We start from the raw sequence: 57,671 nt of genomic DNA on the forward strand, positions 1-57,671 counted from the left end.
CACAGGATCAAGTCCGGGATGACGGTCACAGGATCAAGTCCGGGATGACGGTCGCAGGATCAAGTCCGGGATGACGGTCACAGGATCAAGTCCGGGATGACGGTCGCAGGATCAAGTCCGGGATGACGGTCACAGGATCAAGTCCGGGATGATGGTAATGGGATCAAGTCCGGGAGGATGGCGGGTGCTTGAATGTGCAGAGTCGGGTTGTGGTTGTGGGCGAAATCCATCGATGGACAGTGCTCAGCTTCAGGAGCGGGCGCATCACCGGAGATGGACTGGCTTCCGGTCAACTGACCGGTACCCAGACCAGTTTCGCCTCGGCAACGCGAATGTCGGATTTTTCCAGCCCGATGTCCTGGGATTCACGGGCTTCGGCCATCGCGGCGTGTTTTTCCTGCAGGGCGATCAGCGCGTCTTCGAACTCCTGTTCCAGTTCCTCGAGGTCCTGCTGCCGGGCGTCATGGCGCTCCCGGGCGGCTTTCAGCCGTGCCTTGGCCTTACGCGAGGCGGTGCGCCGCGAGGCCGCCTTGTTCAGGGTACTGGAGCCGAATTTGCCGCTGAGCACCGCGCCGAGTAGATCGCCGACCCCGGACAACAGCTCGGACTGGGTGCGGGCCGACGCGTCGTCCTCGAGTTCCCGCACCCGGGTATCGGCAGCGGAAATCCGGTCTTCGAGGCGACCGATCCGGCGGGCGTAGGTGGTGCGCAGCTTCGCAATCGCCTGGTCGGACAGTTCGTCCGCGGCGGCCACGCAGCGGGCCGCGAATGCCTCCTCGCTCTCTCCCACTCGCGAATAGAGTTTCAGCGGTGGGCATTTGAACACCGTGACGTTGCGGTGCGCGACCAGATGGTTCTTGAGGTCCGAGGACAGTGACGACCAGAACGTCTTGTTCTGCAGCTTGGTATTGCCGAGCTCGTAGGTGGCGCCGGCGGGCGGGTCGGTCCGGAAATCCCGGTCGTCGTGATCGACGTCGAGTACGTCCGCGGCGTCGATGATGCCGTCCAGTGGAAAGACCACGGCCTCGTAGGTTTCCGCGTGGTTCACTCCGGCGCGCGTGTCGTCGTACAGCAGTTGCACGGTCACCGCGGCGGCTGGAGCCAGCCGCGTGGAAGTCAGGTCCGCGCCGAGTGCCTTGGCCCATGGCGCGGCAGGGTCCAGGTAAACCGTTTCGACGCCCTCGGCGACTGGCGGTGCAATCGCGGACGGGGCGTTCACGTCCTCCACCGCGGGGGTGGCCGGCGTCGCTGCGCCCGGCTGGTCCGGTTCGGCCGGGCTCGCTGGCGGTTCGGCCGCCGCCAGCGCGGCCTTGTGGTCGGCCATCAGCGCGGCCACCTGGGCCCGGGTGAAGGGGCCAAAGCGGTAGCACATGGGATGGCGCCGGTGCAGGATGACCTGCTCGGACTTCTTGGCCTGGTACAGCAGAAACTGGCGTTTCTCCAAGTTGGACAGGCGTGCGTCGAGATCCGGCAGTCCGCCGCGAATCCCGTCGAGCACGCGGCGTTTGTCATTTTCGGTCTGCAGACGGCCGACGATCCAGGTGCCGGCGTTGGACATGGCCTTGTAGTCGATGTCCACCGGGTTCTGGGTCACCAGCACCATGCCAACGCCGAATGCGCGGGCCTGCTTCAGGATGGTCAGGATCGGTTTCTTGGAAGGCGGCTCCGCGGTCGGTGGAACGTAGCCGAAACACTCGTCCATGTAAATGAGCGCACCGAGTTCCCCGGTGCCGGGGCGCGAGCGCATCCAGGTCACCACCTTGGACAGCAGCAGGGTCACCACGAACTGGCGCTCGGTCTCGCCCAGGTGCGCCATGTAGATCACCGCGCAGGGTGTTTTGCCGTCACCGCCGAGCATCCGCTCGATGTCCACCGGCTCGCCCTCAAGCCAGGAAGCCATGGCCGGTGAGGCCAGCAGCGTGTTGAGCTGCAGCGCCAGCTTCATCCGGTTTTTCTCCGGGAAAAACATCTCGAGGTCGAAGACGCCGAGCTTGCGAAACGGCGGCTTGGGTATCTGGCCGACCAGGGTCGCCAGGTCCAGGTTCTTGCCCTGTCGCCACCAGGTCTCGACGATCATGGACAAGAGAATGTGTTCCGGGCCGGACACCGGGTCGGACTTTACCCCCGCGAGAACCAGGATCGACGACACCAGCCCTTCGATTTCGTCGCGGATCGTCTCCGCATGGACATCCCAGTCCAGCGCGGGAGCTTCCAGCGAGCCGAGCACGTTCATGCCGATGCCGATGGACGAGCCGGGGGTGTAGATGCGGAAGTCAGTCCCGTCGCGGAAGCGGGCGATGCGCTCCGGGGTGATGCCGTCGCCCGCCAGGTCCTCACGGCGTTCCGCGGACTCCTTCGCCGCCAGTTCGGTGACGGTCTTGCCCTTGCGCTTCGCCTTCGCCGCGTCCATCCAGGGCTCGAGATCCTCGGGGGAACTGTCGGGGAAGTTGAGCATGATGTTGCCCATGTCCCCTTTGGGATCGAGAATCAGGGTGGGTGTGCCGCTGAGCAGCGCCTCTTCCAGCAGGTTGACCCCGAGACCGGTCTTGCCGGAGCCGGTCATGCCGAAAATCACGCCGTGAGTGGTCAGGGAGCTCGCTTTCAGCAGTACCGCATCGCCGCTGTCGCTCTCCGTGCCGATGTAGTACTGGCCTTTTTTCGTATCCATACCGAAAAAGTACCACTCTTTGATGTTATGTGTCTTTCGTGTTCGTGGGTGCGCGGAACCGGAGACCTGCGCCGTGACACTAAGATGCTTTGAGACTGACTATTCCGGACTAACGAATGCGCGCGTCACTTGTGACATGCCGAGGGCAAGTCGTGAAACCGTCTCAAAGGCGATCGAACCGATAGGTGCCCGGGTCCACGATGGGCGTGGTGTCTGATACGAGGTCTGCCGCCAGATGACCTGCCGCGGGTCCGGTACCAAAACCATGCCCTGAAAATCCGGTTGCCACCGTCAGGCCCGGCAGGGCTTCGATCCGGTCGATAACGGGATTCGAGTCAGGAGTGACGTCAATGACGCCCGCCCATTCTTCTTCAATTTCCGCATCCGTGAACGCCGGCCAGGCTTTGATAAGGTTGGTGAGGGCCTCCTGGTTGAGGCCGGGGTTGACTCTCGGGTCGCGGGTGCGGACCTTTTCAAACGGCGAGCGTTTGTTCGCGCTCCAACGGCGCGCAAGCGCCAGGTCTTCGAAAAACTCCCGGCCCACCGACACGCGCAGGGAGCCGCCCTCAGCACGGAGCTGACTGATGTATCGCCAGCCGACCAGCAGGTGATCAAGAGTGAGCGGCGCATTCAGGGCGGATCGCTGCGTAATGATGAATCCGCCGTCTTTGTGTTTTCTGAATGAAAAATCGGGTCCGCCGACCGAAATATCCGTTGGGCCTTCCATCGGCCGTGTGCGCAGAACCGAAGCCACAAGCGGGAGCGTCGGCAAAGCAATTCCCAGGTTGCCCAGGAATCGTCTGGACCATGCGCCCCCGGCGAGCAGCACCTGATCACAACGCACTTCGCCTTTTTCCGTTACAACGCCAGTGACCTTTCCGCCTGAAGTTGACAGCGTTCGAGCGGCGCAGTTCTGAACGAGGATCGCGCCTTTTTCAATAGCCGACTTGGCCATGGCGCTGGCGGCCATCGAAGGTTCGGCCCGGCCATCGGAAGGAGTATAGATGGCGCCCGCCCATTGTCCTTTTCCTCCCGGTGCGCGCTGGTCGATTTCTGACGCACTCAGGAGTCGTGAACCCAGATCGAGAGCCTGAACCGAATCCGTCCAGGTTTCGAACATCGCCATCTGTTCCTCTGTTTTGGCCAGAAACATGATGCCGCACTGCGTGTAACCTACCGGCTGCTGGATGCGCTCAGGCATGTGCGTCCACAGCTGATCCGCGGCCAGAGCGAGGGGGACGTCCGCCGCGTGTCGGTTGGTTTTTCGTACCCACCCCAGATTGCGCGAAGATTGTTCGCCGGCGATATGGCCTTTCTCCAGCAATACGACTGGAATGTTACGCTCTGCCAGCGTCAATGCTGCCGAGACGCCAATTACCCCACCACCGATGATGACAACCGTCGTGGAGTTGGGTAACTCATCAATTGTGTTTACGGGTTCAAGGGTTTTCGTCACGTGCTGATGTCCGGCTGTTTCTCACCTGAATGTCCGACAAATCGGGGTGAATTATCCGCTTCAGTTTCTGAGGCGGATGTATTCAGCTTCACTCTCCGATGCGCCACGGTAAGCCGTGGCCTCCAACTCCATTTTGAAAATATCCGAGGCCAGCGGAGAGCAGGTCAATGTGCAGGCCGGGTCGATTCCCCGAAATTTGTCACCTAACACCTTGCCGACGGCGTCGGCGTCCGCCGGGTTCGGTACGAAAACACGGATAGCGACAATATCGGACAGACTAGAACCCGCGGCGATCAGGGCCCTCTCGATGTTGGCGATGGCCTGTAGCGACTGCGCTGTCACATCCTCAGGCATTTCCCCGGTTTCAGGGTTTCGCCCTGCCGTGTTGGAGACATAAATGTGATTGCCAACCGAGACAAGGCGTGAATAGCTCGCGATGTCTTCGAATTTCGATCCGCTTTTTACTCTAACGACTTTTGTCATGAGTCCTTCCGGTCTGATCTTTATTTGATTTGCTGGCCAGCTACGATAGAGGTCGCCGTCTCAGCTCATGATTGGCTTGTCCCAGAGATTGAGAGAAACGCCAATGCCCTTATCAATGGCATTGCGGTACACGACCGTGGCCCAGGCGATGTCTTCCACCGGCATCCCGCCGACTGACATCATGATGATCTCTTCGTCACTGGTTCGTCCGGGCGCTTCCCCGGCGACGATTTTTCCTAGATCTTCGAGCTCGCTCTTGTCCAGTTTTCCCTCCGCGACCAGGTCCATGAATTTCAGGCCGACAAGCGGGTTGGATGCATGGGCCGGTGGTGAAATTTCGGTCATCCAGGCCTCGTACAGGCCGGTGTTGTCCAGCACTTTGCGGACATCGGGGCCCGCGACGCCGTCATCGAAGTTGCCGAGGGCAGGCATTGCGAAAAACGTCCCCGGGCTGATCCATTCACGTTTGACGATGGGGTATGTCGATGGGTCACCTGTTGCGCCGGAACTGCAGTATGCGACGACGTCGGAATCGCGTACGACTTCCTCTTCGGTCGTGACGGCATGGATTTCCTTGAGTTGGGGATAGGTTCTTCTGGCCCATTCGATGTAAAGGTCGATGTTCTTCTGTCCGCGCCCTTTGACTTTGACCGTGTCAAGTTCGGGGCATGCGGTGACAAAGGCGCTGAGAGATGTTTTTCCCATGACCCCCGGGCCGAGTATGCCGGCAACCCGTGAATCCTTTCGAGCCAGATAACGTGCGCCGACGCCGGGAATCGCACCCGTTCGGTAGGCCGACAGCAGGTTGGCCGACATGAGCGCGAGAGGTGCGCCCGTCTCTGTGTCCGTGAGGATGAACATCAGGATCGAACGCGGAAGCCCCCGTTCCCGATTCGCGATGTTGGATCCGTACCATTTGACACCCGCGGTGCCGAACGTGCCGCCCAGGTAACCGGGCATCGCCATGAACCTGCGGTCAGGCGTTGGCTTCGGCATGGTGGGGTGTGGAGAGTCTTCCGGGAACATGACCAGGGATCCGTGGGAATTGTTGTTCTCTCCGGCCATTCTGAAGTCGCCGTGGTAGAGCAGCTTGAACATTTCCTCCATGGTGTCCACGCAGGCGGGCATGTCCGTGACCCCGGCCCTCACCATGTCGGGTTCCGAAAGATAGATGAAGTCGATTCGGGTAGATCTGGTCATGGATTTGTCTCTTTCAAATAAGGCATCAGGTTTGTGTCACTCGAACCACGATCATGTAGATGACCAGGGATACGAAGGAGCAGATGGCCGAGCAGGCCAGAACGGTTTCGAAGCCCGGCCCCTCCATTAATCGTCCGCCCAATGCCGGCCCAATGACACCGCCCAGCGACAGGGTTGTGGCGGAAAGGACGACGAATCGGCCGGTCAAATCAACCTCGGCGCTCAACCCGAAGAAATAGGCCAGTCCGTAGTTGACGCAAAAAGTGAACAGGACGGTGCCCACGGTAAATGACATCAGAGAGGTCGATTGCCAGATGATGTACAGGCTGACAACGTTGACGATGATGATGGCGACCAGGGGCAGGATACGTCCGATACGGTTTCCCAACCACGCCGCGACAAAAGCGCCCACAGCGGAAGAGAGCAGACCCAATGCCAGGGCGACGCCGACTTTGTCCGCGGGCAGTCCCTTGTCGGTGCCCATGATTTCGAGAAAGGCCCAGGTCGCAATGATGCCGCTGAAGAAAATGATGCCCGCTGTCAGCGCTGATAGTGACAGGGTGAGCAGCACGGTCGGTGATCGAGACGCCATGTGCGCGGCTTCACCGGTCTCGGCCGGTGGGTGCGCAAATGCGGTTTCGTTCTTGACGCCCCGCGAGGGAAGCAACCCGCTGAGAAGGCCAATGACAAGGCAGGTCGCGGCCATGGCGTAGGCCATTCCCGTAAACCCGTGATAGGGAATCACCAGGACGGGCAATGCGAATAGCAGGATGATCGAGGGCAAGGCTTCGAGCCCCAGCTTGATGCCAAACGCCCGGTCCGGATTCTCACTGTCGCCCATGACGGCCATGCCCAGGGCATAGAGGCCGCCAATGCCGATACCCATGAGAGCGAACAACATCATGATGGATGGATACTGGTCCGTGAGCGTGACGGCAAACAACGTCACCACGGAAATGCCGGATCCCAGAACCGCAGCGAGTTTCCAGTTGATCCGCCGCACGAAGAACAGAGACGCAATGGCGATCAATGTGAAGGTGACATTGAAAACAGCCATGATGTCGCCGAGTTGCGACTCGCTGAAGGGAAACGCTTCCGCCATCGTACCGACGACCATCGGCATTGTGCTGGAGACCAGGGCCCCGATGCCGGATAGCAGACCGGCCGCCAGGTACACGGACGCGCGGTCGATGGGATGTTTGGCCGATGTTACCGAAGTCTGCTCAGAGGTCATGTAGGTGGGCTCTTATAAGGTGCTCCTAGAGTAAGTCATTCGGTTCTGAATGACCCTTCCAGCCGATTACGGATGATGAGCATTTCCGCATTGAAGAGGTGTGAATCCAGGGTCCAGGCCTCGTCGCTGTCGGTCTGGCCGCGCCAGCTCATCAACGTGATGACACATTCGTTTTCGGAACGTCCGAGATTCGGCCCAGGGATGATGCGCGCGGAGATCAGGTGAACCAGCGAATCGGGTGAGGGGCCGACGTCATAGTCCACCAGCAACGAATCGACATGTCCCCGCGGCCTGACGTACAGAGTGCTGCCGTCAACGAGCGACTCTCCCGCGAATACATCGCCCGCTGGCGTATTCAAAATGTGCCTCCGGTTCCAGCTTCCCAGGGTCCATTCGCCCTGCCGCTGTCCGTCCGACATGTACTCGAAGGCCTGGATCGCCGGTACGCGAACCGCAATGCTCGCGGTCTGGCAGTGCGGGTCGCTGTGCACCGAGTCCAATTCCTCAGGTTTCAAGACGTACGGGGTTTGTGAGGTATTCCTCGACGATTTCGTCCGGCGCCTTGACGAAAGTGCCGCGGCGGCTGGTGCGAAGGCCACTGCGCCGCGCCAGTCTCGCCGCCATTTCGGCCATGCCCACGACGATTTCGATTCCGTTTACGACGGGTGCGCCTCCAACCTCATAGCCGTGTTTCCCGGCGAACAGCAGCATTGGGATACCGCCGCCCGGGAGCAGCAGCTCCGCCCCGGCTTCGATCAGAGGCTGGGCCTGTTCCTCGAACAGCTTGCAAACCGCTTCGGTCTTTTCGGAGTCCCCGAAGGCGCCCAGAATCTGGCCGGGCTCGAAGTGCATGGCCGCGACGTCCACGACCCGCTCGCGCAATCCGTAGCGGCTGAGCTGCAGGTGAAAGCCTGGAATGAAGCGCGGGTTGATCGTGACGATCACGCTGCGCTGCGCAAGTTGGCAACAATACAACATCGTTGCCTCACCCAGCGCCAGCACCGGTATATCCACCGCGGAGCGTGCCTCGTACAGTCCCGAATCCTGGAAATGACCGACGATGAAGGCGTCGTATCCTTCCCGTTCCGCGCGCACCGCATTACAGATCATTTCCCGGGCGCAGCGCATTTCCACGAGTGGGTGCGCATAGGCGTCGTGAGGTGTGATGCCCCAAATATCGATTTCGGTATTGGGCTGGCTGACCTCACCAAGGTGTTGGCGCAGGTGGTCCCAGTAGGGACCCGCGTGCGCTTCGTCGACGTAGCTTTGATAACAGATTCGCATCGCGGGCTCCTGCAGCTTCGAGAATGTGGATGCTACCAATTGGCGCGGAACGTCACGCCCCACCAGCGGGGTTGCCCGATCATGTTCTGCGTGAAGCCCAGGCTGGTGACCGGGATCGCGTAAGTCCGGTATTCCTCGTCGGTCAGGTTCTTGACCCAGGCAACGATGGAATAGCGGCCGTCGGCCATCTCGTAACCAACGCTCGCGCCCGCCACGAAGTAGCTGTCCTCGTGAGTTGTGGGATTGTTATTGATGTCGAAGAACTGATCGCCCACCAGCCGGAAATCGGTCTGTACGGACAGCCGGCCGGAGGCGACGGGCCAGCTGTACCGGATAAGACCCGTCACTTCAACATCGGGCGCGGCGACCATTTCCCGGTTCCGAATCACTTCTTCCCCTGTGAAGAAACTCGCCGCGACGATGTCCTTGACCTCCGTGTCGAGCCAGGTGGCACCCAGTCGGATATCGAGGCCGTCAACCGGCCGCGCGAGTAGCTCGGCTTCAACACCTTTGACCTCCGCGTCCTTGTTGGTCACGACATTGGTGAGCTGGTCGAAACTGAACGCCTGAAAGTCCTCATAGTCGTAGTAAAAAACCGCGCCATTGAAGGTTGCCTTTCCGTCGAACAATTCCGTCTTCATGCCAAGTTCGTAGGCCGTCAGCGTCTCCTCGTCGAACGGGATCTGCTCGATCTGGCTCGCGCCCAGGATGCCCGTGCCGTCGATCGCGAAATTGAATCCCGGGGCCTTGGTTCCCTGAGAAATCGAGCCGTAGAACAGGCTCGTGTCCGTCGGGCGCCAGTCGAGTTCGGCCCGGAAGCTGAAGTCGTTCAGGCTAGCTTCGGTCAGTTCGCCGGCTGTTTCAGGCGTGAAATCGAAGATTACGTAGCCGGGGATCGGTTCGTCGCTGAGACCCAGGAAAAACGGCGTATTGCCGAGCAGGTCGCGTGCGACCATGCGGAAATCCTGTTCCTCGTCGGTGTAACGGCCGCCGAGAATGGCGGTCCACTGGTCGGCCAGTTGGAACTCAATCTGTCCGAAAATCGCCAGGGAGCGGGTGTCGTAGTTCGTCACGGTTTCGTCGTCGACCAGATCGATGCCGGAGGTGTCGGTGCGGGAGCCGGTATCGATGCTGCGGTCGAAGTAGTAGATGCCGGTGGTCCAGTTGACGGCCCCGGCGCCGCCTGCCGCGCGGAACTCCTGGGACCATTGCTTGCTGTCCACTGGATTGGTCACCGCGATGGAGGGAACGGGACCCATGTCCGTGTCTTCGCCGAACAGTTTTTCAACTTTCTCATAGGCCGTAATGGACGTGAGCGCGATATCGCCCCAGGACCAGTCGGCCGTCATGGAGGCGCCCCAGGTTTCCAGGTCCAGGAAGGGTTCCCGGTCGTTGTCGGTGTCGTAGACGTCACCGTCCCGGTCCCGGTAGCCGAAACAATCCTCGCCGGGGCCCGTCAGTCCGCCGACTCCCTCGCAGATGGGATTGACCTGGTCTGAAGGCAGCAGGATCTCCGTGATGCCGTCTTCGGCGAAGGCCGTCGAAGTGTGCTCGTAGGTTGCCGCGATCTGGTCCACGTTCGAGTAGTGCGCACTGAACAGAATGCTCGCATCGTCGGAAGGTTCGAACAGCAGTTGTCCGCGCAGCGACAGAGCATCCCGCGAATTCGCGTCATCCACGCCGGGTACGCGCGCATCCCGGTATCCGTCGTGATTATGATAAATGCCTGAAATCCGGGTCGATACACCGTCGCCGAGTGCGCCACCGACGCCGCCTTCCAAACGAATCTCGGAGTACGAGCCCAACGTCAGGTCGGTATAGGCGTTGAACTCTTCGCTGGGCTTCCGGGTGATGAAATGCACCAGGCCGCCGGTGGTGTTTCGGCCATACAGAGTTCCCTGCGGCCCGCGCAGCACCTCGACCCGCTCGATGTCGAACAGGTTGAAATTCAGTCCGGCCAGCGAGGCCTGATACACCTGGTCCACGTAGACGGCTGTGGGCGATTCATTGTGCTCCGAAAAGTCATTCAGGCCCACGCCGCGAAGGGTGAATGCCGCATTATTTCCGTCGCCGAACGGAGTGACGTAAGTCAGTCCGGGTGTTTGGGTGACCAGGTCGGTCGATGACACGATGCCGAGTTCCTTGAGTTGATCCCCGGTAAACGCGGTGACGGAAATTCCGATGTCCTGAACGTTTTGTTCGCGTTTCTGCGCGGTAACGACTACTTCCTCCAGCCCCTGGGCGCCTACCTGGGTCACGGGCAATGTCACCAGCAATGCAGTGAAAAGACGTGCGCGGTTCGGTCGGATTGTGCGGTTGGACATGTGATGATTCCGGAGCGATCAGGCTCATGGGGATACTGTATAGTGTATACAGAATAATTTGATAAAATCCCGGGTGTCAAGAATCCTCTCGAACCGGGTTAATCCTTAAGAGATCGGTAGGGCGGCTTCAGCCGTAAAGTCCGGACTCGATCGCATCGCCCAAAACCTGCATCAAGGCCTTTCGAGCTTCCTCGAGCTGCGTGTGGGCTGCGGCCTCGGCGGCTTCGGGATCGCGCTTCGAAATCGCTTCGACGAGGGGCCGGTCAACATTCATGGCGATTCGGCGAATCGCGGGATCCTTGAGGGTCAGGGCGGCGACGAACTGCAAGTGTTCTTCGTAGCGACCGATGCAGTCGACCAGTTGCTGGTTGCCCGACAGGCTGAACAGCAAGCCCCTGAGGGCGCGGTCGGCCTCGAGGTAGCGTGTCGCGCTGACCGCATTGACGTGCGCTTCCTGTTCCGCCAGGTATTTCTGGAGTTGTCGAATGTCCCCGCTGGTGACTTTCTCCGCGGCCAGGCGGGCGGCATAAGGCTCCAGACGGTGTCGCACCTGGAAAATCTGCTCGATATCCTCCATCGTCGGCGCGATCACCTCGAATCCACCGTTCTCCCGGCGTTTGATGCTCCCCGCCTGGTGGAGGATCGCGAGCGCTTCGCGTGCCGGTGTTCTCGACACGCCGAGGAATTCCGCGACACCCTCCTCGGTCAGCCGCTGTCCCGGCGTCAGGTCGCCATTGATCAGTGCGTTCTTGAGACTCGCCAGTACCTGTTGGCGCAGGGGTTCCCGTTTTACGACTTTGTTCAGTTTCATAAGTGGATGTCAGCGTTGTGGCTGTGAGGCCGGGTTCAATTGGTCGGTCGCCACGCGTGACACTTTGGGACTCGGACGCGGTCGGCCCATTTTAGCGGTTTTGAACCAGTGCGTGGATAGCTGTGCGTCGTGTCAGGCATTTGCAACTTGAGTTTTATAGACAATACTGTATACAGTATACTTCAAGATTCCAAGAGCCATTGAATATCCATTCGAGGAGACCAGATGAACGAGCCGGCACACTCCGAATTGCGAAACGATCTGGCGAAATTGTCTTCGCCTGCCCGGAAGTTTCTCGCGGGCGACCACCGGATGCTGATCGGTGGTCGTCGTGTCGATGCCGAGTCGGGTGCCGCCCTCGAGGTGGTCGACCCGACCAGCGGAGATGTGCTCGGAGCGGTGCCTGCAGGGGATGCGAAGGATGTGGACCTGGCCGTGAAGTCAGCCCGGGCCGCTCTTGAGTCCGGGCCGTGGTCGCGGATGAAACCGGTCGAACGGGAACGGCTGATGCTGCGGCTCGCGCAGTTACTCGAGGAAAGTGCCGAAGAACTGGCTGAAATCGAGAGCGTCAACAGCGGTCGAACCATTCCCAATACCCGGGCTTTTGATGTGAACCTGTCGGTCGACTACCTTCGATACATGGCCGGGTGGTCGACGAAGATCCACGGTGAGACGTTCTCGCCGAGCGTTCCGTACGTGCCCGATACCAATTTCTTCTCCTACACGTTACGGGAGCCAATCGGTGTCGTGGGCGCTATCACGCCCTGGAATGTGCCGCTGGGTCAGGCCATCTGGAAAATCGCTCCGGTACTGGCCACCGGGTGCACAATGGTGCTCAAGCCGGCGGAGCAGACACCTCTGACCGCCCTGAGGTTCGCGGAGCTCATAATTGAGGCCGGGATTCCCGAAGGTGTTGTCAACATCGTCACGGGCCTCGGGGAAACCGCGGGTGCCGCCCTGGTGGATCACCCGGACGTGGACAAGATCGCTTTCACGGGGTCGACCGAAATCGGCCACCTGATCGCGTCCCGTTGTGCCGGTACGCTAAAGCGATACACGCTGGAACTCGGCGGCAAGTCCGCCATGCTGGTGTTTCCCGATGCCGACCCCGAGGTGACCATTCCCGGCACGGCAATGGCGATCTTCGGCAATCATGGCCAGAACTGCTGCGCCGGTTCCCGTCTCTACATACACAAAGATATCTTTGAAGAGCACATGGCCGGTGTGGCGGAGTTCGCCCGGAACATTCGGCTGGGTTCGGCGCTCGATCCGCAAACGGAGATGGGACCCCTGGTCTCCATGAAACAAAGGGAACGCGTACTCGGTTATGTCGAGTCGGGTGTGTCAGACGGCGCGGAGATTGTCACCGGCGGGTGTGGGGTTACCGAGAGCGGCGCCTACGTCGAACCGACTGTCATTCAGAACGTGCGGCCGGACATGAAGATCGTGCAGGAAGAAATTTTCGGGCCCGTGTTGGTCGCTTCGCCATTCGATGACCTCGACGACGTCGTCCGGCAAGCCAACGCCACCCAGTTCGGTCTCGGGGCCAGTATCTGGACCAATGACCTCCGTCGAACGCATTCCCTTATCCCCCGCCTGAAGGCAGGCACCGTGTGGGTAAACACCCACAACGTCCTCGATCTGGCGGTACCGTTCGGCGGCGTGAAGCGCTCGGGCGTTGGCCGGGAACTGGGCGAGGAGGCGATTCGGCACCACACGGAACTGAAGACGGTCACGATGCCTGTCTAGCAAAACTGTTTCCGAAACAAAGCTAAGAACGATCCCGGGTAGCACGGGGCGGGGCGGGGTTCCGCGATTCCGACACGGACTGCGAGTGCAAGCTGATCGCTGCCCCGAATGTCTAATCAGCATGCCCCCGGCAGAACGGATTTTCTCAGCCAATTCGGCTGACGGGCGTTTATGCTCGAGTGTTTCGGCCTAAATATAACTTTATAAATATCAGTGATTTGACTCTGGTTTCGCTTCTGTTGACTCTTCCGGTGTTGTTCGCTTTCTCGATCGGCTGAATCGAACAGGGACGAGTTGGGAGACCCATTGAATGAAACGGGCCATCCGAGCAGGGAGCACAAACAATCCAAAAAGAAACGGAGGTAGTCGAAATGCCGGAATGCGAGGATCAAGTGCATGGTGCCGCACCAGCACGTGATGCAGCCAGTCGCGTCGAAAATGTGGTGAAGCCGCGAGTCGGCGATGTTCTTCCGGATCGTCGAACCACCTGCCTTGGGAAAGTCGCCATTGGCTCTGTCGCCGTATTGTCCCTTCTCGCCGCTCCGTTGCTCGCTCAGGATGGTCCTGGAGAGGCCTCGAAGCTGACCTCGGCTTTGGAGGAAGTCGTGGTGACCGCGCAGAAACGCGGTAGTCAGAACTTGCAGGATGTCCCCGTATCCATTTCGGTCATCGGCGGCAACCGGCTGGACGAAAGTGCGTTCCAAGGTGTCAATGACGCCATTGCCTCGATGCCCGGAATCACCCAGTACGACACGGCGCAGAGCGGTGGATCGCGAATTACCCTGCGCGGCGTGGCTCCTGCGGCCGCGATCTTCTCCAGCAGTTCGACGTCCGCCTATTACCTGGATCAGATGCCATTCAGCTTCTCGCGGCTTTCGATCACGCCTGACGCCAGCCCGTACGATCTCGATCGGGTCGAGTTGCTGAAAGGCCCTCAGGGCACTCTGTATGGTGCTGCCGCGCTGGGTGGTGTCGTCCGGATACTGACTCGGAATCCCAATCTCAACGAGTTTGAGATCAAGGGTCGCGCCGAAATCTCGGAAACGGAAGAAGGCGGCACGAACTATCGCGGTGACGTTGCACTGAACGCGCCTATCGTTCCGGGAAAGCTTGCCGTTCGGATCGTAGCCGGTGTCCAGGAGAACGGGGGGTGGATCGACACGCCGGTCGAGGATGATCTGAATGATGCCGATATCAAGACTGCCCGCGTGAAAGTGGGGGCCGAGCCGACCGATCGCCTGCGGATTGATTTTTCTGCGTGGTACTCCCGGGACGACCGCGACATGATGGATTCGTCTCTTGAGGACCGAACCACGCCGAATGACGTGGAACAGCCCATCCAGACGGACTACGACCTCTACGGCCTCGGCATCGAGTATGACTTCGGCAACGACATCAGCCTGATCAGTTCGTCGACCTACATGGACTACTTCAACATCGGAACCATGCAGATCGTTCCTGGCTTGCCGCTGGATTTCGAACTCGGACCCGGCGTACCCAATTACCTCCGAACCGAGCTACATAACGAACTCTTCGCTCAGGAAGTGCGCCTTCATTCCACGAATGCCGGCCCCTGGAACTGGTCGATCGGCGGCTTCTATCGCGATACCGACGAGTTCCGCGAGAGCACCGGTGTGCTGGGGGACTCCTCTGACCGGCTGACATCACAACAGGTCGCGGTGTTTGGCGAAGTCACACGCGCGTTTCTCGACGGCGCCCTCGAGCTGACGGCCGGGCTTCGCTATTTCAACGATGACGTCACGCTCCAGGAGTTGACACGGAATGAGCCACTTGAACCTGGCGAACAGCTTCAGACGGTCGACGACAGTTTCGACGAAGTGACGTCCCGGCTGGTGTTGAGCTGGTACGCAAACCCTGACATGACGTTGTACGCATCGTTCGGCGAAGGCTTTCGCAGCGGCGTACTGCAGGGAACGAATGCCCTCGAAGTCCGACCGGACCTGCCGAATGCCGAGCCCGATGTTCTGACCAACTACGAAATCGGTGCGAAGGGAACGACAGCCGGCGGGCGTTTGCGCTATGACTTCGCTCTGTATTACCTGGACTGGGAGGACGTGCAGCAGTCCCTGCGATTCCTGCCGACCAGTGGCGGTCAGAATGTGCCCTTCACGGCCACCGCGAACGCGGGTGACGCGAGCGGTCCCGGTGTGGATCTCGGACTCGACTTCGCAGTGACCGATAGTCTGACACTCCACGGCTCGTTGGGTTGGAACGATCTGACTTTCGACCAGGACATCGTGTCACCCACGGGCGAGGTGCTGTTCGCCGGAGGAAGCCGGCTGGACCAGTCCGCGGAATGGACCGGTAACGCCCGCATGAACTATGCCTTTCCTTTTGGTGACAGCGGATATCGGGGACGACTCTCCGCTTCGTGGAGTTACTCCGACTCACTGGATATCAGAAACCCGGCGGGGCAGTTCGCCTACGCGGATTCAATCATCAAGTCTGATGCCAGCTTCACCCTGACGCCACCCAGCCAGAACCTTTCATTCACCTTTTTCGTGAACAACCTGACAGACGAGGATGGCATTGTGGCGATTCTGGATGAAGTGTTTCCGAACTTCGACACACGTTTGCGGCCCCGCACCTGGGGCGTTCGCATGAGCGTCGTTTACTGACAGTTGAGCTTGGCTCCAAGCCGGCCTGAACTACAGGACATGACACCCGATCACATTATGGGGAAGCAATATATGAAATCCACAACTGCCCTGCTGATGCTGCTTGTCTCAATGAGCGCGCTGGCCGAACCAGCCGATACGGTATACCGGAATGGTGACATTTACACCGTGAATGACGCCCAGCCCTGGGTGCAGGCCCTCGCGGTCAGCAACAAGCGCATCGTCTTTACCGGATCGGACAAAGCAGTTAAACGATACATCGGCCCGAACACCCGGGTCGTCGACCTGAAAGGCCGGATGGTAATGCCCGGCATCAACGACGCCCATCTTCATCTGCTGTTCGGCGGACTGCGTGAGCTGGGTTGCAAGATCCCTTCGGGTCCATTCCACCCCGTCATCGCCGAGGCGCTGCAGTCATGTGCCGCCGACCTGGAGGAGGGAGATTGGCTGGTCGCTGGCAACTTCTTCGTGGAGCAGTTTCCGGACAACGCGCCCAACAGGCGTTATCTCGACGAGCTGTTCCCCAATCGTCCGGTCTATCTGATCGAGATGTCGGGCCACAACGGCTTGGCGAACTCAAAAGCGCTGGCCCTGGCAGGCATCGACGAGTCGTCCACTCCGCCCGAGGGTGGGGCATTCAATCGTGATTCAAACGGCAAACTGACGGGTGAACTGGTCGAGTCAGCACAGTCTCTGGTGACAGACCTTGTGCCACCTCCTACCCTGGAAAAGAATGTCGCGGCGCTCCGCAAGGCGGTCGAGATCAACAACCGATATGGCGTGACGTCGGTTCAGGAGGCTGCGGGCACAGAAGAGTTGCTCGAGGCATTGAAGCGGATCGAGGACGATGGCGACCTGAGCCTGAACGTCAAGACGCATATCGTCTGGTCGAGCGAGCGGCACAAGAAGGGCGATCTTGCCGAGCTGCGGGAATTTATCGATTCGCGTGCCCGCTACGCTTCCCCGCACATCGACCCGAACGGCATAAAAATGTGGCTCGACGGAACCCCGACCGCCCCGTACTTCACCGCGGCCGATCTGGACCCGGAGACCGGTGAACCGGAGTGGGGCCTGATCCTGATTCCGCCCGAGAAGCTCAACCGCTACGTGACCGAGTTCGACGCCATGGGGTTGAAGATCAAGATCCATGCCTCCGGTGCCGGAGGAGCGCACGCCGTGCTCGATGCCTACGAGGCCGCACGCAAGGCCAACCCGGATTCAGCGATCCGGCACGATCTGGGCCATACCAACCTGGTCGCCGAAGCAGACATGGGCCGGATGCGCGCACTCAATGTCGTGGCCGACCTGTCCCCCTCCGTGTGGCATATCTTCGGTGAAACCCTGGGAGATCCACCTCAGAGAGCGTGGCAGTTCCGCACCCTGTCTGACCATGGCCTGCTGCTTACCGCAGGCTCGGATTGGAACATAGCCAAGACACCCAACCCCTTCCCCGCGCTGCAGGGCATGCTCGATTACGGCGAGGAAACCATCGATCTAATTTCCGCGCTGAGGGTGTGGACCCGAAATGGCGCGATCTCCGTGGGTCGCGAAGATGATTTCGGCACGCTGGAACCCGGGAAGCTGGCCACCTTCATAGTGCTGGACCGGAATCTCTTCGCCATCGATCCCTCTGAAATCGGCGGCACGATCGTGTTGCAGACGATATTCGAAGACGCGCTCGTGTACGAGGCGGATGACGCATAACGCATGCAAGTACTGAACCGGACATATCAAGGAATGGAATCGTGAACAAAATTCTGACCATAAGTGCCGTAGGCGCGCTGGGATTGATCTCGGCCGGCGGTGATGCAATTGCGCAAGCCGGGTCCAGTGTCGGCGGTGAGACGCGGTCCGCGCTGGAAGAGGTGGTGGTGACCGCGCAGAAACGGGGCGCGCAGATCCTGCAGGATGTGCCGGTATCCATTCTCGTGATGAGTGGAGAGAAGCTGGATTCGAGCTCGTTCGAAGGTGTGAACGATGCGATTGCAGGGATGGCGGGCGTCACCGCTTACGACACCAGTCAACGGGGTGGTACACGTGTAACGATTCGCGGCGTGGCTTCTTCTTCCCTGATCAATACCGGCGGCTCTACCACCGCCTACTATGTTGATGACCTGCCGTTCAACTTCGTTCGGCAATCTACGACTGCGGACGTCAATGCATTCGACCTGGAGCGGGTCGAGGTGTTGAAGGGACCGCAAGGCACTTTGTATGGCGCCGCTTCGCTGGGCGGTGTGGTACGGGTGTTGACCCGCGACGCCAACCTGGACGAGTTCGAGTTCAAGGGTCGCGCGGATCTGTCCACCACGGAGGACGGTGGGCAGAACTATCGGGGAGACGTGGCTTTCAACATGCCCCTGGTGCCGGGAAAACTGGCGGTGCGAGCGGTAGCGGGCTACCAGGACAACAGCGGCTGGATCGATTCGCCAGTGGATGACGATGTCAACAACTCCGAGATCAAGTCGGCTCGCGTGAAAGTCGGTTATATCGCGACTGACCGCTTGCGCTTCGATTTCACGGCACAGTTTTCGCGCAATGACCGCGACAGTGTGGATGCCGGTCTGGATGATCGGACGACCCCCAACGATGTGGACCAGACCGTCGACACTGAGTACGACCTGTATGGCCTGAGGCTTCAGTTCGATGCAGACAGATACAGCATCTTCAGCTCAAGTTCGTGGCTGGATTACTCCAATACCGGCACGGTACAGATTGTCCCCGGGCTGCCGCTGGACTTCGACTTGTCAGGCGGGGGTGGTGTGTTCAATTTCCTGACGCAGCAGAACGACAGCGAGCAATTCACCCAGGAAGTGCGCGTGAATTCGAATAACGATGGGCCGTGGAACTGGTCGTTCGGCGGCTTCTATCGTGACAGCGAGGGTGTGGGCGGTGTCACTGGCGTGCTGGGGCACAACTTCAGCCAGATCGAGTCGGAGCAATTTGCGTTCTTCGGCGAATTGACGCACGCGTTCATGGATGGCGCATTCGAACTGACGGCCGGATTGCGCTACTTCGAAGACGATCAGGAACTCACTGCGGTTGTCACCAACGGCGGACCGCCAGACCACTCGACCGACCAGTCCGAGACGTTCGACAAAGTGACGTCACGAGTGGTCCTGACCTGGTTCCCGAATGACGACATGACCGGTTACTTGTCCTATGGAACGGGTTTCCGTAGCGGCTTCATTCAGGGCGCCACAGCACGGGAGCTTTCTCCCGACCTCGCCAATGTGAAGCCGGATGTGTTGACCAATTATGAAATCGGGCTCAAGGGTACTACCGCCGAGGGTCGTGTGGGCTACGAAGTCGCGCTGTACTACCTGGACTGGGCGGACGTTATACAGCCTCTGACCCTGCTGGCACAGGGTGACCAAAACGTGCCGTTCACGGCCGCGACGAACGCGGGCGACGCGAGCGGTCCGGGTGTGGATTTGAGCATCGACTTCGCGGCGACGGACAGCCTAACCCTGCGCGGTGGAATCGGCTGGAACGATCTGACCTTCGATGACGATATTCAGGATGGCGCGGGAATCACGTTCTTCGAGGAAGACAGCCGGCTGGACGAATCCGCTGAGTGGACCTGGAGCGTAGGTCTCGACTATCAGTTTGCTTATGGCGCCAGCGGATACGGTGGCTGGTTCTCCGCTGACGCGAATTATTCCGATGCACTGAACAAGCGAAGTGCGAGCGGTGAAATATTTCACTCCGACTCGATAATGACATCGGGTATCGAGCTCGGGCTGACTCCGCCCTCGGACAGCTTCTCCTTAACGTTGTATGTGGACAATCTGTTCGACGAAGACGGAATCGTGGCCATTCTCGATACCGGCTTTCCACAATTCGATTCTCGTGTCAGACCACGCACCTACGGGATGCGGCTGAGCTATCCGTTCTGATGCCAGAGGTACCGGTAGTGAGTCCCGGGTTTGTCATGAAGTGGCGTTAAGGGACGGATCGAGGAGCTCAAAGATGAGATTGCAAATTGGTTTTTTTACCATTCTGGTGGCATCCGGCGTACTCGCCGAGCCAGCGGATACGGTCCTGATGCACGGCGAAGTCTACACCGTCAATGATGTCCAACCCTGGGCCGAAGCGTTGGCGATCGAGGACGGGAGAATCGTCTTTGTCGGTGCGGACGCGGATGTTCAGTCGTACATCGGTCCGGACACGCGGGTCATCAATCTGCAGGGCCGGATGGCCATGCCCGGGATTCACGACGCCCACCAGCACCTGATGTACGGCGGCATGGCGGGCATCGGGTGCCCGGTGCCACTCGGTCCCAGGGGCGATGCGTTCGTCACGGCTCTTCAGGAAAAACTCCGGGAATGCCGTGCTTCACTGGAGGATGGCGAGTGGCTGGTGGCTCGGGGTTTCTTCGCCGAGCAGTTCCCGGATGGCGTACCCCACCGGAAATACCTCGATGAGGTCTTTCCCGACTATCCCGTTTATCTCATCGAGCGAACGCATCACAATGGCCTGGCCAACTCGAAGGCCTTGGAATTGGCCGGTGTGGACGAATCTACAGCGGCGCCGGAAGGTGGCGTGATCACACGGAACGCCAACGGACAGGTGACCGGCGAACTGGTCGAGAAGGCGACCGCCTTGGTGCAGAACGCCATTCCGCCGCCGACGCCGAGCAAATATATTCGTGCACTGCGCAAGGGCATCGAGATCTGTCACCGTCACGGGATCACGTCTATCCAGGAAGCGATGACCACCGAAGATGTCCTTGTCGCGCTCAAGTATCTCGAGGACCGTGGTGAATTGCACCTGAACGTCACCGCGCACTTGGTCTGGGGACGCAAGAACGAGCCCGAGGAAGTGCAGGAAGCTTTGATCGAGCAGCGTTCGAAATACCAGTCGGAGCATGTCGACCCGAACAACATCAAGATCACCCTGGACGGCACCCCGACGGGGCCGTACTTCACCCAGGCAGACCTGGACCCGGAGACCGGAGAGCCGGAGTGGAAGTACGTTCTCGTACCCCCGGAGAAGCTGAACGAGTTCGTTCCGCGCGTCGATGCCTTGGGTATGAAAGTGAAGATGCATGTCGCTGGCAAGGGGGCGGCCCATGTGGCTCTCGACGCCATCGAGCGGGCACGGACACTGAATCCCGAATCAACAGTGCGGCACGAACTCGCGCACACTGCGCTCGTGACGGCGTCTGACATGGATCGCATGCGCACACTGAACGTGATCGGTGAGGTATCGCCCACCCAGTGGCAACTCCGCGAGCCCTTCGGCAACCCACCGGAGGATCCGTGGGAGTTCCGAAGCCTCGCCAACGAGGGGGTTCTCTTGACCATGGGTACGGACTGGCCGGTTACTCGAACGCCGGACTTCTTCGAGGCACTCGAAGGCATGCTGTTATTCGACGACCAGTCGCTGGACCTCCTGTCCGCGATTCGGAGCATGACCTGGAACGGCGCGGTCGCGATCGGTCGGGAGGATGACATGGGATCCCTGGAGGCCGGGAAGCTGGCCAACGTGATCATTCTCGATCAGAACCTGTTCGCCATCGACCTCACGGAGATCAGCGAAACCCGCGTGCTGATGACCTTGTTCGAGGGGACGGTCGTTTACGAATCGCAGTAGTTCACCCCGCCCACACAAGAGACCCATCGACAGGCAGGCGAGGTCGATGGGCGAATACAGGAGAACACCCATGAGACTGAGATTCGGATTGCTGCTTCTGGCGTTTTCGGTCGGCGTTCGTGCCGAGTTGGCGGACGTCATGTTCGTGAACGGAGCCATCTACACCGTGAATGACACCCAGCTTTGGGCCGAAGCGCTTGCGGTCAAAGACCAACGCATCGTGTTTGTCGGGGCAGAGCGTGAGGCACAGGCCTACCTGGATGAATCGACCCGGATCATCGATCTCGACGGACGGATGGTCATGCCGGGCATACACGATGCGCATCAGCATCTGATGCAGGGCGGTCACATCAGTCTCGGCTGCCTGCTGCCCATTGGAATCGAAGGGGAACGATTCATCGACGTTCTCAAGGATGTGCTCCGTGACTGCGAGTCCCGCCTCGAAGAGGGGGAGTGGCTGGTGGGGCGCGGCTTCTTTTCGGAGCAGTTCCCGGATGGTGCACCTCACCGAAAGTACCTGGATGAGCTGTTTCCCGATCGCCCCGTTTGGCTCACGGAGCGAACGGGGCACAATGGGCTGGCCAACTCCCGGGCGCTCGAAATCGCAGGTGTAACAGTCGACACCGTGGCGCCCGCCGGCGGTACCATCACTCGGGATGAGGACGGGCTACCAACGGGTGAACTGGTCGAAAAAGCCACGGCCCTGGTCCGTAACATCATTCCGCCTCCCACTCCCGAGAGGAACCTGAAAGCAGTTCGCGAGGCTATCAGGGTGTGTCATCAGTATGGCATTACATCAATACAGGAAGCCGGAACGACCAAAGACCTGCTCGTTGCCTTGCAGAAGCTCGAAATGGCGAGTGAGCTCACTCTGGATGTGACTTCGCATTTGGTCTGGGGCAGGGGCGATGATCTGGCCGGGCAACTTGCACTGATCGAGAACCGAGGAATGTATGAGTCGACGCATGTCAATCCGAATAACGTCAAGGTTTGGATGGATGGTACGCCCACCGGCCCGTATTTCACCCAGGCCGACCTGGATCCGGAGACCGGGGAGCCGGAATGGGAGTACATCCTGGTATCTCCTGATCTGATGAACGAGTATGTTCCGAAGTTCGACGCCTTGGGCATGAAAGTGAAGGTTCATGTCGCGGGCAAGGGTGCCGCGCACGTCGCCCTGGATGCGTTTGAGCTGGCAAAGCAAAAGAATCCCGGATCACGGGTCAGGCACGAACTGGGACACACGGCCCTGGTTTCTGGGCAGGACATGGACCGGATGCGTGAACTCAATGTCATCGGCGACATGTCTCCCACACAATGGCAGCTCCACGAGCCGTTCGGAGACCCGCCCGAGGACCCGTGGGAGTTTCGCACCCTGTCAAACAAGGGCGTCATGCTCACCATCGGTACCGACTGGCCTGTGACGCGGACGCCCGAGCTTTTCGAAGCACTGGAAGGCTTGCTTATGTTCGGCGATGAGTCCCTGGATCTGCAGTCCGCCATCCGCTTGATGACGCTTAACGGCGCCATTGCGGTCGATCGTCATGAAGACCTTGGGTCGCTCGTGCCCGGAAAGCTGGCCAACCTCATCGTGCTGGACCGGAACCTGTTCGCCATCGAGCCGGAGGAGATCAGCGAGACGACCGTCCTCATGACGATGTTCGAAGGCAAGGTTGTCTTTGACCGGCATTGACGTACGGAGATACCGTCAACCGCCTTCCCTCACCCTTTTGGGAAGATCGCTGATCACCCTGTCCAGCGCTTGAGTTTTGCACTCCTCGATCAGGCGTCACGGACGCAGCGTTTGAAGATGATATTCCACTATCAAATCTGGTGATTTGACTGGGCAGTCGCTAGGTTCTTAGCTATACCGAGTTCTTTAATAGTGCCTGTGAGGTGTGAGACCGCAACCGGGATCACAAGGGCAGAGTCGTGCGTGTTCAAACGTGTATGAACCGGGAGAGACCAGAGTGAAGTCGTGCAATTGTAAGGGCAACATCAGGGGTGGAGTGGGATTGGCCATGTTCGTCGGGGTGCTGGTAGCAGCACCCGTATCGGCCGCCGTTCTGGAAGAGGTGGTCGTGACCGCGCGAAAGCGTGTCGAGTCCACGCAGGAGATAGCCACCAGCATCACAACGTTCACCGGTGATCAGGCCGCGGCGCTGGGCATCAAGCGCTCCACCGACCTGGCGAAGTTGACTCCCGGACTGAATGCAAAGTACTCCGTTGGCCTGGAAAGCCCCATTTTCACAATGCGCGGGGTCGGGCTCAACGACTACAGCAGCATCAACAACCCCTCGGTTGGCGTGTACGTGGATGATGTCTTCATTCCATTCATCCCCATGATGAATTCGCAGGTCTACGATATCGAACGCATCGAGATCCTCAAGGGACCACAGGGTACGCTGTACGGTCGCAACACGACAGGCGGTGCGATCAAGTTCGTGAGCCGCAAGCCCACCGCGGAAAAGGACTTTCGCGCGCGTCTGGACTACGGTTCCTGGGAGACCATTGAGCTTGAGGCCGCCGGGGGTGGTGCGATCACCGACACGCTCAATGTGCGCGTGGCCGGGTTGACCCGCCAACGCGATTCCGGATACCAGTACAACCGGCTGACGGACGAGAAAGTAGGCAACCAAAGCCGCCTCGCCGCCCGAGTCATCCTGGATTGGAATCCGACGGAGTCATTCAATGCACAGCTGAACCTGCATGCCGGCCGGGACGAGTCCGACGCCGCCCTCCGTGAGCATGTGGGCTTTACCGATCCGGTTACCGGGGAAACACCGTGTCCCGCGGTTCTTGCCGGTTTGCGTGGTGATGAAAATGGCAATTGTGTGGACACTACGGGATACGCCGACAATGACGATGACCCGTATGCGTCCGACATCAATAACCGCTTTGGTGACGAGGTATCGAATCAAAGCCATGGGGGAAGCCTGGTGCTCAACTGGGATCTCCCCAGGGCGACGCTGGTTTCTGTAACCGGTTATGACGAGTTCACTCAGGATCTCGTGGACGACACGGACGCTGCCCCCACGACGCAGTTCGAGACGATCCGTCGTGAGGAGATCGACGTGTTACAGCAGGAACTGCGCCTGGTGTCTGATGATAGTTGGGGCTTCGACTGGTTGGTTGGATTCTTCTTCTCTGATGATCAGATTCGGGCCGTCAACACTCAAGCTGTGGACGACCTCTACGGTTCGGTCGTGCGGGTCAGCAACGATCAGGAAACGACCTCGTATGCCCTGTTCGCGAATGTCGAGTGGCCATTTGCCGAGCGGTGGTCGCTGACCGGCGGTATCCGGCTGACCACCGAAGAGAAGCGGAGGCAGACCGTTTCTGAGGATCTGAATCCGTACGGAACCAGCGTACTGAACCCGACTGACGGACCCTTTGTTTACGTGGTAGATGACACGACGATTGACGATGACGATGTGTCCGGGAACATCGGGCTGACCTATCACCCGAACGACGATGTAATGCTCTACGCCACGGCGTCCCGGGGGTTCAAAAGTGGTGGATTCAAGGGAAATATCTCGTTCAACAGGTTTCAGGTCGGGCCGTACGACCCCGAGGAGCTATTCGCCTACGAAATCGGATTCAAGTCGATGCTGTTGGATAACAGCCTGATGTTCAATGCTGCCGCTTACTATTACGATTGGCGCGACTTCCAGGCCTACAGCCTCGTTCAACTGGAAATTCCCGTCGTGGTTCTCACAAATGCGGGCGATGCCGAGGTGAAAGGTTTCGAGGCTGATGTGATGTGGCGGCCGACTGAGAATCTGGAACTCGGTGCGGGCATCAACTGGATGAATGGAGAGATTGTCGAGTTCGACGCCCTAGAGGGTGGGCAGGACAATACCGGCAAGCAACTCGCGAACGCGCCGGACCGGATGATTAGCGCGATCGGCAAGTACTACTTCCCTGATTTCTCCGAAAGGTTCGATGCCTACGTTCAGGCGACAGCGACCTACCAATCGAAGGTGTTCTTCGAGATCCAGAATAATCCAGTCAACAGTGAATCGGGCTACTGGCTGGCGGACCTCCAGATTGGGTTCACAACCAAGGACGGAAAGTGGGACGCCGCCTTTTGGGCACGGAACCTGTTCGACAAGGCCTACATCGCCGAGGCGCGCTATGTCGACCTGCGGGTGTTTCCCAACGCCAATACCTACGGAGAACCCAGAAGTGTGGGTGTCAGCGTCAACTACCGGTACTGATGCAAATTCGGTCGCGGCAGCCGCCCTCGGGTAGCTGCCCGACCGAGTGAGCTGGGGACGCCTTTGAGCCTGTGGGTCTGCAGGGGGTTCAACCGTGATGGCTGTATCGGGCGCAAGCCGAGTGACCCCAAAAGAGGTGTCAACATGAGAATACTTCTTCTCTTTTCTCTATGCTTGTTGTGGTGTGATCTGCAGGCCTTCGATCCGGACCGCACCTTCGTCTATGACTCAGAGGCTGAAGTTTTTGTGGCGCCGGCGCCGCCGGACCCAATTTACCTCTCCGGCGGCACCCTCATCGATGGGACGGGCAGTCCCGCACGATCCAACGTGGGACTACTGCTCCGACATGGGCGCATCGAGTCAGTTCGCGCATCGGATGTGCCGGGTGATGCTCGGGTCATTGACGCGACCGGCATGTGGATCCTGCCGGGCATGTTCGACATGCATGCGCACATCACCTTTCACTGGCCCAGCGGAGCGCACGCTGAAGACGATATATTGAATGCCACGCGTGCTGAACGCTACCTTGAGTCCTACCAGTCCATTGGCGTGACAACGGTTCGCGACGTCGCCTCGAAGCATCGCATTGGCTATTCCCTGAAACGATCACAGCGAATGGGCTTCATTGGCGGTGCGCGGCTCTACGTTTCGGGGCCGGGCATCACTGTAACCGGCGGTCATCCGACAGAGTTGAGGCCCAACGAGCCAGCCGCTTACGCCATTGAAGCGGATGGTGCCACCATGATGCGGAAAAGTGTCCGCGCGGCGGTTCGCGACGGCGCAGACTTCATCAAAGTCCTGCCACCCTATACGGAAGATGAAATTGCCGCGGTTGTAAGCGAGGCGGGCTATTGGAAACTGCGGGTAACTGCTCATGTTGGTGGAGACCAGGATCTCATGTCGGCCACACCCCGAAGGGCGGTGTCGGCAGGCTTTGACGGAATCGAGCACCTCTATTCGCTGGGACCGGAAGACGCAGTTGAAGAGTTGCTGGAGGAGATCAGTGACAGAAACATCTACCTGACCCCCACCGTCGGTCACCACATGAGACAGCTCGGCCGGATGGATGACGTCAGGCGAGCCTGGATGAAGGAAAATATCAACTACACTCCCGAATCTGTTCTGAGCCTGTTGCAACGGGCACATGAACAGGGAATCAAGATTGCCGTGGGTACGGATTCGAACGCCGTGCACATGCGCGTAATTGGCGACCTGTATCTTGAGGAACTGAACGGCTTGATGTCCGGGGGACTTTCCGCCATGGAAGTCATCATGGCAGCGTCACTCAATGCCGCAGAGGCGATGGGGATCAGCGATGAGCTCGGTAGTGTTACCGAAGGAAAGATGGCCGACATGATTTTGGTCGAGAACAATCCGCTACTCGGTCTGGAAGCGCTCGTCGTGCCTGCCCTGGTCATTCAGGACGGAAAGATCGTTCACGAAAAACGATGATGGCAAGCAGCGTTGCTGGCCGGTGGTGCTCTTCCGACGGCATGCTCGCATCTTGCTTGTAACGAACACCATTGAAAAAAGAGGTGCCCGTATGAACAAGTTTATTGTTTCGGTTGTGGTTACGCTGATTGCGTTTGCAGCCTTGTCCAGTCCGGCTCAGGCCTCCGAAGGGCAGCCGGTAATTCAAGTACAGCGGATCGATGTTCACGGGAATCCGGCTCTTTATGTCGAGATGGTCGAGCGCGTTATCGCGCGTCAAAATCAGGTTGCCCCTGAACTCAAGACTCGTGTGCTGCGGGCTGACTTCGCAGGCGAGGAAGCCGGACTTGTGTACGTGCTGGTTGAATTCCCGAATCTTGAGGCCATGGCGGAAGCTTTGGTGGCTCTGGAGCAGGATGAAGAGTGGCGGAGTCTGGTTCAGAACGTGGTGGAGAAGACCGGGAGAAAAATCATCTCCCGCATGCTTCTGACCGACATATCGCCTTGGGAGACCAATCCATGATTCCGACTCACATCATCATTCATGATCAGCCGCGAGCAGGACGAGTACGCAGACGATTGGCGGGAATCCTTTTGTCTAAGACCGCGAGCATTCTCTGCTGCCTCGCAGGTGTGGGCGTTGCGCATGCCACTGATATCACAGCTGACACAGTTTATCGAAACGGTCAGATATATACGGTCGATGCGGGGAACCCCTGGGCAGAGGCCGTAGTGATCAAGGATGGCCGGTTCCTCTACGTCGGCGAGGCTGATGGCGCCGAAGTATATGTTGGCCCGGAAACCGATATCGTCGACCTGGACGGGCGAATGGTACTTCCAGGATTGCACGATGCCCATCAGCATCTTCTCAAAGGACAGATGCGTTCCATCAACTGCACTGTATCGCCAGAAAGCGATGTCGGGCAGATTATTCAGGCGCTGCGGGTCTGTCAGAAGGAAGGTAAAACTCGCGGTGAGTGGATTGTGGCTGATGTCTATAATGGTGACCGGTTTCCTGGCGGGAAAGCGCATCGACGCTACCTCGATGAGGCGTTTCCCGACACGCCAATTTATCTGCGCGAGTGGTCCTACCATCACGCGCTGGTTAACTCCCGTGCTCTTGAACTTGCTGGCATCGACCGGAACACGCCGGATCCAGATCGGGGCAGGATATTGCGCGACGAAGCCGGAGAACCGACCGGTGAACTTCTTTCCAAGGCGACATTTCTGGCCCTGAAGGCAGTGCCCCCTCTGCCGCCGGAAACCGTTCGCGGAGCTGTGCTCAAAACAGCTCAGATGTGTAACGAATGGGGCATTACTTCGACCCAGGATGCGGCCTCAAATGAAGAGATCCTGCGCGAGATCCAGGTTCTGGATGAGCTGGAAAAATGGCCGCTGCACACCGCTACGCATATCGTGATCAATCACCCTGGAAGCAGCGCGATGTCGCTTGAAGACATGGATCGACTGGTCCGGAATCGGAGTCTATACCAGTCCAGGCATCTTGATACGGACTTTGTAAAACTCTATGTGGATGGGTCGCCACTCCAGCCGCACGCTACTGATGTGCAAATGAGCCCGGATGGTGAAATTCCATACGAACGCCTGTACGACAGCCCGAACGCCCTGGGCCAAGCGGTAGCGCGATTTGACCGCATGGGCATAAAAGTGAAGATGCACGCCGTGGGGACGGGGGCCACGCATGTCGCATTGAATGCGATTGCGGCGGCGAGAGCGGCAAACGGTGATTCCGGTCTGTTTCATGACATTTCACACAGCCTTCGATATTCGGCCATCGATATTCCGAGACTGGTGCAACTGGGCGCTGTTGCGGAAATGTCACCGGCGATCTGGCAAATCAAGGGTCCACTCACACGCAATCTGGCGGACGCATGGGCCTTCCGAACCTTAAGTGCCACTGGAGCATTGGTGACGGTGGGAACCGATTGGGTAGTTCTGCCCGAACCCAACCTTTTCCCGGCGCTGTCCGGGTTACTTGATCATGGCGAAGAATCCCTGAGTTTGCCGGAAGCCATCAAGACCGTGACGATAAACGGAGCCATATCCATTGGGCGGCAGGATGAGATTGGCAGCATAGCGCCCGGCAAGATCGCGGATATGATCGTCCTGGACCGGAACCTGTTTGAGGTCACGCCAGCCGACATCGCTGACACCAGGGTCCTGCGGACAGTATTCGAAGGGCGCGTCGTCTACCAGGCGCAGGAATAGTGGCCGGTCGCGACTGTTTCTTTGCGCCTTACCTCAATGGTCGGGCGTCGTTGCGGCTCAATAAAGTTTGCGACCCGATTGAACTGGAAGAATTGCTTAGGCGATAACGAGTCGAGGATGGTTAACATTATGAGGTGCTTTTGGCTGTTTGTCGGTTTTATTCTTCAAGGAGCGGCTATCGCGGCAGATGTCGATAGAACGTTTCTGTATGACGCGGATGCGAAGACTTTTGTTCAGCCTCATGAACCGTCATCGCTATATCTGGTCGGCGGATCACTGATCGACGGCACTGGAGCCGAGCCGAGGCCCAACGAGGGAATTCTCATCGCGAATGGCCGGTTTCAGTCGGTGTCCGCAACTGAAGTTCCGGAAGATGTGGTTCGCATCGATGCGGAAAACAAGTGGATATTGCCTGGCCTGTTCGATTTACACGCGCATGTGACGTTTTATCTTCCATCCGGATTCCACGCGGAAGATGATGTGGTCAACGCCATCAGGACGGAGCGTTTCCTCGAGCGCTACCAGGCCATTGGTGTAACAACAGTGCGGGATGTGGCTTCCCGGCACAATGTCGGATACTCCGTAAAGCGTGCGCAGCGAATGGGCTTGATGGGCGGCGCAAGACTTTACGTATCTGGTCCCGGTATAACCGTGACCGGGGGGCACGCGGCCGAGTTTCAGCCAAATGAGCCCCCCATGTACGCCGTTGAAGCCGACGGTCCCTGGAAAATGAGGCAGGCTGTGCGACAGGCGGTGAAAATGGGCGCCGACCTGATCAAGGTGTTGCCACCGTTCACCGAAGAAGAAATAGCGACTATCGTTGATGAGGCCCATTTCTGGAAACTGCCTGTGACGGCTCATGTGGGTGGTCCCCAAGATCTTGTCCAAGACACGGCCCGAAGGGCGGTGGCCTCGGGGGTGGACAGTGTTGAACATCTTTACCCGAGCGGCAGTGGCGATGCGTTAAGTAAACTGCTGAAAAAGATGAAGTCCCGGGATATTCAGGTTATTCCTACGATTACGTATCATTTCAATGAACTGAATTCGTTCAGCAACTATGAGCGCGATTGGATGCTGAGAAAGCTCCAATACAGTCGTGATTCCGTAATCGAACAGCTCAAGACCATCCATCGCGCTGGCATTAGTCTCGCGGTGGGGACTGACTCGAACGCAATTCATATGTTGACCATTGCGGATCTTTACGCATCAGAACTCCAGAATCTGACACTGGGCAATCTCTCCCCGATGGAAGTTATCCAGGCGGCGACATTGAATTCCGCAGAGGCAATGGGGATTGGAGATGAACTGGGAAGTATTGAAGGCGGAAAAAAGGCTGACTTAATAATTGTCGATCAAGACCCGCTCGAAAGCCTTGCTAGCGTTGTGGCGCCAAGCTGGGTTATTCAAGGTGGGAAGGTCGTGCACCGATTGGTGGAAAATCCTCAATAGCGGCCACCCTGCACGATGTCGCTCGTCGGGCGAGGTTGTTCGATGGCAGGCTATACGCCAATGTGCTCTGACTGCGCTGGTTCCCTATTTCTGGCCACGAGCACCCGGTTAACTCAGATTGCTGGGGCAGATGTCGTTCGTAGATACAGATGTTTGTGGTATCCGAAACCCATGCCTGACCTGGCGCCTTGACGGCAAATGACTGTTTCATGTCGTTACCGTTACCACTGCGGGTTTAACCAACCTGAAAGTCTGGATTGCCAATGTCACGCAAGGCTTGCACGCCATGTTCACTTCTTAGCTTACGAAATCCGGCATGGAATACCGTCCGCTTATCGCGCGGCACCCGACGGACAACTTTTTAGAATGTCGCGGACTTTTTCAATTCGGCGTCGCACGGAATTCAGCCAAGCCGTATTGCGCGAGGTCTCTCCCCGGCATCCTTCACTCTGTTTCTTCTCTCAATGTCTGGCTGGACTGCTTCTGACGTGAACTCATTCGAGTACCGCGTTTTCGATATAAACACTTGCTGCGTCTGGTAGTGGAAACTTGATATATGTGAGAGCGGGAGTGAGCTGGGCTCAAACCGAATATCACCTACAGAAATAGAGGTAAATTCAACTAAACAATTGGTGTTTCAGCCTCTTGGCTAATACGGTACGACTTAAGCTTCAAGTATCGATTACCAACATTTTTGTTAGCGGAGAAGTGGTTGTGAGCACTCAACGTTTTTTGCTTTTCTCTTTGAGCCGCTATCGCGGCAAAGTTCTTTTCTCTTTGGTTGTTTCTTTCACTGTTGGAACGGTGTTTGCACAGGCACCAGATCAGTACCGCGCAATTGAGGAAATTGTTGTCTCTGCTCAAAAACGAGGAGATGTCCGCTTGCTCGATACGTCTATCAACATTCAGGCTTTTGGCGAACAAGAGCTTGAAGACCGTCTTGTAACGGATTTTAGAGATCTGGCTATTGCTGTTCCCAGTCTTCAAATTCAGGACCAAAATGGGCCTGGCGATCGTGAGTACGTTATTCGAGGAATAAATTCTGCAGGAGATTCGACGGTTGGCGTGTACTACGATGAAGCTGTCATCACGGGGTCAAACTTTGAAAATGGTGGTGGACAGAATGCCCCGATACAGATGCATGATATGCAGCGTGTCGAAGTCTTAAAAGGACCCCAGGGCACGCTTTATGGCGCGAACTCAATGTCCGGTACGATACGCTTCATCACCAACAAGCCGAAAATGAATGAATTCGAAGGTTACCTGGAGGGGCAAGGTTCTACAACAAGACATGGGGAGGATAGTTTCGACATGAATGGGATGATCAATATCCCTATTGTTGAAAATAAACTTGCTTTGCGAGCTGTTGGCTGGGTCCACAGGATGGGCGGGTATATTGATGCCATTCGTATCGAATCCGGTCCGCTTAAGGATATAAACTCGGAGGATACTGAGGGCGCGCGTGTCCATTTGCGGTGGACTCCCAATGATGATTGGACCTTGACCGCGTCTCATACATATCAAAACCTGGAAACTGGAGGCGCATCCCGATTCATGGAAGGTACCTCCAGCGACTTGACAGTGATTGGGTTCCCGCCGGTCGAGGCGGGTTACCTGGAAAACACAACGTTTACCCAGGATAAATGGGACGACAAACTTAATATAAGCAGCCTTACTGTTGACTACGAGAACCAGTTTGGTGTTTTTACGGGTACGACAAACTATTTCTCGCGCAGCTTTGTGTTTCGACACGATCAAACGGATGTTACGGCGTCAAATCCTTTCTTCGCCAACTTCTTCCCCGAACCGTTTCAAGCCACGCTGCCCATCGACCGTGACGTATGGTCCACTGAAATCCGTTTCGCATCCCAGCTTGACGACAGTCCGATTCAATTTGTCGTAGGTGCGTTTCATAACAGGGATGATACCGACTGGAAGATCCAAACAATGAATGTCGATGAAGATGGCGTGGTTTTCCCCTTTACCCCGGGCACTGAGGACGATGTGGGCTCTGGAGGCAATACAGTCTACGGGAGTTACAGAAACAGAGACGTCCAGGAGCTTGCGGTCTTTGGCGAAGCCACATACAGCATTAACGATAATTTTGAATTGCTTCTTGGAGGGCGTTGGTTTAAATCAGATTTCGATATGGACGAAGCGGTAACGCATCCCTTCTTCTTTACTGATGTCATTCCTTTCGCTGTAGACAGCATCGAATCCACGGCAGAAGATTTGACCTGGAAGGTTACCATGTCCTGGAGTCCGGCCGACAATTTACGATTATTTGCAACTCGCTCGACGGGTTCGCGCAGAGGTGGTGTGAACCCCGCGGGATTGCCATTTGAGGAATTTTCTATCCCTGAGGGTTTCGGTCCGGACGAATTGGTGAATTATGAAGTCGGAGTCAAAAGTCGGCTGCTGGACGATAAGTTGGACGTAAATGTTACCGCCTACCACATGCAGTGGAATGACATACAACTTGAAGGGACAGATGCGGTTGGTGTTTTCAACTTCATCGGAAACTTTGGGGAGGCGAAAGTGAATGGTGTGGAGTTTGAGTCAACGGTGCTGTTGGCGGATCGATTGAGAATATCCGCTGCATGGTCCTATCAGGATGCGGAGTTGACGGAAGACACGCCGGATCTCGGCGAAAACATTCCAAGAGGCAGGAAGGGCGACACGATTCCAAACGTGCCTGATTTCCAAGGAAACATGTCAGTTCAATATGATCAGCCAATGTGGGGGAGTTGGACTGGGCAGGTGCGGTTTGACGCAATTTACCGTGGGGCAACCCAAACGGAGTTTAATAACGACATTGCCAGGAATACCAAGCTTGATAGCTTTACAATCCTAAATGCGAACTTCAGCCTTATCCAGGTTGATAGTGGTTGGCGTGTCAACCTGTTTGCGAAAAACCTGACCGATGAGCTTGCGAGGGTGGACGCATTTGGGGGCGATAACCGCGAACTTGCGTTCGTCACAGTACGGCCAAGAACTATAGGGATTAATGTATCAAAGCGTTTTTAGGCGTGGGGAGCGGTTTAGCGTGAGGGCGGTTGGTAGGGTTGGATATGAACGCTGCCCGTGTTTCTGTATGTGTGGAGCATGGCATGATGTGAGGCTGTCGTCATATCAAGCCCTCTCTCGGCGAACGTAGGTTGGGAGTCAGTCGGCAGGCTCAAGGCCCACGGAGCGCTTGAACTGGTGATGCAGGCTGATCAATGCGTGTGCAGCCATTGTTCAAGGATGGTCCGGATTCGAGATGTGCCGAACCTGCGCAGATCACAGAGGCACATCAAAAGCCCACCCATTGTAGCTGGGTGGGTTAAGCCCGCTTCCACTGCATTATTATCACGCTGCCGTGGCTGAAGTGGGACAGCAGCAGGCAGGTAAAACACAGCACGTACACACCGGTGAAGCCCGTCTGGACCAGCACCGCGGCAATGGCCGGGCCGATTGCCGACCCCAGGCCGGCGAAGGCATTCAGCAGCATCATCGGCTTGCCGTCCTGGTCGACGGACGCCAGCAACGCGAATTGATACGGCAGGCAAAAGTACCAGCCGAAACAGAACAGCACCGCGCCGGCGACGAAACCGACGTAGCCGGCATTGACGAACAGGATGACCAGGGCGGCTGTTTGCAGCACGGTGGCTGCGGCGATCGGCAGCAGCCGGCCCATTCGGTCCTGAAGAAAGGATGCGGCCCACGAGCCGGCGAGCGCGCTCATCAGCCCAATGCTGATGGCGGTTCCGGTCTGCTGCGCCGAGTAGCCGGCTTCCATGCTAATTGGAGCGACGTAGGTCCAGAAGGCGCCGATGGCAGTCATGAAAAGAACTATGCCCAGCAGAACGAAACTGCTGGCCAGCCAGTTCCAGCGCGTATTGCCGGCACCTTCGGCCTGCGCGATCCAGCGCCGGGCCGGCACACGGGATGTCAGTGCCAGCAGGACGACGGTTTCCAGCACAACCAGGGCGCCGAATACACCCAGCACACCCAACCGCTCGACGATGGCGGGGAATCCCGAATTCGCGGCGATGGCAAATGCGACTTGGCTGCCCAGAAAGAGACTGAAGTTCCGATCCTTGCGGGCGGTCTGGCCCAGCCCGTAGGAGGCAAGCGAAACGCAGATGCCGCCAGCGAAGCCAGAGGCGAATCGCGCGCCGAGGAATTCCGGAAATCCGCTGACAAGGGTGCTCACCACATCAGCACCCAGCAGAACGAGCAGGCCCCAGCGTGCGACTGCGCGCCAGTGCAGACGCTTCGTCAGCCAGACGACCGCGACCGAACCAAGGGCCAGCCCGATCAGCTGCGCCGTCGCCACTTGACCCAGCTGGGCCTCACTGAAGCTGAAGGTCTTCTGGACCGCGAGAATGATCGACGGCAGGACCAGGAATGACGCGACGCCCAAAACGCCGACGGCGATGAGGCTGGCTACCGCCGATACGGTATCGGGAGAATCACTGGCATTGGGACGGGTTTCGATATCGATCAAAGAACGCTACTCCATGGCCGGGCGGTGGGTTGTCGCGTTAATTCGTGATCTACCGCCCCAACCTGACTCCGGCGCGCTCACGATCCCAGGTCCTGTCTGTCACACCCTCGTCACGAAGCACGTGCTTTTTCACCTTGCCGTTCTCGGTCATGGGCAACTCCGTTACGAAGTTCCAGTAGCGGGGGATGGCGAAATAGGCCAGGTGGTCCTCCAGGAACCGCACCAGTGCTTCCGGGGTGGGTGAAGTGCCTTTCTTTAGTTCGACGAATGCCATGACCTCTTCTTCGGTCATCTCGGACTTCACCCCGACGGCCGCGGCGTTGGCGACATCCGGATGCAAAGACAAGGCATTTTCCACTTCCCACGAAGAGATGTTTTCTCCGCGTCGCCGGATGGCGTCCTTGATGCGGTCCAGGAAGTGGTATACGCCATCGGCATCGCGATAAATGCGGTCGCCGGTGCGAAACCAGAGATCCTTCCAGGCTTCCACCGTTGCCTCGGCATTTCCGAAGTAGCCGGTGGCCATGCTGTAGGGTTCCTCATGCCGGACCAGAAGCTCACCGGCCGTTCCGTCGGGCAGGTCGCGGTCGTTCTCGTCGACGATTCGGACCTGGAAGCCGGGCTGGACCCGGCCCATCGTTCCTGCCGGGCATGAGCCGATCGTGTTGGAAAAGATGTAGTTCGTTTCGGTGGAGCCGTAACCCTCGACCAGTTCGATGCCGAAGCGGGATCGGAATGCCTCGACCATTTCGATCGGCGTGGCCGGAGACAGGGCGACGCGGATTCGATGCTCCCGGTCCGTTGCGGACGCCGGTTGTTTCAGCAGTATCTGGGCGATCGCACCGAGCAGGTAAGTCACGGTTGCGCCATGATCTCTGGCCTCAGACCAGAAACGGCTGGCCGAAAAACGTGTCATGAACGAGTACGTGCAGCCGGCCAGCATGGCCTGCCACAGCGCATTGAGCGCGTTGGTGTGAAACATGGGCAAGGTCGTGAAGACGACGTCTTCCGTTCCGATGCCTAGTGATTCGCCGGTCAATACACCCCACCAGTAGAACTGCGCCTGCGGGCACACGACCCCCTTCGAGGGGCCCGTGGTCCCGGAGGTGAAGAGGATTGCCGCAGGGTCCGAAGGCTGTACGGGGTGCGGTTCCGGCAGTGTCTCGCTCCGCCTCAGTGCAAGAATCTTCACGCCTCCGACGGAGGCATTCGCGGTCGCTTCATCCGGGTCGACGACAAAGATCGCGTCCGCGCCGGAAACGGAGTCGGGCACCGACTCGATCAATGGAAGCAGGTCTTTTTCGACAACGATGAACTTCGGGGTTGCCGTCCTGATGGCGTGTTCGAGCGGTGCGCCGCGCAATGCGGTATTCAGCGGCACCATCACCGCACCGGCCCAACTCAACCCGAACCACAGTTCGATGAGTTCGATGCGATTGGAGAGCAGAGTGATTACCCGATCGCCTGGGCGCAGCCCGGCTTCGGTCAGGAAACCGGCCGTTCGCGCGGCGACGGCAGGTGCGTCTGCGTACGTCATTTGCCGGCCACCTGAGGTGATCAGGGGTTTGTCGCCCAGAGCCGCCTGAATCTGGAGCAGGCGCGGAAGCGTTTGCGCACCAAATGGGAGTTTTCGTCGTAGCATGCCCGCGCTCGGGGCGGTGCTTTCCTCGTCAACGTGTGGTCGGGCGTCCATGTTCACTTCACATCTGGTCAAGAGGAGTCGACGAGCGAGGTCGAAGGTACGTCCCGCGAGTCACTGAAAGGCCGCCGCGACAAGCGCGGAGTCGATGTACTCCTCGTAACTCACGATTTTTCCATCGGCGATCCTGAACACATGCACCCACGGCGCCGCATACGTTTTTCCCGTGGCGATAACCCGGGAGTTCTCGATCCCCGTTACGAAGACGGTGTCGCCCGAGGCATGGAAACTCTGCAGATCCATGCCCAGCGGTTCGGCGGCGGAGCCGTAGTCGGCGAAGAACCTGGTCACGCCATCATGGCCTTCATACACCCCCGAGAACGGGATCACGCCTTCGCCGCCGTAGTAGACCCAGCGAATGTCTTCGGCCATGGTGGCGAAGGCGCCCTCCATGTCACCGGCGATCAGGGTGTCGTACATGCGCTTCACGATTTCCGTCATCTCCGACTCCGATTTCGTTGTCTCCTGGTCGTTGCCCTGAGGTTTCGAGCAGGCACCAATGGCGCATGCGATGACAAGCAAAACCGACAGGAGCCGACAATTTCTCCATACGTGCACTACACTTCTCCTATGCGTGATGCGCCTGCGGAACCATATTACCGAGGGCCTTGAGTGCCACTTTAACCTTCCCGGTTGGAACAGAAAAATCACTGGTATTAATACGCGAGTATTCACCGTAAACTTATGCTGGCGGGCAATTGGATGCGATCCTGGAAGCACGTGAGCCATTGTTCAATAACCAATTCGCCGGCTGAAGCATATAACCTCGGAATCCTGTACATGAAACATCTGAACCAACTGTCAAATCGATTTCGCAACGTCGATTTGAACCTGTTGAAGGTGTTCTACGCGATTTACTGCGAGCAGAACATCAGCAAGGCGGCCCAGATGTTGTGTGTCTCGCAGCCCGCCGTGAGTAACGCCCTCAAACGGCTGAGGGAAATGTACGATGATCCGCTGTTTGTTCGGACGGCCGAAGGAATGATGCCTTCGCCGCGGGCCCAGGAACTGGCGCAACCGATTCAGGAAGCGCTTCGGTATCTCGAAGGTACGCTGGTGGTGGAGGACCGCTTTCGCCCGGAAACCTCAAACCGTACCTTTACCGTTGCACTTACTGATTATGGTGAGTTCTATTTCCTGCCTCGGCTGGTCCGGAAGCTGGCGGAGCAGGCGCCGGGCGTCGAAGTCATTTGCCTGCCCAATGCAGGGGCTTCGCTGGCTGTCGAGCTTCGGGCCGGCACGGTGGACCTGGCGTGGGACTGGGTCCGTATCGATGACCAGGAATATTTTTGTGAACCGTTGTTCGAGGATGACGGTTATTGCCTGGTGCGCCGAAACCACCCGGAAATCGAAGGTGAACTGAACCTGGAACAATACCTTGCGGCTGAGCATGTGGCGCTTCGGCCTACCCGGTCCCACCAGCCGCGTATCGAACGTGCGCTGGAGAGTGGTGACCTGCAACGCAAGGTCGTCGTGGAGGTATCACACCTGACGGTCCTGCCCGGAGTTGTGGCCAATACCAACCTCATCGCGACCATGCCGCAACGGCTGGCGGAATTCTACGCGGACGTCATGGACCTGCAGGTACTGAAAAATCCGGTGTACGATGACGCCGTCATCGTCTATCAGATGTGGCACAGCCACTTCGCGGAGGACGAAGGGCACCAGTGGTTCCGGCGCCTGGCCAAGCAGGTCGTTCTCGAGGATGGTGTGCCCGGCAGGCGCGAGGGCTCAGCACAGGTGTCATCCGGCTCCGACTAGGGAATATCCGCCGTACCTGGCGTGTTGTGTGCGCCTGCGGCGATCGCCTGATAGAGATTTTCCAGGTCTTCTTCCGACAGCACATCCGAAAAGCTTGCCATACCCCGGGTCGCCAGTACGCCTTCCATCACGATGAGGCGGAAGGCGTCGTAGCCCATCACGCGCACGCGGCTCAGGTCCGGCAGCAACGGTGTGGTGCCGGACATGCCGTGACAGAATCCACAGTTTCGAAGATAAATCTCCTGTCCGCGCTGGATATCCGGCGTCATCGTCGGCGGATTCACCGCCGCCTCGACTGTTTTTGCGGCTCGCTTGGGGGGCAACGGTACCGCCTCTCCGCCTAACCTGAAAACGAGAATCCGCCCGTCATTCTGGTACTCGTGGGCCGCGGCAGACGGTGACAGCATGAAGTGGGTCGCACCGCCGTAGCCTGCGAGAACCGCGATGTACTGCGTTCCGTTGATCGCGTAGGTGATCGGAGCGGCGATGATACCCACGCCGGTAAATATGCTGTGAAGCCGGGTACCGTCCGTCGCGCTGTAAACGTGCAGGTAGCCGTCCTGGCTCCCCTGGAAAACGAGATCTCCGGCCGTGGCGAGTACGCCGCCGTTGATCAGCGCAGGGAGCCTGACCTCCCAGGCTAGCTTCTGCCTGACAGGATCCCAGGCGCGCAGGTAGCCTCCGTGGTCGACGTCGGGCTGGCCGCGCCGAAGTTCGTCGAGATGCGGCACGTTCAGGTCGAAGAGGTAAAAATCGGTGGGTGAATATACCCAGGGTATTTCGAGCGCGGGAATGTAGGCGAGCCCGGTCTGCGGGCTGAACGCCATGGAATGCCAGTTGTGCCCGCCCAGTTCGGAGGGGTAGACGAGGCGGTCCTGTTCGCTGTACTCGCCCTGTCCGGTTTCGACGGGTCGGCCGGTGGAGAGATCGACATGACTGGCCCAGGTCGCAGTCGCGTACTTTTCGGCCGACAACAGTTCGCCGGAGGCTCGGTCCAGGACATAGAAAAAGCCGTTCTTCGGCGCCTGCATCAGGACCTGCCGTGGTTTGCCGTCGATGTGGAGGTCAGCCAGGATGATGCTTTGCGTGGCGGTGTAATCCCAGCTGTCGGCCGGCGTTGTCTGGTAATGCCAGGCCATCCGGCCGGTGTCCGCATCCAGTGCGAGAATGCTGGAGAGATACAGGTTGTCGCCACCACCCGGGCTTCTCAGGTGTCGTGCGTGCGGGTGGCCATTACCGGTTCCGACATACAACAGGTTCAGTTCGGGGTCATAGGCCATCGAGTCCCAGGCCGTTCCACCGCCCCCGGTCTCGCGCCAGGCGCCATCCTCGCTCCAGGTTTTCGCGGCGGCTTCGAGTTCAGGGTGTTCGAACGGCCCGTCGGGCGCAGCGGGAACGGTATAGAACCGCCAGGCCAACTCGCCGGTCATGGCGTCGTAGGCGGTGATGTAACCGCGCACACCGAACTCGGCACCGCCGTTGCCTATGATGACGTTCCCGCGCACGACGCGGGGTGCGCCGGTAATCGTGTAGGGACGCTGCCGGTCGATGGTATCGACTTCCCAGAGGACGGTGCCGTCTTCTGCATCGAGTGCGAGGAGCCGGCCATCGAACGTGGCGACGAATACCTGGCCCTGCCAGACCGCGACACCTCGATTGACGACATCGCAGCAGCCCTTGCGGGCCCACTCGCCGGGCACTTCGGGGTCATGGCTCCATAGCCGTTCGCCGGTCGCGGCATCGAATGCGTACACCCGGCTCCAGTTGCCGGTGAGGTACATGCGGCCGTCGACCACGATGGGTGTGGCCTCCAGCCCGCGGTAGTCCTGCAGGGAGTGCGTCCAGGCCAGTCCGAGCTCATGAACGTTGTTCTGCTGAATCTGTGCAAGTGGCGAAAATCGCTGCTCCGCGGCGTTGTAGCCGTGCCGGGGCCAGTCCGTGTTCTCGACACGTTCGTTGGCGGCAGTCGGTTCTGTGGAGGGAGACGCGTCATCAGACGGCGCCTTGCATCCTGCCGCCATCAGCACCAGAGCTGCCGTGCACGGCAAAGCCATACCCTTGAAGGACATTCGGGGCTTCATGGTTGCGGAATCGTTCGTTGCAATGTCGTTCATGTGCGTACGTCACCAGGGTCGCGGGCAAGGCTCGAACGGTGCGGACGATAGCACACAACTTCGTGAAAACTGGGAAATAGTGATCTATCACGATTAATGATTGGCCGCCCGGCGCGGGCGCCGACTAAGATGGTTCTAGCTGGCCAAACTGTCAGGTCGGAGCCATGGGAAGGAGCCCATCGAAAGACCGCAGGCGGCGTTCATGGTGAACGGCTGACGAATCGAATTGCAACAGGCATCCTATGGCACACCCTCAAGACGCAACCGCACCCCAGTTGTCGAACGATCTCGATGTCGCATCCGCCGCGACTCGCGAGTATCTGCGTCGAACGCATGACCTGCTTATCGGGGGAGAGAGTGTCTCCAGTAATGGCGATGGCAGGCTGACTGTGCTCGATCCGTCGTCTGGCGCTGAGGTCGCAACGGCGGCGGACGGAACTGCTGACGATATCGACCGCGCTGTCCGTTCAGCACGGTCTGCCCTGGACGAAGGCGACTGGAAAAGTCTGCGGCCGGACGAGCGGGAGCGGCTCATGCTGAAGCTGGCCGACCTCATCGAAGATCAAGCCGACGTTATCGCCGAGATCGAGGCGATCGAAAGTGGCCGGAAAGTGGGTGACACTCGTGTCGTCGACGCGGAGTTCTCCGCGCATATTCTGCGTTACATGGCGGGCTGGCCCTCGAAGATTCACGGTGAGACGCTGCCCGCGTCTGTTCCCTACATGCCTGGCGCGAATTTCCTGACATACACGGTTCGTGAACCCATCGGGGTGGTGGGTGCCATCACCCCCTGGAACGTGCCGATGTGTATCGCCACATGGAAAGTCGCCCCGGCGTTGGCGGCGGGCTGCACCGTGGTGCTGAAGCCCGCGGAGCTGACGCCGTTGACGGCGTTGATGCTGGGCGAACTGGCTCTGGAAGCGGGATTTCCGCCCGGAGTCCTCAACGTCGTGACCGGCGGCGGGCCGGTCGCCGGCGAAGCCCTGGTCACTCACCCTGGTGTGGACAAGATCTCGTTCACGGGGTCGACCGCGGTTGGGCGGCGAATTGGCGAGATCGCCGGGGGGCTGCTCAAGCCGGTCACCCTGGAACTCGGCGGAAAGTCCCCTGTGGTCATCATGGCGGACGCCGATCTGGAACAGGCGATTCCGGCGGCGGCCTGGGCGATCTTTGCGAACCAGGGGCAGAACTGCTGTGCCGGCTCGCGCCTTTATGTCGAGCAGTCTGTGTTCGATGAGGTGGTCGACGGTGTCGTCGAAATCGCCCGGTCGATCCGGCTGGGCCCCAGCCTGGATTCCCGGGCCGAGATGGGGCCGCTCGTTTCCCGCGCCCAACAGGATCGAGTTGATTCTCTGGTCCGGCAGGGCGTAAGCGAAGGTGCCGAAGTCCGCGTGGGTGGGAGCAAACCGGATCATCCCGGGTTCTATTTTGAGCCAACGGTGCTGACCGATATCCAGCGGGACATGTGCGTTGTCCGCGAGGAAATCTTCGGCCCGGTACTCGTTGCGCAGCCGTTCCGCGACCTGAAGGAAGCGGTCGCACTGGCCAATGATCATGACTATGGGCTGGGCGCAAGCGTGTTCACACGCGATCTCGACGTGGCGCACGCCTTCAGCCGTGCCGTTGACGCGGGGTCCATTTGGGTCAATGTGCACAACGTCCTCGATGTCGGCGTGCCATTCAGCGGCTTCAAGCAGTCTGGTGTCGGTACCGATCTCGGCAAGGAATCGGTGCTGGCCAACACCCGGTTGAAAGCCAATTATCTGTCGCTGAAGAGCGGTCTCGGCTGATGAATGTTTTCCGAAATCCGTCCGCTGGCCGCGTCGAAAACATGGCTGCCGGCGGGCGATGAACTGACTGAGTGAGTCGGATATGAAAAAAGATGCAAAGCGAATGAATGACAGTTGCGTACCGCGAGACCGCCAGCCAGGAGTCGATCTGGAGCGGCGTCGCCTGGTCACGGCAACGGGCCAGGCTCTGGCAGTCGGGGCGACCTTGCCGTTCAGTACTCGATTGCTGGCTGTGGGTGCACTGCCGTCGTCTCGCGAAATTGACGCATTCCGGGGCGAGATTCAGGGCACTGTCGTTCTGCGTGATGCACCGAATTACGAGCCCTGGCGGCGCAGCATGGCCTGGAACTACCGCAAGTTCGGCCGTTATCCGGACATGATCGTGCAGGCCGAGGGTGAGGACGACGTGGTGGCGACCATCGCCTTCGCGAAACGCCACCACCTGCCGATCAAGGTGCGCAGCGGGGGGCATAGCTGGAGCGGCTGTTACATGCGCGACAGCGGCATTCTGCTGGACATTTCGCACTTGCGGTCGGTCGAGATCGACACCGAAACGCGCACCGCGGTCATCGGGCCGGGCGTGCTCGGGCGCGACTTGAACGAACGGCTTCGCCAGGTGGGGCTGGCCTTCCCGACCGCGCACTGCGGCATGGTTCCGCTAAGTGGTTTCCTGATGGGTGGCGGGCTCGGTCTGAACGGCAACAAGTGGGGCGGCATGAGCGTGTTCAACATCAAGGCCGTCGATCTCATTACCGCGGACGGTGAGAAGCTGCACGCCAACGAGGAACAGAACGCCGAGCTGTTCTGGGCCGTGCGGGGCGGCGGTCCCGGGCTCTTCTGCGTGGTCACCCGGTTCTACCTCCAGTGCCACCCGCTGCCGGCTGCGATCACCACCGATACGCTGATATTTCCGTATTCCGAGCTGATCGGAACGGTGGCGATGATGGAGGAGATTGGTCCCGCGGTGGACCCCGCATTGGAGATGCTGACCGTGGTTGTGCCCGCGTCGCCCGAGCTGGCTAAGAAGTGCGGGGCGGAGGAATGCAGGCATGTCGTGGTGCTCAGTGCGATGGCTTTCGCTGATACGGCTGACGAGGCGGACAGCATCCTGGCCCCGATTCGCCGGCATCCGCAGTCAGGCAATGCGATCGAGAAGTTCCTGGGCCACGCGTCTTCATTGGAGATCCTTTACCAGGAGAACGAAGGGCCGTTTCCGCAGCGCCGGGCCCGTGCGGACAACATCTACACGAACGAACCGGTAGAGGCGGCCAAGGTTGTCAGACAACACATGCCAGCGGCGCCTTCGGCCGGAAATACTCCGGTCTTCCTGTACAAGGGCGAACTGGAATTCCCGGAAGCCGCATATTCCTCCACGGGAAAATGCTATCTGGCCGGCTATGCGCAGTGGGACCACGCGGCTGACGACCCCGCCAACCAGGCGTGGTTGCGCGATCTGTTTGATGACCTGCAACCCCTGGCTTCTGGCTATTACATCAACGAGTTCGACCGGGAGACGCGATCCGATATAACGCACCGCTGTTTCGCCCCCGAGAACTGGAAACGGCTGCAGGAGCTTCGGGGGAAGTTCGACCCCGAAGGTGTGTTCCATGATTTCCTGCGGGTATGAGGTGGTGATGATGAACCTGGAATCGCATGCACCGCAGCCCGACGCCGTGTACCCCCAATTCGCAGGGCGCCTGGGAGCATGGTGCCTGGTCGCCCTGCTGACCCTCGTCGCACTCACTGTCGCGCCATCTTCAAGCGCTCAGTCTTCCGAGAGCGACCCGGCTGCCGTTGTACAGGAACTGTACAAGGCGTTCGGCGAGAATGACCTGCAGGAGATTCTTTCTCTGGTCCATCCCGAAGTCGCCTGGGTATTTCATGGTCCGGAACACCGGATTCCGTATGCCGGCACTTTCAAGGGCCGCGCAGGTGTCGAGCAGTTCTTTACTCTCATTGCCGAGACCATCGCCGTTCAGGCCATCGGCCAGCGGCATTATTCGGTCGAGGATGACGTCGTCAGTGTGCTCGGCTGGGAACGGGCCGTGCACCGCCGGACGGGCGGCGAATACCAGGCGGACTGGGTGCATGTCTTCACGGTCCGCGACGGATTGATAGTCCGGTTCGAGGAGATCACCGATTCGGGTGAATTGATCGAGGCATTCGCGCCCGCCGACTCCGAGCGTGGAAAAGCCTACTTCACAACCTGCGTTGCCTGCCACGGCATCGATGGTGGGGGAAATCCCGCCATGCATGCGCCCAATCTCACGATCCAGGGTATCGACTACCTCGTCAGACAGTTGCGCCACTTCCGGGAAGATGTGCGCGGTGGCGTCACGGATTTCTATGGTTGGCAGATGAATGGACGCGCGAAGGCACTGTCCGGAGACCGGGCCGTTCGGGATGTCGCCGCGTATATCGAGTCTCTGCCGGATGTGCATGCACCAGGGACGCTTGGAGGTAATGCCGAACGGGGCCAGGAAGTCTACGCCAGTCAGTGCGTGAGCTGCCATGGCGAGAACGGCGAAGGTATGCCCCAGTTGGGTGCGCCGGCATTGGCCGGGCTGCAGGACTGGTACCAACTGACGCAGATACGGAATTTTCAAAATGAGCTCCGCGGATCGCATGAACAGGATGTCCGCGGAAGCCAGATGCGGCCTTTCGCCGTCGCGCTTGCCGACGAGGAAGCCACGCGAAATGTGCTGGCCTATATAGCCACACTGAAAGGTGCCTCAATCCCGTTGCAAGACGAGTAGCGGCCATGAGTGGCTGCTGCCTCTGAATGGGTGAAGAGGTCCGGGGACATGAAGGGCAGGAGAAGCAGTAATGTTTAAGTTCCACACACATTTAGTAGTTTTTGCACTGACATTGTCGATTGGAGTGAGCCAGGTGGTTGTGGCCCAATCGGCGCTGGAAGAGGTTATCGTCACGGCTCAGAAGCGTGAACAGAGCCTGCAGGATGTCGGCATATCCGTCACGGCTCTGTCGGGCGAGAGCATTCGCAGTTATGGGTTCAGCAACGTGCTCGATGTTCTCGCCAAGGTGCCGGGCGTCGATTCGTACTCACCGTACGGCACGGGAACAAGTGCGAATATCGTCATTCGCGGCATCGGCCTGAATGATTTCGGTGAAGGGCATGAAGCACCCATCGCCACCTACGTGGACGAATTTTACCTGGTGAGTGTGCCCGCCGTTGACTTCGCACTGTTCGATCTGGAACGTGTCGAGTTTCTTCGCGGCCCCCAGGGCACGTTGTTTGGCCGGAACGCGACGGGTGGCCTGGCACATTTCATCACGGCCAAGCCGACGCAGGAATTCAATGGATTTGCGAGTCTCGAGGTCGGTAACTTCAGCAATCTGAAGTTCGAAGCGGCCGCGGGCGGGCCGATTTCCGACACCACCTCGTTCCGCGTCGCGGTGCTGTCCCACAACCGGGACGGTTATGTGGAGAACCTCAATCCCGAGCTCGACGACGGCGGAGAAGCCGGCAATACGGCGATTCGCGCTCAGCTCTTGTTCGAGCCGGGTAATGACTGGTCAGTGCTCCTGAAGGGCGAGCACTCCAAAATCGACACGGTGCATTCCTACTATGAACAGATCCCGCTGAATTTTGATCCGGTATCAGGACTGTCCTCACTGAATCCGAACGGCACAGATTTCGCCGGCTATAACGAGCAGGATTTCGGTGGCGGAGATCGAAACGTCACCTACACGAGTGATCCGCAGGAAATGGATCAGGAAGGTACGCATTTCCTGGCCCGTATCGAAAAGGACTTTGGCGAATATTCTTTCACCTCGCTCACGGGTTACTACGACGTCGAGCGAAATCTGGTGGAGGATTGCGATGCGAGTCCGAATGTCATCTGTTTCGCCGAATTCCCCTATCAATCCGACTGGTTCACCCAGGAGCTGCGTATCGGCCGCTCCTCCGGCGACTTCCAGTGGACCGCAGGAGTCTATTACCTGAGCCAGGACGCGACCAACCAGCCAGCGGCTGTTTTCAATGTGCCCCTGGATGGCCCGGGCGCGGTCGATCCGTCCAGCGGCTTGTACAATGGCGCGTTTTTCCCGATCGCTCTCTCCGGAGACTGGATTCAGGATACCCAGTCCTACTCCGCGTTCGGACACATCGAGTATGCCTTCGCGCCGGAATGGACCTTTACAGCCGGATTCCGCTGGACACACGACAAGAAGGACTTTCTGGATCAGGACAATGCGAGCTTGAGGTCCTGCCCCGGTTTTCCGATTCCGTCCAACTGCTTCCTGCCGCCGGACGGCCCCGGAATCCCCAATCCTTATGAGGGCAACTACGACGATGATCTGTACTCGTGGCGGCTCCAGCTAGACTACGAACCCGCGGATGGTGTGCTCGTCTATGCATCGGTGTCTCAAGGCACCAAGGCCGGTGGATTCAACAACGGATTCCTGTCGGCGGCCGCGGCCAGTGATACGGGTCTGATTCCGTATGGCGATGAGAAGAACATTGCCTTTGAGGTGGGTGAAAAAGCGACATTCCTCGATGGCCGTCTGCGACTCAACGGATCGGTCTTCTACTACGACTACAGCGATTTCCAGACCTTCAACTGGGTGGGCATCGGAGGACTGATCGTCAACAGTGATGCCACGGCCTACGGTGGTGAGATGGAAGTCCAGGCCCTGTTGACCGACAACCTGAGCATGCAGTTGGGTTTCTCGTATCTGGATACGGAAATCGAAGACGTGGTCGGGCCGAGCGCATCGTACGTCGCAGATCGCGAGATGGCCAACGCACCGGAGATAACTGCCAGCGGCACGTTTGTCTACGACGTACCCCTGGGAGGCAACTATGATCTGCGACTTCAATGGGATTTCAACTACATCTCAGAGCGGTACGCAAACAACTTCAACGATCCTTCCTCCGAGTTGGATTCGTACTTCAAGCATAACGCTCTCGTGACCCTGGGGCTGGGTGAAAACTGGAAATTGCAGGCGTATGTCCGAAATATTTCGGACAAGGAGCACGCGGCTCGCATGTTTGTGTTCAGTGACCTCGGCTATGGTCAGTTCATGTATGCGCAGCCCCGTACCTACGGTCTGAATCTCACCTATACCTATTGATTGGCGAATCACTTTCTGAAACCGCTGATCTCTGCAACGGGCGGGAGTGCCGGAATCCGGTGGCGATCGATGTCAATCGGTCGCCACCGAGTTTTTGGCCACTGCCGTGAAGGAAGACAATGGCGAGATCCTCGATCCTCAAAACCTGTGTATTAGTCCTGCTGGTATGGCTTCCCCTCGTTGTCCATGCAGAGGGCGGGGGAATGTTGGAACGCGATCTCACGTTTCTCTACAGTGGCGATGCCCGCCACTTTGTGGGGGAGGATGATGGCCCTCCATTTCTGAGCATTGTCGGTGGCACCCTGATTGATGGAACCGGAGCGGCACCGCGCGAAAATCCGGGACTGCTGCTCCATGACGGTGTGATCAGTCACGCGACTGCGGATACATCGGGGCCGAAGCCTCGGGTCGTGGATGCCAAAGGCCGGTGGATCGTCCCGGGCCTGTTCGATCTGCATACGCATCTGACGTTCTATTTGCCGGGTGGGTTTCATGCCGAAGACGATGTACTCAACGCGCTCCGGACACTGAAGTTTCTCGAGTACTATCAGCGCATCGGCGTGACCACCGTGTTTGAAGTCGCATCGCGCAACAACGTCGGATTTTCCCTCAAACGGGGGCAGCGCATGGGCTTTGTCGGTGGCGCCCGGCTGTTCGTCTCCGGCCCGGCCATTACCGTATCCGGGGGGCACCCGACGGAGTTTCAGCCTTACGAGGATTCGGCCTTCGCGGTTGTTGGCGACGGACCGTGGGAAATGCGGAAGCTCGTTCGCGAGGCTGTCAGGAACGGTGCGGATTTCATCAAGGTTCTGCCGCCACTGACCCGTGAGGAGCTGGAGGCCGTCGTCGACGAGGCACACGCGTGGAAATTGCGGGTGACCTCCCACGTCGGCGGAATTCAGGATCTGTCACGAAGTTCCGGAATGCGGTCCGTCGCGGCCGGCGTCGACAGTGTGCATCACCTCTACCCGTACAGCGAGGACGACCCAGCGCTGCTCCGGCGGATGGCGGTGGAGGGCATCCCGGTCATCCCGACCCTGGCCTATCATCTGCGGGAGGTCTCGGGCTCCGCCCACATCAGCAATCGGTGGCTCGAAACCAATATCGGGCATGACCGGGAAAGCGTTCTGGCGACGTTCCGGACCATGCGAGAAGCCGGGTTGATATTCGGAGTCGGCACGGAATCGAATCCGCTGGACATGCTGCGGATCGGCGAGGTTTATGCCGCCGAACTGAAGGCCCTGATGGAAAGCGGGTTGAGTCCCGCTGAGGTAATTCAGGCGGCCACTTTGCATTCCGCCGAAGTAATGGGAATGGCCGATGATGGCGGGAGTATCGAGGACGGAAAATGGGCCGATGTGTTGATTCTGGATGAAGATCCGCTCAACGATATCACCGCGCTGGTTCGTCCGGCCGTCGTGATCCAGGCAGGAAAAATAGTTTACACAGATACTTCCGGAGAGTAGCGGTAATGTGGGTTCAGCGGTGTGTGCAGGGTTTGTTGTTTTTGCTCTGTGGCCTGATGGGAGCGCCGGGTTCCGCCCTTGCGGAAGGCAGTACGGAAACCGCGCAGGCGGAGATAGCATTCGTCAATGGACACTTTTACACGGTAGACGAGTCCCGGCCGTGGGTGGAGGCGGTGGCAGTCGCAGACGGCAAGTTCATCGCGGTTGGCGCGACGGCTGATGTCAAGGGGTTTGTCGGTCCGTCGACCGAAGTCATTGACCTGCATGGGCAGTTCGTCATGCCCGGCCTGCACGACGCGCACACCCATATAGAGCTGAACGGCTCGAAATGGACCTACTGGTGTAACGTGTCGCAGAGCGAAACGCCGGCCCAGTTCGTTGCCGCGCTGCAAGATTGCGCGAGTCGCAAGAAGCCCGATGAGTGGCTCCTGGCTGCCACTTATTCACCGGTCATGTTTCCCGAGGAGCAGGTCACGCGTGATTATCTCGATCGATACTTTCCGGACCGGCCGGTCTTCATCGTGGAGCACTCCTGGCATCATGGGCTGGGAAATTCGAAGGCGCTGGAGATCGCTGAAATCGATGATCTGACACCCGACCCGCCGGCCGGGACGATCGTTCGCGATGAGCATGGCCGCGCGACGGGCGAACTGGTCGAAAATGCGGTTTGGTTGTTGAAGCGGCGCATTCCGCCGCCGGACCCCGTGGCTTTGCGCAAGTTGATCAAATGGGTCCTGGCTTCGCACGGTCGCTATGGTGTTACTTCGGTGCAAGACGCCGGGACGACCAAACAGGTTCTGGAGGAGTTGCAGGCGCTGGATCGCGAGGAAGGTTTGCCATTGCGGGTTGCCGCGCACCTCGTATGGGGCCAGCCGGCGCTGGGTGAGGCGACCCGGGAAGACCTCGATCGACTGGTCATGGATCGTGCGGAGTACGCTTCCGAATGGGTCGATACCGATTTCGTCAAACTGGTCATTGACGGATCACCGATGCCGCCACATTCGAATCACGCGGACCTCGATCCGGAGACCGGCCTCGTGCCTGAAGAGCGACTTTTGCTGGCCCCGGATGTTCTGAATCGGACAGTGGCCCGCTTCGACCGCCTGGGTATCAAGGTCAAAATGCACTGCGTGGGCACCGGTGCCGCGCGGGCAGCGTTGGATGCCATTGAGTATACCCGCGCCGAGAACGGAAACTCCGGCATCGGGCACGAAATCGCGCACAGCGTCTGGTACTCCGAGGCGGATCTCCCCCGCGTGGCGGCGCTCGGCGCTGTCGCGGAGATGTCACCCGCCATCTGGCACCACGGCTGGCCGGGAATGGAGGAAGCCTTTCCGTTTCCCCGCCTGCTCGAATCGGGTGCGCTTCTCACCGCGGGTACCGACTGGGTCATTCTGCCAAATCCCAATCTGCTGCCCGCGCTCGAAGGCATGCTTACCCGCCAGGGACATGAGATTCCGCTGGAAACCGGAATCCGGATTCTGACGATCAACGGAGCCCGGTCGGTTGGCAAGGAAGACGTATTCGGCTCAATCGAAGTGGGAAAACAGGCCGACATGGCGGTGCTGGATCAAAACCTTTTTGAAATTCCAGCGGAACGAATCGGTGAGTCGCTCGTACTCATGACCGTTTTTGCCGGAGAAATTGTCTACCGTGCCGATAATTAAGCAGTTGGCGGGCAGACCGGCAAGGTGAGCGGATGAAACGCCGCTCATGCAGGGAAGGCCAACGCGTTAAGTGATACCTGTTCCGGTGTTGAAAAGCATCTGCTGCACCTTGGTGGCATCGGCACCCAAAGGCACTGCGGCGAAGACTTCGCGGCCGGCGGGGTCAACAATGGTGGTCAGTTCGATTTCCGCACCGGTTTCAGGAGATTCGCCGGCCCAGTGTGCGATCACCGTGGGACCCGCATTGAGCTTGATACTCACCACGGTCCAGGGCAGCAAAGCTGCAAACAGGGGATCCATTGACGTGTGCAGCCGTGTCCAGCTCTCGATGCGGCCTTGTGCCGGGATCAGTTTCGGTGCCAGGTCGTCGCCCAAACATTCAGTACACAGATACGCGTCGGGGTGCTGTGGCGAACCGCAGCGCGCACAATGAAGCCACTCAAGCTGCATTCGGGAAAATCCTCGATTTCATTTCGGCAGGCTCCAACCTTGATGACGTTTCAGGAATCAGCTCGGCGAAGGATCGCCGCCGCGCTGCACAGACCGCGATCGTAGTCGACCATTCCGAATCCGCTGACGAGACCCAGACGTGCCCTGGGAACCTGGCGGCCCAGAGGGCACCCAATCAACTGACGAATGCTTTCGACAACTCCCAGGAAGCCGCCGGCGAATCCGGCCTGCCCGGCAGAAAGTTGTCCCCCGCAGGTATTCATCGGGAGTCCACCTCCCGTGCAGGTAAGCGAGTGCTTGCGCACGAACTCGAATCCGCTGCCGGTATCGCAAAAACCGAGCCCCTCGAGCTGTTGAAACGTCATGACCGGATAATCGTCGTACGTCTGCACAAAGTCCATGTCGCGCGGACCGACGGCGGCGCGCTCGTACAGCCGATCTCTGAACGCATCCCAACCGCCGTGTAGTTGCACCGACTCATCGGGCAGGGCATTGCAGTTTTCCTCCGAGGCCAGTACCTCCACATAGGGCACGTTCAACGCGCGGGCCCGCTCGGTTGTTGTGACGAGAAATCCCTCGGCTCCCGCGCAAGGCGGTACGCAATCATAAAGATGTAGAGGTTCGGCAACTGGTCGTGCGTGGAGGTATTCCTCCATGGTCAGGGGCTTTTGAAACAGGGCATGGGGATTGAAGCTCGCATTCTCCCGCTGCGCTATGCAAACACGGCCGAAGTCTTCTCGCTGGGCTCCATACTGTTCCATGTAGGCGCGCGTGATCATTGCGAACACCAGGTTGGGGCCTGCCCCGCCGTAAGGATAGATCGACCGTGCGGTGCGGGAGCTGAACTCTGCGATGTTCTTTTGAAACTGTTCTTTGCTGAAACCGTCACCTGCGATGCAGGCGACGGTTTCCGCGTGGCCTGACTGGATGGCGCTTATGGCTCTTCTGAGTGCCGCAATGGCGCTCGCGCCTCCCAGGCAGACGTCTTCCACCCAGCTCAGGGAGAGTCCGAAATGCGCGGCGAGAAATGCCGAACCGTCCGGTCCGAGTCCAAGGCTGGAGATGGCGAGCCCGTCGATCTGATCCTTGCGCAAGTCCAGTCCCGATGTGATTTCAGACAGGCAGCGGCCGATCCACCACCCTGAAGCATGGTCCGAGCGGCGCTGATAGGGGACGGTGGTTGGCGCGAGAATGGCTATCCGGGGCATGGGTATTATTCGATCCTAGTCGCGAGGCACCGCGGCTGTCTGTGATGTCAACGGTGCTTCGGGCGTCCAGCATTTTTCATAAGCGTCACGTTCCGCGGCGCTTGGCGGAAAACGGCGGCTGAAGTACCACATCCCGATAGCGCTCGACATCAAGCCTGCGAACGCTTCGCTGATGAAATAGTGCGCGTCCAGAGCCTCGTTGACGAAAAAGACGGTCAAGGTGGTGATGCCCCCGAACAGCATGGCCGCGAGCGCGCCCGCGGCGCTCGCGCGAGCGGACATGAAACCGGCGATCAGTGGCACGAAATACACCGCCGCGAGCAGCGAAGCCGACAATACGACCAGCCAGAAGATGCCGAGTGGCTGAAACACGGCAATGGCATATCCCAGTAATCCGACCAGCAATACACCGGCCCGCGCCAGCCGCAACGTCTGTTTCGGTGTGGCGTTTTTCAGCAACCAGTGTTCAAAGAGCTCGCGCGAAAAGGATTGCCCGGAGACGATCAGAACGGTCGAACACGTGGACAGGGCTGCGGCCGCAATTCCGGCCAGGGCAAAGGCGCCCAACCAGGCGCCCAGGTGGTTTGTCGCAAGCGCGATGTAGTAATAGTCCCCCGTGCCCAGGTCCGGTTGCGCCAGCCTGCCCAGCAGGCCGATCGGGACGCTGGACGAGTAGATGATTAGTCCTGCTATCAGGCAAACCGGCAATGTGATCAGGATGGTTTTTTCGTCTCGCGCAGTCAGAAACCGGGTTACCAAGTGGGGCTGCACCGGTACCGCAAAGAGCCAGAAAAGCTGGCCGATGGCAACGAACCAGGGCCACTCCGGCGTGGTCCAGTCAAACAGGGTGGACGTAATGGCGGTAATGTCCTCCCAGGTTCTTGTCGTGTCACCGCCTCCCAGCGCATTCATGCCGATCGGGACGGCCAGGACCAGCCCGAAGAAAAGGACCAGGAGTTGCATGCCGTCGCTCCAGACAACGCCGAGCATGCCTCCGAGCAAGGTATATCCGACCACGACCAGCACGATCAGTCCCAGGGCGGCGGAGTAGGGCAAGCCAAACATGACGGAGGTGATCGTGGCCAGCGCGATAAACTGGGCTCCAAGAATGGGGATGTAGACGATGGGGAGCAAAACGGCGCTCAAAGCTCGAACCTGTACACTGCGCCCGCAATAGCGGGCTGCCAGGATGTCGGCGAAGTCGTATACCTCGAAATGCCGCGACAGCCGGCGAACCATGACGCCGACAAAGGCAATCGCGATCACGAAGCCAATACTCGTGGGAACGTATGAACTCCAGATCGAGTAGCCGTTCGTGCCGGCCATATTGGTTGCGCCGAGAAACAGGCCCGCGCTGACATTGGAGGCGAGAAATGTCCCGGTTAGCAGATACCAGGGCATTCGCCCACCAGCTACATAGTAGTCCGACACATCTCGCACGAAGCGGGAAGCTACCGCCCCGGCACCGAAGCTGAGCAGAAGCACTGCCGAGAAAACGGCCGTGGTAATACTGATCATTTATGCTTGCGCCGCCGCAGCCAGGGCTTCTTGCCAACCAGCGTACGCCAGCTGATCCAGCACGCAATGCCCACGACGACGAGCCAGATCAGGAGCTCGATCCGAAGTACCAGGTCCAGTCGCGACCAGGGGAAATACCACTCAATAAGTGAGAGCATGCGCGGGTTTTATCACTGTTGTGAATAATTGAATATCAAGGAGATGAAGGTGGTTGTTGAACGTGAGCACACCGCTTGCCGAGTATTTGAATGTTTTTTGGATGAGTGGAAAATTCTACCACTCATTCCATTGGCTGATGGCCGCCATTTTCGGCGTCATTTATGCTGGGTCTGTCCCTTTCCATCCTGAGTGAGTGTGATCGTGACCACTGAAGCCCATCCGGGAAAGCCCATCGCCCCCTATATCGCCATCGGCCTGTCGACCGTTGTTTACGGCATTGCCGAGCGCAAGCACATCAAACACAACCTGGAAACCATCGAGGATGCGATTCACGCGGCCGTTTCGATGGTCAGCATCAATTGTCCGGTCAAGCTCATTGCCCTGACTGAAGGTGCATTGACCGGATTCACTGATGAGATTTTCGATATTCCGCACACCCTGGCCGCGCGCGAGTTGTTTATCGATATTCCGGGCGAGGAGACGGAACAGCTGGGGAAACTGGCGAAGATGTACGACACCTATATCGTCGCCCAGTGCAAGGCGCGATGGCCTGAGATCATGGAGGATCGATTCTTCAACACGCTGTTCGTGATCGGTCCAACGGGGGAAGTCGTTCACAAGGCGGCCAAGAATCATATCTGGTGTCGCGAGCGGTCCTGCATGCCGCACGATGTTTACGACCGGTGGGTGGAGCACTTCGGCAGCGGCCCGGAGGCGTTCTATCCGGTGCTGAAAACGGATGACATTGGTAATATCGGTACCATCTGCTGTTCGGACGGTGAGTACCCGGAAGCGGTGCGCGCCCTGACATTCAACGGCGCAGAGGTGGTCTATCGCCCGTCCGAGGCCGTGCCGATGACGAATTTCGGCGGAGAGCCGGGCGGTACGTGGATGATCCAGAATCGCGGCCATGCCGAATTCAACAACGTGTACATGCTGTGCCCGAATACCGGACCCGTGTACCTGTCGGCTTCTTCGAAACACCCGATCGACATTGCCGGGGGCAACAGCCATATCGTCGGCTATCGCGGGGAGATACTGAGCCGTTCCGCTTCGACCAACAATACGATCGTATCGGCCATCATCGATATCGAAGCCCTTCGGCAGTTTCGGGCGATGAATCTGAACAGCAACTGGATGAAGGATCTGCGAACCGAACTGTTTGCTGAAATGTATTCGAAACCGATTCATCCGAAAAACCTGTGGATGGAGCAAGAGCCGCTTCACCACGGTAAAGTGGATGAAATTTACCGGCAGAACATCGAGTCGCTTTACGAGCGAGGCGCATGGACCCGCCCGCACGTGCAGCATCCGGGCGCGAAGCTGCTGCCCGATGGCGATCCGGGCATGACCGAGGAACAATGGGCCGAGGTCAAACAAATGTGGAGCTGCTGGGACTGAGTCCGGTGGCGGCCGGTGGCCGGGGTGACGCGACGTCTCGCGCCCCGTACCTGCGATAAATGGATCCCCGGGATCCGGGAGTAGAGTCAATGAGTTCACGCCTGCCTTTCAATGCGATTGCCGTGTTGGCCCTGTCGGCCGCCCTGTTGATGACCGGCTGCGAGGGCGGCGGCGAGCCCGCTGCAGATGGCGGACCGCTCGTGCCCGGAACCAGCGCGGAGCCGGTTGCGCAAACCGAACGAACCGCCCAGGAACTGCTGGAGCAGCATTGCACGCGCTGCCACCTGATCGCCGAGCCCACCGATCTGTCGCGGGAATACTGGTCGTATGCCCTGCATTACATGGGCAACTATGTCGGCATGCCGGATGACGTGTTCGATGACATGAAGGTCTCGCCGGTACCGCCGGAATGGGAGCCGGAAGAGGACTACACGCGCCGCTACATTCTCGAGGACAGCCAGGGCTACATGCGCGACCTCTATCCCTTCAAGCCCTACATTCCCGACGAGCCGGAAATGACCAGGGAGGAGTTCAATCGCATCCGCGATTACTACCTGGCCAATTCCAAGCCGTGGCAGGAGATGGAGATCAAGCGTCCCAAGCAACCGATCGCCCCGGGATTTCAGCCGACCATCCCCAACCTGGACCTGGAGCCGAACGGCCTGGTCATCGCGACCCAGGTTGACGAGGCGGCTGGCCGTATCTACGTTGGCTGGTCGGTGGTCGACGACTGGGTCGGTGGCGGTGGGCGCAAGCCCGGCTTCGAGGAGCGGGACCAGTTAATGGTGTTTGATCTGGAGAGTGGAGAGAAGACCCACCAGTTCGAACTGGTCAGCGACGCGGTGCACATGACGCAGATTCCCGGCGGTGTGCGGGTACTCACGCACGGCCGCTTCCCGATGTCGCCGGTCGGACTCGCGGCGATGACCGATTATACGTTCGAGGACGGGGAGGCAAGGGTACGCATGCTGGTGAACGGCAAGCAGCGATTCGTCGAGCACCACGAGGCCGACATGGACGGTGACGGTCTCGAGGACATCGTGGCCAACGCCTTCGGCGATGGCATTTTCGGCGATGCGCAGTCCGAACTCACCGTTTTCTGGCGCACCCCGGAATTCGAGGCCACTTATGCCGATGCGCCGGCCGAGATTCCGCCCGGCCTGCTCGAAGGGGCGCTGGAAGAAATGTTCGTCAGCCAGCAGTCCGGTCTGATCGGAAGCGCGGTGGCCGACATGAACAACGACGGCCTGCTCGATATCGTCGCACTGGCCGCCCAGGCCCGTCAGGAATTGATCCTGTTCGTCAACCAGGGCGATCGTACCTTCTCGCGGCTGTTGATCGACGAGCAGCGGCCGCCGTTCGGCGGTAACAGCGTGGAAGTCGGAGATTTCGACGGCGACGGCAACATGGACATCGTGGTGCTCAACGGCGACAACGTGGCCGGTAATCATGTCGGTCCCATCGTCCCCGCGCCCCGGCCGCATCATTCGGTGCGGGTGTTCCGGAATCACGGTGATCTGGAATTTTCGCAGGCATTTCGCTACCCGATGCACGGAGCCACCCGGGCAGTGGTGCATGACTTTGACGGGGATGGCGATCCCGACATCGCCGCGGTGGCCTTTTTCCCGCAGTGGAACGCGGACGAGCCGGAAACCTTCGTGTACCTGGAGAACCAGGGGGCGTTCGAGTTCAAGCCGTTTTCATTTGCCAAGGAGTTTTTTGGCAACTGGGTGTCGATCGAGGCTGCCGACGTGAATGCCGACGGCAAGACCGATATCGTGCTGGGTCTGAGCAACTACCCGGAACTGGTGCCAGCCAACTGGTTGACCGAGCATCCTGCGATGGAAGGGCGGGGTGGCGAGGCGCCGAGCGTGTTGTACCTGATCAACACCCATTGACTTGAATCACGATAGTCACAGCGCCTGCGCGACGTCACGGGCGTTGCTTCGGATGCCCGTTGCGACGGCGGTTGCGCTGTGCGCGCTGGTCGGGTTTTCGCCGATTGAACTGCGAGCGCAGCACGATGATCCGCTGGAGGAAGTCGAGGTCATCGGCACCTACCTGGCGGACGGCGCGG

Annotated in this window: 39 protein-coding genes (1 of these 39 only partly in view); 22 read left to right on the forward strand and 17 right to left on the reverse strand. The window is 59.0% G+C overall.

Annotated features, from left to right (window positions below; genetic code table 11):
* Positions 1-289: 289 nt before the first annotated feature.
* The 9 genes from V3330_RS05095 to V3330_RS05135 form a co-directional block, all read right to left on the reverse strand.
* Positions 290-2,668, reverse strand: a complete 2,379-nt coding sequence (locus V3330_RS05095) for a helicase HerA domain-containing protein (protein WP_354694311.1) — start codon at positions 2,666-2,668, stop codon at positions 290-292.
* Positions 2,669-2,831: 163 nt separating this feature from the next.
* Positions 2,832-4,124 carry an NAD(P)/FAD-dependent oxidoreductase gene (locus tag V3330_RS05100; RefSeq protein WP_354694312.1) on the reverse strand — a complete coding sequence of 431 codons (1,293 nt, stop codon included), beginning with the start codon at positions 4,122-4,124 and terminating at the stop codon, positions 2,832-2,834.
* A gap of 60 nt (positions 4,125-4,184) precedes the next feature.
* Positions 4,185-4,607 (reverse strand): RidA family protein, encoded by a 423-nt coding sequence (locus V3330_RS05105; protein ID WP_354694313.1) that lies wholly within the window; start codon positions 4,605-4,607, stop codon positions 4,185-4,187.
* Positions 4,608-4,667: 60 nt separating this feature from the next.
* A complete protein-coding gene (locus V3330_RS05110; protein WP_354694314.1) occupies positions 4,668-5,807 on the reverse strand; it encodes an ornithine cyclodeaminase family protein in 1,140 nt (379 codons plus the stop codon).
* Between the two features lie 25 nt (positions 5,808-5,832).
* A complete protein-coding gene (locus V3330_RS05115; RefSeq protein ID WP_354694315.1) occupies positions 5,833-7,041 on the reverse strand; it encodes an MFS transporter in 1,209 nt (402 codons plus the stop codon).
* A gap of 35 nt (positions 7,042-7,076) precedes the next feature.
* Positions 7,077-7,532, reverse strand: coding sequence for a hypothetical protein (locus V3330_RS05120; protein WP_354694316.1), 456 nt, complete (start codon positions 7,530-7,532; stop codon positions 7,077-7,079).
* Positions 7,533-7,545: 13 nt separating this feature from the next.
* Complete coding sequence (locus tag V3330_RS05125; RefSeq protein WP_354694317.1) at positions 7,546-8,325, reverse strand: aspartate/glutamate racemase family protein; 780 nt, start codon at positions 8,323-8,325, stop codon at positions 7,546-7,548.
* A 32-nt stretch (positions 8,326-8,357) separates the two neighbouring features.
* Positions 8,358-10,649 (reverse strand): TonB-dependent receptor, encoded by a 2,292-nt coding sequence (locus V3330_RS05130; RefSeq protein ID WP_354694318.1) that lies wholly within the window; start codon positions 10,647-10,649, stop codon positions 8,358-8,360.
* 127 nt (positions 10,650-10,776) lie between these two features.
* Entirely contained in the window at positions 10,777-11,460 is a 684-nt protein-coding gene (locus V3330_RS05135; protein WP_354694319.1) for a GntR family transcriptional regulator, read from the reverse strand.
* Between the two features lie 225 nt (positions 11,461-11,685).
* Here V3330_RS05135 and V3330_RS05140 point away from each other — a divergent pair, with 225 nt between their 5' ends.
* The 12 genes from V3330_RS05140 to V3330_RS05195 all read left to right on the forward strand — a co-directional run bounded on the left by V3330_RS05140 (position 11,686) and on the right by V3330_RS05195 (position 33,799).
* Complete coding sequence (locus tag V3330_RS05140) at positions 11,686-13,209, forward strand: aldehyde dehydrogenase family protein (RefSeq protein ID WP_354694320.1); 1,524 nt, start codon at positions 11,686-11,688, stop codon at positions 13,207-13,209.
* A 608-nt stretch (positions 13,210-13,817) separates the two neighbouring features.
* On the forward strand, positions 13,818-15,848 hold the full coding sequence (locus V3330_RS05145) for a TonB-dependent receptor (RefSeq protein ID WP_354694321.1): 2,031 nt from the start codon (positions 13,818-13,820) through the stop codon (positions 15,846-15,848).
* Positions 15,849-15,887: 39 nt separating this feature from the next.
* Positions 15,888-17,552 (forward strand): amidohydrolase, encoded by a 1,665-nt coding sequence (locus V3330_RS05150; RefSeq protein WP_354694322.1) that lies wholly within the window; start codon positions 15,888-15,890, stop codon positions 17,550-17,552.
* A gap of 41 nt (positions 17,553-17,593) precedes the next feature.
* Positions 17,594-19,744, forward strand: coding sequence for a TonB-dependent receptor (locus V3330_RS05155; RefSeq protein ID WP_354694323.1), 2,151 nt, complete (start codon positions 17,594-17,596; stop codon positions 19,742-19,744).
* Positions 19,745-19,817: 73 nt separating this feature from the next.
* Positions 19,818-21,443 carry an amidohydrolase gene (locus V3330_RS05160; protein WP_354694324.1) on the forward strand — a complete coding sequence of 542 codons (1,626 nt, stop codon included), beginning with the start codon at positions 19,818-19,820 and terminating at the stop codon, positions 21,441-21,443.
* An 88-nt stretch (positions 21,444-21,531) separates the two neighbouring features.
* Complete coding sequence (locus V3330_RS05165; protein WP_354694325.1) at positions 21,532-23,136, forward strand: amidohydrolase; 1,605 nt, start codon at positions 21,532-21,534, stop codon at positions 23,134-23,136.
* A gap of 328 nt (positions 23,137-23,464) precedes the next feature.
* Entirely contained in the window at positions 23,465-25,663 is a 2,199-nt protein-coding gene (locus V3330_RS05170) for a TonB-dependent receptor (protein ID WP_354694626.1), read from the forward strand.
* A 144-nt stretch (positions 25,664-25,807) separates the two neighbouring features.
* Positions 25,808-27,115 (forward strand): amidohydrolase family protein, encoded by a 1,308-nt coding sequence (locus V3330_RS05175; protein WP_354694326.1) that lies wholly within the window; start codon positions 25,808-25,810, stop codon positions 27,113-27,115.
* A 91-nt stretch (positions 27,116-27,206) separates the two neighbouring features.
* Positions 27,207-27,617: a hypothetical protein gene (locus V3330_RS05180; protein ID WP_354694327.1), complete on the forward strand. Its 411-nt coding sequence runs from the start codon at positions 27,207-27,209 to the stop codon at positions 27,615-27,617.
* Entirely contained in the window at positions 27,614-29,323 is a 1,710-nt protein-coding gene (locus tag V3330_RS05185; protein ID WP_354694328.1) for an amidohydrolase, read from the forward strand. The genes V3330_RS05180 and V3330_RS05185 overlap by 4 nt, the downstream gene beginning before the upstream one ends.
* A gap of 117 nt (positions 29,324-29,440) precedes the next feature.
* Positions 29,441-30,772, forward strand: a complete 1,332-nt coding sequence (locus tag V3330_RS05190; RefSeq protein ID WP_354694329.1) for an amidohydrolase family protein — start codon at positions 29,441-29,443, stop codon at positions 30,770-30,772.
* A gap of 714 nt (positions 30,773-31,486) precedes the next feature.
* The gene (locus V3330_RS05195; RefSeq protein ID WP_354694330.1) at positions 31,487-33,799 is read left to right on the forward strand and encodes a TonB-dependent receptor; all 2,313 of its coding nucleotides are present in this window, start codon (positions 31,487-31,489) and stop codon (positions 33,797-33,799) included.
* A 298-nt stretch (positions 33,800-34,097) separates the two neighbouring features.
* Here the strand turns inward: V3330_RS05195 and V3330_RS05200 are convergent, their stop codons facing one another.
* From V3330_RS05200 to V3330_RS05210, 3 genes are all read right to left on the reverse strand, one after another.
* Positions 34,098-35,264 (reverse strand): MFS transporter, encoded by a 1,167-nt coding sequence (locus V3330_RS05200; RefSeq protein WP_354694331.1) that lies wholly within the window; start codon positions 35,262-35,264, stop codon positions 34,098-34,100.
* Positions 35,265-35,313: 49 nt separating this feature from the next.
* A complete protein-coding gene (locus tag V3330_RS05205; protein WP_354694332.1) occupies positions 35,314-36,906 on the reverse strand; it encodes an ATP-dependent acyl-CoA ligase in 1,593 nt (530 codons plus the stop codon).
* A 111-nt stretch (positions 36,907-37,017) separates the two neighbouring features.
* Complete coding sequence (locus V3330_RS05210; RefSeq protein ID WP_354694333.1) at positions 37,018-37,404, reverse strand: nuclear transport factor 2 family protein; 387 nt, start codon at positions 37,402-37,404, stop codon at positions 37,018-37,020.
* Positions 37,405-37,743: 339 nt separating this feature from the next.
* Here V3330_RS05210 and V3330_RS05215 point away from each other — a divergent pair, with 339 nt between their 5' ends.
* Entirely contained in the window at positions 37,744-38,724 is a 981-nt protein-coding gene (locus V3330_RS05215; protein WP_354694334.1) for a LysR substrate-binding domain-containing protein, read from the forward strand.
* Here the strand turns inward: V3330_RS05215 and V3330_RS05220 are convergent.
* Entirely contained in the window at positions 38,721-40,838 is a 2,118-nt protein-coding gene (locus V3330_RS05220) for a PQQ-dependent dehydrogenase, methanol/ethanol family (RefSeq protein WP_354694335.1), read from the reverse strand. The genes V3330_RS05215 and V3330_RS05220 overlap by 4 nt on opposite strands.
* 242 nt (positions 40,839-41,080) lie before the next feature.
* Between V3330_RS05220 and V3330_RS05225 the strand changes: the two genes are divergently transcribed.
* From V3330_RS05225 to V3330_RS05250, 6 genes are all read left to right on the forward strand, one after another.
* Positions 41,081-42,628 carry an aldehyde dehydrogenase family protein gene (locus V3330_RS05225; RefSeq protein ID WP_354694336.1) on the forward strand — a complete coding sequence of 516 codons (1,548 nt, stop codon included), beginning with the start codon at positions 41,081-41,083 and terminating at the stop codon, positions 42,626-42,628.
* Positions 42,629-42,710: 82 nt separating this feature from the next.
* Positions 42,711-44,255, forward strand: coding sequence for an FAD-binding oxidoreductase (locus V3330_RS05230; RefSeq protein WP_354694337.1), 1,545 nt, complete (start codon positions 42,711-42,713; stop codon positions 44,253-44,255).
* Positions 44,236-45,384 carry a c-type cytochrome gene (locus V3330_RS05235; RefSeq protein ID WP_354694338.1) on the forward strand — a complete coding sequence of 383 codons (1,149 nt, stop codon included), beginning with the start codon at positions 44,236-44,238 and terminating at the stop codon, positions 45,382-45,384. The genes V3330_RS05230 and V3330_RS05235 overlap by 20 nt, the downstream gene beginning before the upstream one ends.
* A 70-nt stretch (positions 45,385-45,454) precedes the next feature.
* Positions 45,455-47,725 carry a TonB-dependent receptor gene (locus V3330_RS05240; RefSeq protein ID WP_354694339.1) on the forward strand — a complete coding sequence of 757 codons (2,271 nt, stop codon included), beginning with the start codon at positions 45,455-45,457 and terminating at the stop codon, positions 47,723-47,725.
* A 203-nt stretch (positions 47,726-47,928) separates the two neighbouring features.
* Positions 47,929-49,191 (forward strand): amidohydrolase family protein, encoded by a 1,263-nt coding sequence (locus tag V3330_RS05245; RefSeq protein ID WP_354694340.1) that lies wholly within the window; start codon positions 47,929-47,931, stop codon positions 49,189-49,191.
* 5 nt (positions 49,192-49,196) lie between these two features.
* Entirely contained in the window at positions 49,197-50,858 is a 1,662-nt protein-coding gene (locus V3330_RS05250; RefSeq protein WP_354694341.1) for an amidohydrolase, read from the forward strand.
* 66 nt (positions 50,859-50,924) lie between these two features.
* On the opposite strand, the gene V3330_RS05255 is transcribed toward V3330_RS05250, so the two are convergent.
* The 4 genes from V3330_RS05255 to V3330_RS05270 form a co-directional block, all read right to left on the reverse strand.
* Entirely contained in the window at positions 50,925-51,308 is a 384-nt protein-coding gene (locus V3330_RS05255) for a Zn-ribbon domain-containing OB-fold protein (protein WP_354694342.1), read from the reverse strand.
* Positions 51,309-51,358: 50 nt separating this feature from the next.
* Positions 51,359-52,402, reverse strand: a complete 1,044-nt coding sequence (locus tag V3330_RS05260) for a thiolase family protein (RefSeq protein ID WP_354694343.1) — start codon at positions 52,400-52,402, stop codon at positions 51,359-51,361.
* 129 nt (positions 52,403-52,531) lie between these two features.
* On the reverse strand, positions 52,532-54,034 hold the full coding sequence (locus tag V3330_RS05265) for a sodium:solute symporter family protein (protein WP_354694344.1): 1,503 nt from the start codon (positions 54,032-54,034) through the stop codon (positions 52,532-52,534).
* Positions 54,031-54,192 carry a hypothetical protein gene (locus V3330_RS05270; protein WP_354694345.1) on the reverse strand — a complete coding sequence of 54 codons (162 nt, stop codon included), beginning with the start codon at positions 54,190-54,192 and terminating at the stop codon, positions 54,031-54,033. The genes V3330_RS05265 and V3330_RS05270 overlap by 4 nt, the downstream gene beginning before the upstream one ends.
* Positions 54,193-54,394: 202 nt before the next feature.
* Between V3330_RS05270 and V3330_RS05275 the strand changes: the two genes are divergently transcribed.
* From V3330_RS05275 to V3330_RS05285, 3 genes are all read left to right on the forward strand, one after another.
* Complete coding sequence (locus tag V3330_RS05275; RefSeq protein ID WP_354694346.1) at positions 54,395-55,594, forward strand: nitrilase-related carbon-nitrogen hydrolase; 1,200 nt, start codon at positions 54,395-54,397, stop codon at positions 55,592-55,594.
* A gap of 89 nt (positions 55,595-55,683) precedes the next feature.
* On the forward strand, positions 55,684-57,492 hold the full coding sequence (locus V3330_RS05280) for an FG-GAP repeat domain-containing protein (protein WP_354694347.1): 1,809 nt from the start codon (positions 55,684-55,686) through the stop codon (positions 57,490-57,492).
* Positions 57,493-57,544: 52 nt separating this feature from the next.
* Positions 57,545-57,671 carry the start of a TonB-dependent receptor plug domain-containing protein gene (locus V3330_RS05285; protein ID WP_354694348.1) on the forward strand. Its footprint extends 1,754 nt past the window's final position, so only the first 127 of its 1,881 coding nucleotides appear in the window; its start codon is at positions 57,545-57,547; its stop codon lies off the right edge, out of view.

Origin of the sequence: Elongatibacter sediminis, from assembly GCF_037892215.1 — a bacterium.
Lineage (GTDB): Bacteria > Pseudomonadota > Gammaproteobacteria > Xanthomonadales > SZUA-36 > Elongatibacter > Elongatibacter sediminis.

Excerpts from the sequence above, each read along its gene's own strand:
- V3330_RS05095 (WP_354694311.1), bottom strand. The coding sequence starts at position 2,668 with ATGGATACGAAAAAAGGCCAGTACTACATCGGCACGGAGAGCGACAGC.
- V3330_RS05105 (WP_354694313.1), bottom strand. The coding sequence starts at position 4,607 with ATGACAAAAGTCGTTAGAGTAAAAAGCGGATCGAAATTCGAAGACATC.
- V3330_RS05110 (WP_354694314.1), bottom strand. The coding sequence starts at position 5,807 with ATGACCAGATCTACCCGAATCGACTTCATCTATCTTTCGGAACCCGAC.
- V3330_RS05115 (WP_354694315.1), bottom strand. The coding sequence starts at position 7,041 with ATGACCTCTGAGCAGACTTCGGTAACATCGGCCAAACATCCCATCGAC.
- V3330_RS05125 (WP_354694317.1), bottom strand. The coding sequence starts at position 8,325 with ATGCGAATCTGTTATCAAAGCTACGTCGACGAAGCGCACGCGGGTCCC.
- V3330_RS05130 (WP_354694318.1), bottom strand. The coding sequence starts at position 10,649 with ATGTCCAACCGCACAATCCGACCGAACCGCGCACGTCTTTTCACTGCA.
- V3330_RS05135 (WP_354694319.1), bottom strand. The coding sequence starts at position 11,460 with ATGAAACTGAACAAAGTCGTAAAACGGGAACCCCTGCGCCAACAGGTA.
- V3330_RS05140 (WP_354694320.1), top strand. The coding sequence starts at position 11,686 with ATGAACGAGCCGGCACACTCCGAATTGCGAAACGATCTGGCGAAATTG.
- V3330_RS05150 (WP_354694322.1), top strand. The coding sequence starts at position 15,888 with ATGACACCCGATCACATTATGGGGAAGCAATATATGAAATCCACAACT.
- V3330_RS05160 (WP_354694324.1), top strand. The coding sequence starts at position 19,818 with ATGAGATTGCAAATTGGTTTTTTTACCATTCTGGTGGCATCCGGCGTA.
- V3330_RS05170 (WP_354694626.1), top strand. The coding sequence starts at position 23,465 with ATGTTCGTCGGGGTGCTGGTAGCAGCACCCGTATCGGCCGCCGTTCTG.
- V3330_RS05175 (WP_354694326.1), top strand. The coding sequence starts at position 25,808 with ATGAGAATACTTCTTCTCTTTTCTCTATGCTTGTTGTGGTGTGATCTG.
- V3330_RS05180 (WP_354694327.1), top strand. The coding sequence starts at position 27,207 with ATGAACAAGTTTATTGTTTCGGTTGTGGTTACGCTGATTGCGTTTGCA.
- V3330_RS05185 (WP_354694328.1), top strand. The coding sequence starts at position 27,614 with ATGATTCCGACTCACATCATCATTCATGATCAGCCGCGAGCAGGACGA.
- V3330_RS05190 (WP_354694329.1), top strand. The coding sequence starts at position 29,441 with ATGGTTAACATTATGAGGTGCTTTTGGCTGTTTGTCGGTTTTATTCTT.
- V3330_RS05205 (WP_354694332.1), bottom strand. The coding sequence starts at position 36,906 with ATGCTACGACGAAAACTCCCATTTGGTGCGCAAACGCTTCCGCGCCTG.
- V3330_RS05210 (WP_354694333.1), bottom strand. The coding sequence starts at position 37,404 with ATGACGGAAATCGTGAAGCGCATGTACGACACCCTGATCGCCGGTGAC.
- V3330_RS05215 (WP_354694334.1), top strand. The coding sequence starts at position 37,744 with ATGAAACATCTGAACCAACTGTCAAATCGATTTCGCAACGTCGATTTG.
- V3330_RS05220 (WP_354694335.1), bottom strand. The coding sequence starts at position 40,838 with ATGAACGACATTGCAACGAACGATTCCGCAACCATGAAGCCCCGAATG.
- V3330_RS05225 (WP_354694336.1), top strand. The coding sequence starts at position 41,081 with ATGGCACACCCTCAAGACGCAACCGCACCCCAGTTGTCGAACGATCTC.
- V3330_RS05230 (WP_354694337.1), top strand. The coding sequence starts at position 42,711 with ATGAAAAAAGATGCAAAGCGAATGAATGACAGTTGCGTACCGCGAGAC.
- V3330_RS05235 (WP_354694338.1), top strand. The coding sequence starts at position 44,236 with ATGATTTCCTGCGGGTATGAGGTGGTGATGATGAACCTGGAATCGCAT.
- V3330_RS05240 (WP_354694339.1), top strand. The coding sequence starts at position 45,455 with ATGTTTAAGTTCCACACACATTTAGTAGTTTTTGCACTGACATTGTCG.
- V3330_RS05245 (WP_354694340.1), top strand. The coding sequence starts at position 47,929 with ATGTTGGAACGCGATCTCACGTTTCTCTACAGTGGCGATGCCCGCCAC.
- V3330_RS05250 (WP_354694341.1), top strand. The coding sequence starts at position 49,197 with ATGTGGGTTCAGCGGTGTGTGCAGGGTTTGTTGTTTTTGCTCTGTGGC.
- V3330_RS05255 (WP_354694342.1), bottom strand. The coding sequence starts at position 51,308 with ATGCAGCTTGAGTGGCTTCATTGTGCGCGCTGCGGTTCGCCACAGCAC.
- V3330_RS05265 (WP_354694344.1), bottom strand. The coding sequence starts at position 54,034 with ATGATCAGTATTACCACGGCCGTTTTCTCGGCAGTGCTTCTGCTCAGC.
- V3330_RS05270 (WP_354694345.1), bottom strand. The coding sequence starts at position 54,192 with ATGCTCTCACTTATTGAGTGGTATTTCCCCTGGTCGCGACTGGACCTG.
- V3330_RS05280 (WP_354694347.1), top strand. The coding sequence starts at position 55,684 with ATGAGTTCACGCCTGCCTTTCAATGCGATTGCCGTGTTGGCCCTGTCG.